The 55,060-nt window shown below is 66.5% G+C and carries 60 protein-coding genes and 1 pseudogene (1 of these 61 cut by a window edge); 18 read left to right on the plus strand and 43 right to left on the minus strand.

Features of this window, described 5'->3' with window-relative positions:
• Positions 1–123 precede the first annotated feature (123 nt).
• Positions 124–702: a peroxidase-related enzyme gene (locus tag C4B30_RS31675; protein WP_027781584.1), complete on the plus strand. Its 579-nt coding sequence runs from the start codon at positions 124–126 to the stop codon at positions 700–702.
• Between the two features lie 131 nt (positions 703–833).
• Here the strand turns inward: C4B30_RS31675 and C4B30_RS31680 are convergent, their stop codons facing one another.
• Both C4B30_RS31680 and C4B30_RS31685 read right to left on the minus strand, forming a co-directional pair.
• The gene (locus tag C4B30_RS31680) at positions 834–1,709 is read right to left on the minus strand and encodes an SDR family NAD(P)-dependent oxidoreductase (RefSeq protein WP_027781585.1); all 876 of its coding nucleotides are present in this window, start codon (positions 1,707–1,709) and stop codon (positions 834–836) included.
• A 189-nt stretch (positions 1,710–1,898) separates the two neighbouring features.
• Positions 1,899–2,477: a TetR/AcrR family transcriptional regulator gene (locus C4B30_RS31685; protein ID WP_027781586.1), complete on the minus strand. Its 579-nt coding sequence runs from the start codon at positions 2,475–2,477 to the stop codon at positions 1,899–1,901.
• A gap of 198 nt (positions 2,478–2,675) precedes the next feature.
• Here C4B30_RS31685 and zwf point away from each other — a divergent pair, with 198 nt between their 5' ends.
• Positions 2,676–4,151 carry a glucose-6-phosphate dehydrogenase gene (gene zwf / locus C4B30_RS31690; protein ID WP_027781587.1) on the plus strand — a complete coding sequence of 492 codons (1,476 nt, stop codon included), beginning with the start codon at positions 2,676–2,678 and terminating at the stop codon, positions 4,149–4,151.
• A 70-nt stretch (positions 4,152–4,221) separates the two neighbouring features.
• Here zwf and C4B30_RS31695 read toward each other — a convergent pair whose 3' ends face one another.
• Positions 4,222–5,163: a LysR family transcriptional regulator gene (locus tag C4B30_RS31695; RefSeq protein WP_105133455.1), complete on the minus strand. Its 942-nt coding sequence runs from the start codon at positions 5,161–5,163 to the stop codon at positions 4,222–4,224.
• 102 nt (positions 5,164–5,265) lie between these two features.
• On the opposite strand from C4B30_RS31695, the gene C4B30_RS31700 reads away from it, so the two are divergent.
• The 7 genes and pseudogenes from C4B30_RS31700 (at position 5,266) to C4B30_RS31730 (ending at position 11,634) form a co-directional block, all read left to right on the plus strand.
• Positions 5,266–6,468, plus strand: coding sequence for an MFS transporter (locus tag C4B30_RS31700; RefSeq protein WP_027781589.1), 1,203 nt, complete (start codon positions 5,266–5,268; stop codon positions 6,466–6,468).
• A gap of 26 nt (positions 6,469–6,494) precedes the next feature.
• Complete coding sequence (locus C4B30_RS31705; RefSeq protein WP_027781590.1) at positions 6,495–6,818, plus strand: MoaF-related domain-containing protein; 324 nt, start codon at positions 6,495–6,497, stop codon at positions 6,816–6,818.
• 13 nt (positions 6,819–6,831) lie between these two features.
• Positions 6,832–7,781 (plus strand): annotated as a pseudogene (locus C4B30_RS31710) (LLM class oxidoreductase).
• Positions 7,782–7,930: 149 nt separating this feature from the next.
• Positions 7,931–8,737: a 2,5-didehydrogluconate reductase DkgB gene (dkgB, locus tag C4B30_RS31715; RefSeq protein WP_027781592.1), complete on the plus strand. Its 807-nt coding sequence runs from the start codon at positions 7,931–7,933 to the stop codon at positions 8,735–8,737.
• Between the two features lie 69 nt (positions 8,738–8,806).
• Entirely contained in the window at positions 8,807–9,922 is a 1,116-nt protein-coding gene (locus C4B30_RS31720; protein WP_027781593.1) for an alkene reductase, read from the plus strand.
• A gap of 20 nt (positions 9,923–9,942) precedes the next feature.
• The gene (locus C4B30_RS31725; RefSeq protein ID WP_027781594.1) at positions 9,943–10,947 is read left to right on the plus strand and encodes an aldo/keto reductase; all 1,005 of its coding nucleotides are present in this window, start codon (positions 9,943–9,945) and stop codon (positions 10,945–10,947) included.
• A 168-nt stretch (positions 10,948–11,115) separates the two neighbouring features.
• On the plus strand, positions 11,116–11,634 hold the full coding sequence (locus C4B30_RS31730) for a DUF3455 domain-containing protein (RefSeq protein ID WP_034185246.1): 519 nt from the start codon (positions 11,116–11,118) through the stop codon (positions 11,632–11,634).
• Positions 11,635–11,737: 103 nt separating this feature from the next.
• Here C4B30_RS31730 and C4B30_RS31735 read toward each other — a convergent pair whose 3' ends face one another.
• Positions 11,738–12,412 (minus strand): O-methyltransferase, encoded by a 675-nt coding sequence (locus C4B30_RS31735; protein WP_027781596.1) that lies wholly within the window; start codon positions 12,410–12,412, stop codon positions 11,738–11,740.
• Between the two features lie 49 nt (positions 12,413–12,461).
• On the opposite strand from C4B30_RS31735, the gene C4B30_RS31740 reads away from it, so the two are divergent.
• Together C4B30_RS31740 and C4B30_RS31745 are read left to right on the plus strand one after the other, a co-directional pair.
• Positions 12,462–13,139 carry a TetR family transcriptional regulator gene (locus C4B30_RS31740; protein ID WP_027781597.1) on the plus strand — a complete coding sequence of 226 codons (678 nt, stop codon included), beginning with the start codon at positions 12,462–12,464 and terminating at the stop codon, positions 13,137–13,139.
• 533 nt (positions 13,140–13,672) lie between these two features.
• Positions 13,673–15,061, plus strand: a complete 1,389-nt coding sequence (locus tag C4B30_RS31745) for an NCS2 family permease (RefSeq protein WP_027781598.1) — start codon at positions 13,673–13,675, stop codon at positions 15,059–15,061.
• Between the two features lie 202 nt (positions 15,062–15,263).
• Here the strand turns inward: C4B30_RS31745 and C4B30_RS31750 are convergent, their stop codons facing one another.
• Together C4B30_RS31750 and C4B30_RS31755 are read right to left on the minus strand one after the other, a co-directional pair.
• Positions 15,264–15,665 carry a CopD family protein gene (locus tag C4B30_RS31750; protein ID WP_027781599.1) on the minus strand — a complete coding sequence of 134 codons (402 nt, stop codon included), beginning with the start codon at positions 15,663–15,665 and terminating at the stop codon, positions 15,264–15,266.
• A complete protein-coding gene (locus C4B30_RS31755) occupies positions 15,662–15,970 on the minus strand; it encodes a DUF3817 domain-containing protein (protein ID WP_027781600.1) in 309 nt (102 codons plus the stop codon). Before C4B30_RS31755 ends, C4B30_RS31750 begins: the two co-directional genes overlap by 4 nt.
• 107 nt (positions 15,971–16,077) lie before the next feature.
• Between C4B30_RS31755 and C4B30_RS31760 the strand changes: the two genes are divergently transcribed.
• The 4 genes from C4B30_RS31760 (at position 16,078) to C4B30_RS31775 (ending at position 20,362) form a co-directional block, all read left to right on the plus strand.
• Positions 16,078–17,025: a GlxA family transcriptional regulator gene (locus tag C4B30_RS31760; RefSeq protein ID WP_105133456.1), complete on the plus strand. Its 948-nt coding sequence runs from the start codon at positions 16,078–16,080 to the stop codon at positions 17,023–17,025.
• Between the two features lie 68 nt (positions 17,026–17,093).
• The gene (locus tag C4B30_RS31765) at positions 17,094–18,014 is read left to right on the plus strand and encodes a LysR substrate-binding domain-containing protein (RefSeq protein ID WP_027781602.1); all 921 of its coding nucleotides are present in this window, start codon (positions 17,094–17,096) and stop codon (positions 18,012–18,014) included.
• A 226-nt stretch (positions 18,015–18,240) separates the two neighbouring features.
• Positions 18,241–19,023, plus strand: coding sequence for an ABC transporter substrate-binding protein (locus C4B30_RS31770; RefSeq protein WP_027781603.1), 783 nt, complete (start codon positions 18,241–18,243; stop codon positions 19,021–19,023).
• 223 nt (positions 19,024–19,246) lie between these two features.
• Positions 19,247–20,362 carry a succinylglutamate desuccinylase/aspartoacylase family protein gene (locus C4B30_RS31775; protein ID WP_027781604.1) on the plus strand — a complete coding sequence of 372 codons (1,116 nt, stop codon included), beginning with the start codon at positions 19,247–19,249 and terminating at the stop codon, positions 20,360–20,362.
• A 149-nt stretch (positions 20,363–20,511) separates the two neighbouring features.
• Here the strand turns inward: C4B30_RS31775 and C4B30_RS31780 are convergent, their stop codons facing one another.
• Entirely contained in the window at positions 20,512–21,318 is an 807-nt protein-coding gene (locus C4B30_RS31780; RefSeq protein ID WP_027781605.1) for a MetQ/NlpA family ABC transporter substrate-binding protein, read from the minus strand.
• Between the two features lie 309 nt (positions 21,319–21,627).
• Here C4B30_RS31780 and C4B30_RS31785 point away from each other — a divergent pair, with 309 nt between their 5' ends.
• Together C4B30_RS31785 and C4B30_RS31790 are read left to right on the plus strand one after the other, a co-directional pair.
• Positions 21,628–22,788: a porin gene (locus C4B30_RS31785; RefSeq protein WP_027781606.1), complete on the plus strand. Its 1,161-nt coding sequence runs from the start codon at positions 21,628–21,630 to the stop codon at positions 22,786–22,788.
• Positions 22,789–23,006: 218 nt separating this feature from the next.
• The gene (locus C4B30_RS31790; RefSeq protein ID WP_011548992.1) at positions 23,007–23,267 is read left to right on the plus strand and encodes a DUF2866 domain-containing protein; all 261 of its coding nucleotides are present in this window, start codon (positions 23,007–23,009) and stop codon (positions 23,265–23,267) included.
• 177 nt (positions 23,268–23,444) lie between these two features.
• Here C4B30_RS31790 and C4B30_RS31795 read toward each other — a convergent pair whose 3' ends face one another.
• The 13 genes from C4B30_RS31795 to C4B30_RS35460 form a co-directional block, all read right to left on the minus strand.
• A complete protein-coding gene (locus tag C4B30_RS31795; RefSeq protein WP_105133457.1) occupies positions 23,445–24,014 on the minus strand; it encodes a lysis system i-spanin subunit Rz in 570 nt (189 codons plus the stop codon).
• Position 24,015: 1 nt separating this feature from the next.
• Positions 24,016–24,330, minus strand: coding sequence for a hypothetical protein (locus tag C4B30_RS31800; RefSeq protein ID WP_234015477.1), 315 nt, complete (start codon positions 24,328–24,330; stop codon positions 24,016–24,018).
• A 2-nt stretch (positions 24,331–24,332) separates the two neighbouring features.
• Positions 24,333–24,941, minus strand: coding sequence for a lytic transglycosylase domain-containing protein (locus tag C4B30_RS31805; protein WP_105133458.1), 609 nt, complete (start codon positions 24,939–24,941; stop codon positions 24,333–24,335).
• On the minus strand, positions 24,941–25,213 hold the full coding sequence (locus C4B30_RS31810) for a putative holin (RefSeq protein ID WP_105133459.1): 273 nt from the start codon (positions 25,211–25,213) through the stop codon (positions 24,941–24,943). The genes C4B30_RS31805 and C4B30_RS31810 overlap by 1 nt, the downstream gene beginning before the upstream one ends.
• Position 25,214: 1 nt before the next feature.
• Positions 25,215–25,415: a hypothetical protein gene (locus tag C4B30_RS31815; RefSeq protein WP_105133460.1), complete on the minus strand. Its 201-nt coding sequence runs from the start codon at positions 25,413–25,415 to the stop codon at positions 25,215–25,217.
• Positions 25,416–25,422: 7 nt separating this feature from the next.
• Positions 25,423–26,679: a hypothetical protein gene (locus tag C4B30_RS31820; RefSeq protein WP_105133461.1), complete on the minus strand. Its 1,257-nt coding sequence runs from the start codon at positions 26,677–26,679 to the stop codon at positions 25,423–25,425.
• A gap of 3 nt (positions 26,680–26,682) precedes the next feature.
• Positions 26,683–27,510: a hypothetical protein gene (locus C4B30_RS31825; RefSeq protein ID WP_158683556.1), complete on the minus strand. Its 828-nt coding sequence runs from the start codon at positions 27,508–27,510 to the stop codon at positions 26,683–26,685.
• Positions 27,511–27,600: 90 nt separating this feature from the next.
• Positions 27,601–28,056 (minus strand): hypothetical protein, encoded by a 456-nt coding sequence (locus tag C4B30_RS31830; protein WP_158683558.1) that lies wholly within the window; start codon positions 28,054–28,056, stop codon positions 27,601–27,603.
• 31 nt (positions 28,057–28,087) lie between these two features.
• The gene (locus C4B30_RS31835; RefSeq protein ID WP_105133464.1) at positions 28,088–28,300 is read right to left on the minus strand and encodes a hypothetical protein; all 213 of its coding nucleotides are present in this window, start codon (positions 28,298–28,300) and stop codon (positions 28,088–28,090) included.
• Positions 28,301–28,313: 13 nt separating this feature from the next.
• A complete protein-coding gene (locus tag C4B30_RS35735) occupies positions 28,314–28,484 on the minus strand; it encodes a hypothetical protein (protein WP_199779101.1) in 171 nt (56 codons plus the stop codon).
• Positions 28,485–28,494: 10 nt separating this feature from the next.
• Positions 28,495–29,088, minus strand: a complete 594-nt coding sequence (locus tag C4B30_RS31840) for a hypothetical protein (protein ID WP_105133465.1) — start codon at positions 29,086–29,088, stop codon at positions 28,495–28,497.
• A gap of 40 nt (positions 29,089–29,128) precedes the next feature.
• Positions 29,129–35,641, minus strand: coding sequence for a PLxRFG domain-containing protein (locus tag C4B30_RS31845; protein ID WP_158683560.1), 6,513 nt, complete (start codon positions 35,639–35,641; stop codon positions 29,129–29,131).
• 2 nt (positions 35,642–35,643) lie between these two features.
• Positions 35,644–36,669 carry a hypothetical protein gene (locus C4B30_RS35460; RefSeq protein WP_158683562.1) on the minus strand — a complete coding sequence of 342 codons (1,026 nt, stop codon included), beginning with the start codon at positions 36,667–36,669 and terminating at the stop codon, positions 35,644–35,646.
• 129 nt (positions 36,670–36,798) lie between these two features.
• Here C4B30_RS35460 and C4B30_RS31850 point away from each other — a divergent pair, with 129 nt between their 5' ends.
• Complete coding sequence (locus C4B30_RS31850) at positions 36,799–37,134, plus strand: hypothetical protein (RefSeq protein WP_105133467.1); 336 nt, start codon at positions 36,799–36,801, stop codon at positions 37,132–37,134.
• An 8-nt stretch (positions 37,135–37,142) separates the two neighbouring features.
• Here C4B30_RS31850 and C4B30_RS31855 read toward each other — a convergent pair whose 3' ends face one another.
• From C4B30_RS31855 to C4B30_RS31960, 23 genes are all read right to left on the minus strand, one after another.
• Positions 37,143–39,188: a hypothetical protein gene (locus C4B30_RS31855; protein ID WP_158683564.1), complete on the minus strand. Its 2,046-nt coding sequence runs from the start codon at positions 39,186–39,188 to the stop codon at positions 37,143–37,145.
• Positions 39,189–39,241: 53 nt separating this feature from the next.
• On the minus strand, positions 39,242–40,543 hold the full coding sequence (locus C4B30_RS31860; protein WP_105133469.1) for a hypothetical protein: 1,302 nt from the start codon (positions 40,541–40,543) through the stop codon (positions 39,242–39,244).
• Complete coding sequence (locus C4B30_RS31865; RefSeq protein WP_158683566.1) at positions 40,536–41,753, minus strand: hypothetical protein; 1,218 nt, start codon at positions 41,751–41,753, stop codon at positions 40,536–40,538. Before C4B30_RS31865 ends, C4B30_RS31860 begins: the two co-directional genes overlap by 8 nt.
• A 10-nt stretch (positions 41,754–41,763) precedes the next feature.
• Positions 41,764–42,534 carry a hypothetical protein gene (locus C4B30_RS31870; protein WP_105133471.1) on the minus strand — a complete coding sequence of 257 codons (771 nt, stop codon included), beginning with the start codon at positions 42,532–42,534 and terminating at the stop codon, positions 41,764–41,766.
• A 10-nt stretch (positions 42,535–42,544) separates the two neighbouring features.
• Positions 42,545–43,795, minus strand: coding sequence for a hypothetical protein (locus C4B30_RS31875; RefSeq protein WP_105133472.1), 1,251 nt, complete (start codon positions 43,793–43,795; stop codon positions 42,545–42,547).
• Between the two features lie 6 nt (positions 43,796–43,801).
• Positions 43,802–44,578, minus strand: a complete 777-nt coding sequence (locus C4B30_RS31880) for a hypothetical protein (RefSeq protein WP_158683568.1) — start codon at positions 44,576–44,578, stop codon at positions 43,802–43,804.
• Positions 44,575–45,039, minus strand: a complete 465-nt coding sequence (locus tag C4B30_RS31885; protein ID WP_105133474.1) for an HNH endonuclease signature motif containing protein — start codon at positions 45,037–45,039, stop codon at positions 44,575–44,577. Before C4B30_RS31885 ends, C4B30_RS31880 begins: the two co-directional genes overlap by 4 nt.
• A gap of 15 nt (positions 45,040–45,054) precedes the next feature.
• Entirely contained in the window at positions 45,055–45,393 is a 339-nt protein-coding gene (locus tag C4B30_RS31890) for a hypothetical protein (RefSeq protein ID WP_105133475.1), read from the minus strand.
• 1 nt (position 45,394) lies between these two features.
• A complete protein-coding gene (locus tag C4B30_RS31895) occupies positions 45,395–45,646 on the minus strand; it encodes a hypothetical protein (RefSeq protein WP_105133476.1) in 252 nt (83 codons plus the stop codon).
• Between the two features lie 72 nt (positions 45,647–45,718).
• Positions 45,719–46,057 carry a hypothetical protein gene (locus C4B30_RS31900; RefSeq protein ID WP_105133477.1) on the minus strand — a complete coding sequence of 113 codons (339 nt, stop codon included), beginning with the start codon at positions 46,055–46,057 and terminating at the stop codon, positions 45,719–45,721.
• Positions 46,058–46,133: 76 nt separating this feature from the next.
• Positions 46,134–47,171 carry a N4-gp56 family major capsid protein gene (locus C4B30_RS31905; RefSeq protein ID WP_105133478.1) on the minus strand — a complete coding sequence of 346 codons (1,038 nt, stop codon included), beginning with the start codon at positions 47,169–47,171 and terminating at the stop codon, positions 46,134–46,136.
• A gap of 122 nt (positions 47,172–47,293) precedes the next feature.
• Complete coding sequence (locus C4B30_RS31910; RefSeq protein WP_105133479.1) at positions 47,294–47,533, minus strand: hypothetical protein; 240 nt, start codon at positions 47,531–47,533, stop codon at positions 47,294–47,296.
• A 34-nt stretch (positions 47,534–47,567) separates the two neighbouring features.
• Positions 47,568–48,575 carry a hypothetical protein gene (locus C4B30_RS35465; protein ID WP_158683570.1) on the minus strand — a complete coding sequence of 336 codons (1,008 nt, stop codon included), beginning with the start codon at positions 48,573–48,575 and terminating at the stop codon, positions 47,568–47,570.
• 80 nt (positions 48,576–48,655) lie between these two features.
• Positions 48,656–50,956, minus strand: a complete 2,301-nt coding sequence (locus C4B30_RS31920; RefSeq protein WP_105133480.1) for a hypothetical protein — start codon at positions 50,954–50,956, stop codon at positions 48,656–48,658.
• 54 nt (positions 50,957–51,010) lie between these two features.
• On the minus strand, positions 51,011–52,450 hold the full coding sequence (locus C4B30_RS31925; RefSeq protein ID WP_105133481.1) for a hypothetical protein: 1,440 nt from the start codon (positions 52,448–52,450) through the stop codon (positions 51,011–51,013).
• Positions 52,450–52,707, minus strand: a complete 258-nt coding sequence (locus C4B30_RS31930; protein WP_158683572.1) for a hypothetical protein — start codon at positions 52,705–52,707, stop codon at positions 52,450–52,452. The genes C4B30_RS31925 and C4B30_RS31930 overlap by 1 nt, the downstream gene beginning before the upstream one ends.
• Before the next feature lie 133 nt (positions 52,708–52,840).
• Positions 52,841–53,236 carry a hypothetical protein gene (locus C4B30_RS31935; protein WP_105133483.1) on the minus strand — a complete coding sequence of 132 codons (396 nt, stop codon included), beginning with the start codon at positions 53,234–53,236 and terminating at the stop codon, positions 52,841–52,843.
• On the minus strand, positions 53,236–53,385 hold the full coding sequence (locus C4B30_RS35470) for a hypothetical protein (protein ID WP_158683574.1): 150 nt from the start codon (positions 53,383–53,385) through the stop codon (positions 53,236–53,238). Before C4B30_RS35470 ends, C4B30_RS31935 begins: the two co-directional genes overlap by 1 nt.
• Complete coding sequence (locus C4B30_RS31940; protein ID WP_105133484.1) at positions 53,382–53,984, minus strand: S1 family peptidase; 603 nt, start codon at positions 53,982–53,984, stop codon at positions 53,382–53,384. The genes C4B30_RS35470 and C4B30_RS31940 overlap by 4 nt, the downstream gene beginning before the upstream one ends.
• A gap of 20 nt (positions 53,985–54,004) precedes the next feature.
• On the minus strand, positions 54,005–54,241 hold the full coding sequence (locus tag C4B30_RS31945; RefSeq protein WP_105133485.1) for a hypothetical protein: 237 nt from the start codon (positions 54,239–54,241) through the stop codon (positions 54,005–54,007).
• Positions 54,242–54,273: 32 nt separating this feature from the next.
• Entirely contained in the window at positions 54,274–54,585 is a 312-nt protein-coding gene (locus C4B30_RS31950; protein WP_158683576.1) for a hypothetical protein, read from the minus strand.
• Between the two features lie 37 nt (positions 54,586–54,622).
• Positions 54,623–54,862: a hypothetical protein gene (locus C4B30_RS31955; RefSeq protein WP_105133487.1), complete on the minus strand. Its 240-nt coding sequence runs from the start codon at positions 54,860–54,862 to the stop codon at positions 54,623–54,625.
• A gap of 27 nt (positions 54,863–54,889) precedes the next feature.
• Positions 54,890–55,060, minus strand: partial view of a hypothetical protein gene (locus tag C4B30_RS31960; RefSeq protein WP_105133488.1) — the end only. Its footprint extends 303 nt past the window's final position; only the last 171 of its 474 coding nucleotides appear in the window; its start codon lies beyond the right edge, outside the window; the stop codon is at positions 54,890–54,892.

A 55,060-nucleotide genomic window follows, 5' to 3' on the forward strand; every position in this document is an offset into this window, starting at 1 on the left:
AATTTCATAGGGGCCCGCAGCGGCTGCACCAGCTGCATCAAGGCCGGATATAGAGCTGCAGCCCATCCTGTCCGTCGAAACACGAGAAAACTGTTGCAAACGGGACGCGTTCATATAGACCTCATGATCGCTTCAGACAACGCGCCCGTCAGCCGCTTCCCGGTGCCGGCGCTCGAAGACCTGCCCGACGACATTCGCGAACGCATCTCGGCCGTCCAGGAAAAGTCGGGCTTCATCCCGAACGTGTTCCTCACCCTCGCGCATCGCCCGGACGAGTTTCGCGCATTCATGGCGTACCACGACGCGCTGATGGACAAGCCGGGCAACCTCACCAAGGCCGAACGGGAAATGATCGTCGTGGCTACCAGCGCCGTGAACCAGTGTCAGTACTGCGTGATCGCGCACGGTGCGATCCTGCGCATTCGCGCGAAGGACCCGCTGATCGCCGACCAGGTCGCGACCAACTACCGCAAGGCCGACATCACCGCGCGACAGAAGGCGATGCTGGACTTCGCGATGAAGGTGTCGCAGGCCGCGCATCAAGTGGGCGAAGCTGATTTCGACACGCTGAAAACGCACGGCTTCACCGAGGAGGACGTGTGGGACATCGCGGCGATTTCGGCGTTCTTCGGGATGTCGAACCGCATCGCGAACGTGACGAACATGCGCCCCAACGCGGAGTTTTACGCGCTGGGACGCTGAGCGCGCGACGGCAACGGCAGCGGCGACGGCTCGGCGATCCGGGCGTACACGCGCCCCTCTTCGACCGACCGCCGCGCGCCCCGGCGCAACATCAACGCGGCACACCGCCGCCGCGCGCCGCGGCCTCGCGCCTACTCGACCTGCTTCAACGCGTGCAGCCCTTCCGGCAGCGTCGCATCCGGAAACTGCGTGGACAGCGTCGCATCGCGCCACCGCGCCGCCTCTTCCGCGCGCTGCCGCTCCGCCTGCTCGCAGACGAACAGCGCATCGCCGCCGAGCAGCAAGCGCAGCGGCACGTCGTCGCGGCGCGACAACTCGACGATCAGCGCCGCGATCCGGGCGGGATCGCCGACCTCGTGGCCACCGTACGCGCCGAGCAGGTCGAGAATCTTCCCGACCGACGGCCGATAGTCGGGCAGCAGATCGTCGAGGCCGCGCTTCGCCTGCGCGGCCCATTCGGTACGCATCCCGCCCGGTTCGAGCGTGCACACGCGCACGCCGAACGGCGCGACTTCCTTCGCGAGCACGTCGCTGAATCCGCCGACCGCCCACTTCGCGGCTTGGTACGCCGACAATCCGGGCGTCGCCGAGCGCCCGCCGACCGACGACACCTGGAAGATGTGCCCGGCGCGCTGCGTGCGCATCGTCGGCAGCACCGCGCGCGTCAGGTTGATCACGCCGAACAGGTTCGTTTCGATCTGGTCGCGGAAGACGTCGGCGCCCGTCTGCTCGAACGGTGCCGTATGGCCGTAGCCCGCGTTGTTCACCAGCACGTCGATGCGGCCGAACGCGGCGCGTGCCGCCGCGACGGCCTGCGCGGCCGCCGCTTCGTCGGTGACGTCCAGCTCGACCGGCAGCACCCGGTCGCCATGACGCTCGGCCAGATCGGCCAGCCGCGCCGGATCGCGCGCGCCGGCCACCAGCCGGTCGCCCGCTGCCAGCACCGCTTCCGAAATCGCTCGCCCCAGGCCGCGTGCGGCCCCCGTTACCAACCAGACTTTCGACATTTTCCGCTCCTTGATCACGATAAAACGATGAAAATGAATGATTACTCACTCATTAATATGGGCGACGTATCGATCCTAGCCGACCTGTATCGCCCTGCCTGAAACCGTCCTGCCTTCCGTCGTGCGGCACACGCACCGCCTATGCCGCCACGACGGCCAAACCCTTCCGTCACATCGTTCGCGTCACGCTCACACCGCGTGCAACACGGCCCACAGCGCGCGAAACCCCGCTTCCCGGTAGGCATCGGCCCGCGCCGGATCGCGTGCGATCGACTCCATCGCGGTTTCCGCGATCGACGTAAACAACGCCGAGCAGAACGCATGCGCTTCGTCGCGGTTCAGCGCGCCCGACGCGGCGACCTGCTCGCGCAGCAACGCGCCGATCCCGCCGAAGCCTTCCGAGCCGGCCGCGCGATGCGCGTCGTCGATGCGCCCGCTCACGCCCAACTGCCGCAACGCGCGCCGGCCGTCCGGATTCGCGACGCCCCACGACACATAGCCATTCCACGCATGCCGCAGGGCCCGCTCGGCCGGCGCATGTTCCGGAAACCCGGTCATCATCGCGTCGCGCATGTCGGCCTTCAGGCTCAGGTACAGCGCGTTCAGCAACGCGTCCTTGGTCTCGAAGTACGTGAACACCGTCCCTTCCGCCACGCCGGCGAGCCTCGCGATGCGCGCGGTCGTCGCGCTCGGGCCGTCCTCGGCGAGCGCACGCGCGGCCGCGGCGAGGATGGCTTCGTGCTTGTCGGGACTGCGCGGTCGGGCCACGTTGATTCCTTTAATGAGTGAGCGCTCAATCATAATGGAGCGAAAAGGAGGAATGCAAGCCCTGTTACATCCGGGGGAACGCATACGCAATCCATCAAAACGGTGCACTATTGCGTTTTGCCGTACCGGCGCCGGCCATCCGGTGCCCGATGCCTCGACGTTCGTTTCACGTTCATCGTTTCAAACCGCGAACCTCCCATGACGAATCAGCCTTCCCAGACCGCGGCCGACCGGCCTGTCGACATGATCATCTTCGGCGGCGGCGGCGACCTGGCCGCCCGCAAGCTGTTGCCCGCGCTGTACATGGCGCACCTGCACTGCAATCTTCCGCCCGAGACGCGCATCATCGCCGTCGGCCGCCGCGACTGGGGCATCGACGGCTATCGCAAGTTCATGGACGAGCAGTCGCGCCCGTTCATCGACGAGAAGGCGTTCGATGCCGACGCGTGGAGCCGCTTCCTCGACCTGTTCAAGTACGTGCTGATCGACGTGAACGCGCCGGACGACTACCTGCGGCTCGCCGAAGCGGCGCGCGGCGACGCGATCCGCGTGTTCTACCTGTCGACGTCGCCGGAGCTGTTCACGACGATCTGCGACAATCTGTCGGCCGCGCACCTCGTCGACGCGCACTCGCGCGTCGTCCTCGAAAAGCCGCTGGGCCACGATCTCGCGTCCGCGAAGGCGATCAACGATGCGGTCGGCAAGCACTTCGAGGAATCGCAGATCTACCGGATCGACCACTATCTCGGCAAGGAAACCGTGCAGAACCTGATGGTGCTGCGCTTCGGCAACCCGATCTTCGGGCCGCTGTGGCAGGCGCCGAGCATCCGCAGCGTGCAGATCACGGTCGCGGAAACGGTCGGCGTCGGCAGCCGCGCGGGCTTCTACGACCACACCGGCGCGCTGCGCGACATGGTGCAGAACCACCTGCTGCAACTGCTGTGCATCGTCGCGATGGAGCCGCCCGTGTCGCTCGACCCGGACGCGGTGCGCGACGAGAAGCTGAAGGTGCTGCGCTCGCTGCGGCCGATGGCGCTGTCGGACGTCGCGCGCGACACGGTGCGCGGCCAGTACACGGCCGGCGCGGTCGACGGCCAGCCGGTCAAGGGCTATCTCGAGGAAGACAACGTACCGGCGGACAGCCGCGCGGAAACCTTCGTCGCGCTGCGCGCGCACATCAACAACTGGCGCTGGGCGAACGTGCCGTTCTTCCTGCGCACCGGCAAGCGGCTGCAGCGCCGCCAGTCGGAAATCGTGATCGAGTTCGCGGACATGCCGTTCTCGATCATCCCGACCGGCCCGCGCCATTACAGCAACCGCCTCGTGATCCAGCTTCAGCCGGAAGAGTCGATCCAGCTGCAGATGCTCGCGAAGGAGCCGGGCAGCGGGATGAACATGGTGCCCGTGAGCCTGAACCTCGACCTGCAGCAGGCGATTCCGGAGCGGCGCGCGGAAGCGTACGAACGGCTGCTGATCGACGTGATCCGCGGCCGCCTCACGCACTTCATGCGCCGCGACGAGCTCGAAGCCGCATGGTCGTGGGTCGAGCCGATCCTCGACGGCTGGAAGCAGCTCGGCGACCGGCCGCGGCTGTACACGGCCGGTACGTTCGGGCCGGCGGCTTCGTCGGCGCTGCTCGCGCGCGACGGGATGTCGTGGGCCGAAGAGGCGTAATCGCAACCCGACGGCGTGCCGCCGCGCGGCACGCCCGTTCCCGAAGGGCAGCGCCGCCTGCGCTACGCCGCTACTGCGACAGCAGCCACGTCGGCTTGCGCCGCGCCGGCGCATCGCCGGCGCTTCCGGCGCCGAGCACCTTGATCAGGTAATCGACGAACGATGCGATCCGCGACGAGATCGCGGTGTTCCGGTAATACACCGCGTTGATCGGCTGCTCGACCTCGAGCGTCTGCCGCGCGAGCACCTGCACGAGCCGCCCGGCCTCGCGATCCTGCGCGGTCACGAAATCCGACAGGCACACGACGCCGGTGCCCTCCAGCGCGAGCTGCCGCAGCGTCTCGCCGCTCGACGACCAGACGCCGGGCTCGATGCGGTAGGGCTCGCCGTCCGTGCCGAGGATCGGCCATACGTTCAGCGATTCGGGCTGCGTGAAGCCGAGCAGCGTGTGCTTCGCGAGATCCTCGACCTTGCGCGGCTGGCCGTGCGCTTCGATGTAGGCGGGGCTCGCAAGGATCCGCACCCGGCTGCTGCCGATGCGCCGGCTGTGCAGCGTCGAATCCTTCAGCCGGCCGATCCGGATCGCGACGTCGGTGCGCCGCTCCAGCAGGTCGATGATGCCCTCGTTGCTGTTCAGTTCCAGGTCGACCTTCGGAAAGCGTTCGCGGTAGCCGCGCACGAGCGGCACGATCACGTGCAGCATGAACGGCGTCGCGGCGTCGACGCGCAGGCGCCCGGACGGCATCTCGCGCCGCGCGAGCATCTGCTCTTCCGCGTTCTCGACCGATTCGATGATCGCGCGCGCGTTCTGCAGGAATGCGCGCCCTTCCTCGGTCAACTCGAGCCGGCGCGTGGTCCGGCGCAGCAGCGTGGTCTTCAGCTTCTCCTCGAGCCGTGCGAGCGTGCGGCTCGTCGCCGACACGGTGAGGTCGAGTTGCTGGGCGGCGGCCGTGATCGAACCGGTGTCCACCACGGCGGCAAAGGCCTGGAGTTCGTCGAGGGTGATCTTCATTATTGATTTGAAATCAAAACAATTTGGTTTATAGACCAGTTTTTCAGCAAAAGTAAAGCCGGCACACTGCGATCCGTTCCCACTGAAAACCCGGATCCCGTCATGCCACTCGCGTTGCTTGCGCTGACCATCAGCGCCTTTGCCATCGGCACCACCGAATTCGTGATCGTCGGGCTGATTCCGACGATCGGTGCCGACCTCGGCGTCAGCCTGCCGTCCGCCGGCCTGCTCGTCAGCCTGTATGCACTGAGCGTCGCCATCGGCGCGCCGCTCCTCACCGCGCTCACCGGCCGCGTGCCACGCAAGGCGCTGCTCGCCGGGCTGATGGCGCTCTTCACCGTCGGCAACCTCGTCGCGTGGCAGGCGCCGGGCTACGAATCGCTGATCGTCGCGCGCGTCCTCACCGGCCTCGCGCACGGCGTGTTCTTCTCGGTCGGCTCGATCATCGCGACCACGCTCGTGCCGAAGGACAAGGCCGCGAGCGCGATCGCGACGATGTTCAGCGGCATGACCGTCGCGTTCGTCGCCGGCATTCCGCTCGGCACCTTCATCGGCCAGCACTTCGGCTGGCGCGCGACGTTCCTGATCGTCGCGCTGTTCGGCCTCGTCGCGTTCCTCGGCGCGGTCGCATTCGTGCCGCGCGGGCTGCCGCAAACGCCGCCGGCGCCGCTCGCCCGCCAGTTGCGCGTGCTGGCCCAGCCGCGCCTGCTGCTCGTCTATGCGATGACCGCGGTCGGTTACGGCGGTTCGCTGATCGCATTCACGTACATGGCGCCGCTGCTCGAACAGATCGCCGGCTTCACGCCGTCGCAGGTCAGCCTCGTGCTCGTCGGCTACGGCGTATCGGTCGCGGTCGGCAACGTGTGGGGCGGCAAGCTCGCGGACGCCGTCGGCCCCGTGAAGGCGCTCAAGCGGATCTTCCTGCTGCTCGCGATCGTGCTGCTCGCGCTGACCTTCACGATCCACGTGAAATGGCTCGCGGTGCTGACGATGCTCGCGTGGGGCGCCGTGGCGTTCGGCAACGTGCCGGGGCTGCAGGTGTACGTCGTCAAGCAGGCGCGCCACTTCGCGCCGGACGCCACCGACGTCGCATCGGGCTTCAACATCGCCGCCTTCAACCTCGGCGTGGCCGGCGGGTCGTCGCTCGGCGGCCTGATCGTCGCGAACGTCGGCCTCGGCCACACGCCGTGGATCGCCGCCGCCGTCACGCTCGGCGCATTCGCGCTCACCGCGTTGAGCGGCCGTCTCGACCGCCGCCACGGGCTGCCCGAACGCACGGCCGAACCCGTCGAACTCGCCCATTGAACGTCACCTTTGCAGGAGCCACCAGCATGAACGCATCGACCCCACGTCCGCCGTTCGCCGGCAAGACTTTCGAAGTCCGTTACGACGGCCTCACCGCGCTCAACGCGTACGACGAAGACGGCCGCCACATGCGCTACGAGATCACCGAAGGCCCGTACGCGGGCGCGAAGGGCGAAGTCGAATACACGTGGCAGCCCGTCGCCGGCGAGACGTACGCGATCTCGTGGCAGGAAGCCGATCGCGCCACCGTCGTGCATATCGACGATTTCGCCGCCGGCACGTCGCGCTCGTTCTTCACTGCGTCGTCGCTCGATTTCTACCGGCTCGACGGCAGCCTGCGCGCGGTCTGAACGGAGCCCGACCATGTCCACTTCACTCGACACGCTCGCCGACGGCGGCTTCAGCATCGGCATCGAACTGCCGCTCGACAACGACTGGACCGCGTCCGGCAACGCGAAACGCCGGCATGACGGCCGCCACCCCGGCGTGCCCGATCTGGAAATTCACGCGGAACTCGCGCAACTGGCCGACACGCTCGGTTTCCGCGCGCTCTGGGTGCGCGACGTGCCGGTGTACGACCCGTCGTTCGGCGACGCCGCGCAGGTGTTCGAAACGTTCTCGTATCTCGGCTACCTCGCCGGTGTCACGCGCGACATCCTGCTCGGCACCGCGGCCGTCGTGCTGCCGCTGCGCGAACCGCTGCTCACGCTGAAATCGGCCGCGACGATCCAGGAATTGAGCGGCGGGCGCCTGCTGCTCGGCGTCGCGAGCGGCGACCGGCCGGTCGAATATCCGCTGTTCGGCCGCGACTTCGCCACGCGCGGCGCGAACTTCCGCGACCAGATCGCGCTGCTGCGCGACGGCGCGCGCGGACATCTGCCGCCCGGCCTGGAAGTGCTGCCCGCCGCCCGTTCGCCGGTGCCGCTGCTCGTCGCGGGCCTCGCGCAGCAGACGCCGCGTGGATCGGCGAACACATGGACGGCTGCCTCGCGTATCCGGGCACGCCGGCCGATCACCTGCAGCGCGCCGCGAACTGGCGTGCGGTGGCCGGCGACAAGCCGTACGTGAGCTTCATCCACCTCGACCTCGCGGAAGATCCGCACGAACCGCTGCAGCGGCACCGCTTCGGCGCCCGGGCGGGACGCGTCGCGCTGACGGAGGAACTCGCGGCGATGCGCGACGCGGGCGTGCGGCACATCGGCCTGCATTTCCGCCGCAACCGGCGGCCGCTCGACGAGACGATGGCCGAGATCGCGGCGGACGTGCTGCCCGCGTTCCATCCGAAAAAGAATCCGCAGGCGCACGCCGCATAAGACCGGCCACGGCCCGCACGCGCCCGCGATACGTTCAATATTTGACTTCAAATCAAATATCTTTGGCATCTAAAGGCGTTTATTTCATCAGTATCACGCGCCAGAATGACTCGCATACCGCAACCGTTCCCCTCTCCCAGGAGCACATGATGAGCAAGATTCCCGCATTCGGCCTCGGTACGTTCCGCCTGCAAGGCCAGGTCGTCATCGACTCGGTCCGCAACGGCCTCGAAGTCGGCTACCGCGCGATCGACACCGCGCAGATCTACGGCAACGAAGCCGAAGTCGGCGAAGCGATCGCCGCATCGGGCGTACGCCGCGAAGAGCTGTTCCTCACGACGAAGATCTGGGTCGACAACTACGCACCGGACAAGCTGGCGGCCAGCCTCGAGGAAAGCCTGCGCAAGCTGCGCACCGACCATGTCGACCTGACGCTGATCCACTGGCCGGCCCCGGGCAACGGCGTGTCGATCGACGCGTTCATGACCGCGCTGGCCGATGCGAAGGCGAAGGGACTCACGCGCCAGATCGGCATCTCGAACTTCAACATCGAACTGACGAAGGAAGCGATCGCGGCCGTCGGCAAGGACGCGATCGCGACGAACCAGATCGAGCTGAGCCCGTACCTGCAGAACCGCAAGCTGGTCGAGTTCCTGAATGCCGAAGGCATCCACGTGACGTCGTACATGACGCTCGCGTACGGCAAGGTGCTCGGCGACCCGGTGATCGGCGCGATCGCGCGGCGTCGCGACGCGACGCCGGCGCAAGTCGCACTCGTATGGGCGCTGCAACTCGGTTACTCGGTGATTCCGTCGTCGACCAAGCGCGAGAACCTAGCGAGCAACCTGCTCGCGCAGACGCTGCGCCTGACCGACGAAGACATGGCGCAGATCGCCGCGCTCGAACGCAATGGCCGCGAAGTCGACCCGGCCGGCCTCGCGCCGAAGTGGGACTGAGCGCGCCGCGCCCTTATTCGATATGACCCGCCCGCGGCCCGCCGGCCGCGGCACCGACAGGACACCAGCATGACCCGTGACCCGCTTTTCCAACCGCTGCGACTCGGCGCGCTGACGCTGCCGAACCGCATCGTGATGCCGCCGATGACGCGCTCGCGCGCGACCCAGCCCGGCGACGAAGCCAACGAACTGATGGCCGCGTACTACGCGCAGCGCGCGAGTGCGGGCCTGATCGTCAGCGAAGGCACCTACATCGCGCCGCTCGGCAAGGGCTACGCCTGGACGCCCGGCATTCATACGCCGTCGCAAATCGCCGGCTGGCGCAAGGTGACGGACGCCGTGCATGCCGCGCACGGCCGCATCTTCGCGCAGCTGTGGCACGTCGGCCGGCTGAGCCACACGAGCCTGCTCGGCGGCGCGCAACCGGTGTCGTCGTCGCCGCTCCAGGCGAAGGGCGTGAACGTGTTCATCGCCGGCGAAGACGGCAGCACGCCGGGCTTCGTGCAGGCATCCGAGCCGCGCGCGCTGTCGATCGACGAAATCCGCGAGATCGTCGATCAGTACCGCGCCGCCGCGCGCCATGCGATCGAAGCCGGCTTCGACGGCGTCGAGCTGCACGGCGCGAACGGCTATCTCGTGAACCAGTTCATCGACTCGAACGCGAACACGCGCACCGACGCGTACGGCGGCTCGCTGGAAAACCGGCTGCGCTTCCTGCGCGAAGTCACGCAGGCGCTGATCGACGGCACCGGCGACGCATCGCGCGTCGGCATCCGTCTCGCACCGCTGACCACGCTGAACGGCTGCGTCGACGACGATCCGGAAACGACCTACCTCGCCGCCGCGAAGCTGCTCGGCGAACTCGGCGTCGGCTACCTGCACATCGCGGAAGCCGACTGGGACGACGCGCCGCTGATGCCGGTCGCCTTCAAGCAGCAATTGCGCGCCGCGTACCCGGGCGTGCTGATCTATGCCGGCGCGTACACCGCCGAGCGCGCACGCGAAGCGATCGCCGCCGGCTGGGCCGACCTCGTCGCATTCGGCCGCCCGTTCGTCGCGAACCCCGACCTGCCCGAGCGCCTGCGCATCGGCGCCGCGCTCGCGACGCACGATCGCGACACGCTGTTCGGCGGCGGCGCCCACGGCCTGACCGACTACCCGATGCTCGCGCAAGCTGCCGCGTGAACGATCCCCAGGAATCCGACATGAGAATCACGCTTCCTTCCCGCCTGGGTTTCGGCACGGCGCCGCTGGGCAACATGTATCGCGACATTCCCCACGAAGAAGCACTGGCCACGGTCGACGCGGCCTGGGAAAGCGGTATCCGCTACTTCGACGCCGCGCCGCTATATGGCGCTGGCCTCGCCGAGCTGCGCCTCGGCGAAGCGCTCGCGGGCCGTCCGCGCGACGACTATGCGCTCGGCACGAAGGTCGGCCGGCTGGTCCTCGACGAACACGAGGACGCGTCGCAACGCGATCTCGGCGAAAAGGGCGGCCTGTTCCGCCATGGTCTGCCGAACAAGATCGTCTACGACTACACCGAGGACGGCACGCTGCGCTCGATCGAAGCGAGCCTCGAGCGGCTGCGCACCGACCGGCTCGACACCGTGTGGATCCACGATCCGGCCATCGACTTCCACGGCGAGCGCTGGCTCGACGTGTTCGACGTCGCGATGTCGGGCGCGGCCAGGGCACTCACGCGGCTGCGCGACGAGAAGGTCATCAAGGGCTGGGGCCTCGGCGTGAACCGCGTCGAGGCGTGCGAGCTCGCACTCGAGCGCTCCGATCCCGACGGCTTCCTGCTCGCAGGCCGCTACACGCTGCTCGATCATGCGGGCGCGCTCCAACGGCTGATGCCGGAAAGCGTCGCGCGCGGGCTCGGCATCATCGTCGGCGGTCCGTACAATTCCGGCGTGCTCGCCGGCGGCACCCACTTCGAGTATCAGCCGGCGACGCAGGAAATGCTCGATCGCGTCGCGCGCATCCGGCAGATCGGCGAACGCTTCGGCGTGGACGTCCGCGCGGTGGCGCTGCAGTTCTCGCTCGCGCATCCGGCCGTCGCGGCCGTGATCCCCGGCGCGAGCCGGCCCGATCGCATCGACGAGAACCTGCGGCTGGCCGCGGTGCCGATTCCGTCCGAACTGTGGCAAGTACTGAAGGCCGAGCGCCTGATCGCGGAACACGCGCCGACGCCGGCCGGCGCGGCCTGACGCGCTTCCAGGCGAGCGCCGCGACGAGCGGCGCGCATAACCATTCGGTCGCAATCGCGGCGACTATCGCCGCGATTGCCATTTCCGAATTGCAGCCTGCGCAATCGGCGTCTAGGGTTTACCGGATCGACTCCGCCCGACCCACCCGACCTGAAAGGACGCCCCGCCATGCCAAGCCGCTCTCCGAAACGCGACATGCTGCCGGCTCTCGCGGCAGGCCTTTCCTTCGCGGCCTTCACGTTGCCGGCTCATGCCGACGATGCGGCCGGTCTCGTGCCGCCCGAGCCTGCGACGCCCGTGCTGTCGACGACCGCGACTGGCGTGCAGATCTACGCATGCGAGTACGACCACGAACACCGGCTCGCGTGGACATTCCAGCGCCCGGAGGCAATGCTGTTCGACGCCGGCGGCACACTCGTCGTCCGGCACGGCGCGGGACCGTCGTGGGAAGCACTCGACGGCAGCCGTATCACCGGCAAGAAGCTTGCGGAAGCGCCTGGCACACGGCCGGGCAGCATTGCGCAACTGCTGCTCGCCGCGACGCCGGCCGCAACCGGTACGCTGGCTGGCGTGCGCTTCGTGCAGCGGCTCGATACAGCGGGCGGCATGCCGCCGGCGGCGACGTGCGCGACCGAGCATGCGGTCGGCCGCTTTCCGTACTTCGCGCGATATGTGTTCCTGAAGTGACACGCGCGGCGCCGTAAGCATCGAGCGTCATCATGGCAACTCGTCTGTTATTCAGCTTTCCTATATTTCAGGCACGGGAGCGTAAAACCGCCGACACGCTCGTTCAAGCCGTTCGGCCCGTCCGCATCGACAATTCGACGTCGCCGCCGAACGGCACCGACAGATAGCCGTTTTCCGGCGCACGCACGTAAGCAAGATAGTCGGGGCTGTATTCCGCGTTGTCTGCCACGACGAACGCCCCCGCCCTGAGCCGCGGCTCGACCAGCGCGAGAATCTCCGGGTACAGCGCCTTCGCCCCGTCGAGCAGCAGCAGGTCGACCGAATCCGGAAGGCCGGCGGCCAGCGTGCGCAGCGCATCGCCTTCGCGAATCTCCACGAGATCGGCCAATCCGGCCGCCGCCAGGTTCGCGTGCGCGCGCACGACCTTCGACGGCTCGAACTCGCTCGTGATCAGCCGCCCGCCTCCGTTGTCGCGCAGCGCGGCCGCGAGATGCAGCGTCGAAATGCCGAACGACGTGCCGAATTCGACGATTGCGTTGGCGCCGCTGCTGCGCGCGAGCATGTACAGCAGCGTGCCCGTCTCGCGCGACACGGCGAGCGGATAGTCCTTCAGGCGCGCATACAGATCGGCGTAGTCCGTCTTGCTGCGCATCAGCCGCGCTTGCTCGTCGCGCGACACGTTGGCGAAGTCGGGGCTCGTCGCGGGCGACGACGCGTCGGCTTCGTCGAACAGGCGCGCCAGCAGCGAAGCCAGCGGGTCGAGCATCAGGGTGGTCATGCGAATCTCCAGTATCGGGTTTGAGTGCGTCGTTGCACACAACTAGAATATGACGAACTATTCAGGTTTTACTATTCGCATTGGCAAACCGCTCATGACCGACCGCCGAAACACCCCGATTGCCACGCGCAAGCAGCCTCGGCAGGCGCGCTCGAACCGTCTCGTCGAGGACGTCCTCCAGGCGGCTATTCAGGTTTTGGCGAGCGAAGGCGCGCAGCGCTTCACGATGGCGCGCGTCGCCGAGCGGGCCGGCGTGAGCGTGGGCTCGCTGTACCAGTACTTCCCGAACAAGGCGTCCGTGCTGTTCCGGCTCCAGCACGACGAGTGGCGGCAGACGCACGCCATGCTGTGCGGGATGCTGCAGGACACGCGGAAGACGCCGCCCGAGCGGCTGCGCACCGCCGTCCACGCGTTCATCCGTTCGGAATGCGACGAGGCGCCGATGCGCATCGCCCTCGACGATGCCGCGCCGCTCTATCGGGACGCCCCGGAGGCGCACGAAGTGAAGGCCGAGGGCAACCGGGTGTTCAACGCGTTCATTCGCGAAGCGCTGCCCGACGTATCGGACGCCACGCATGCGCTCGCGTGTGAGCTGATCTTGACGACGCTCACGACGGGCGGCAAGGCGTTCTCCGAGACAGCGCGCACGCCGGCGGAAATCGACGCCTACTCGGCCGCGATGGCCGACATGTTCTGCGCGTATCTCGCGCATCTCGCACACGATTGAGGCCCGCGCCCGTACGGAAACCGCGCACGCGCGCCAGCCGTATCGTCCGGATGCAGATGGCAGAGGCGCGCGGCCGCGAATCCCGTCACCCGCCGCCGTTCGCACCGGCCGTCCCGGTCGCCTCGAAAGCCGTTCGTAATATTCCATGCGTCGCCCGCTTCCCCGCCCGCCGACCCTGCCTTCAAATAGTCGCCTTAACGGATTCGAACTAGGCGTATACACGCGTGTCGGCGCGACGGAGCCCCGTTGCACGCCGATATAAGCGCTGCGACATGCGCTGCATGCTCTTCCCCCGATGGGACGTGATGGGCGGCTCGCCTAACCTTCGCTACGGCAAAGCACACGTGACGGGGTCGACCACACCACGCGTCGTCCGACGCGACACCCTCGCGCTCGTTTCGATTCGCACGTAACGACACGCATCGCGCGTCATTCGTCTCCACGACGTTGCCGAACAATCCCAACCAGATACGAGACACCCTGACGACGGTTCGCTACGGACCGTTTCAGCATGCTGATAAAGGAGCAAGCTCATGAGTGATACCCCGGTGCAGCCGACGGTCGGCGTCGGCGCGCAAGAAACTGACTTTGGCACCCAGGGAGTCATCGACCGGTACTTCGGCATTTCGTCGCGCGGCAGCACGCAGCGTCGCGAAATCATTGCCGGCGTGACCACCTTCCTCGCGATGGTCTATTCCGTGTTCGTCGTGCCCGGCATGTTCGGCAAGGCCGGTTTCGACACGAGCGCCGTGTTCGTCGCGGTGTGTCTCACCACCGCGTTCGGCTCGCTGCTGATGGGCCTGTGGGCGAAGCTGCCGATCGCGATCGGCTGCGCGATCTCGCTGACCGCGTTCACCGCGTTCGGCCTCGTGCTCGGCAAGGGGCTGTCTCCGACGGTCGCGCTCGGCGCCGTGTTCCTGATGGGCCTCGTGTTTACCGGCATCTCGGTCACCGGCGTGCGTTCGTGGATCCTGCGCAACCTGCCCGCGGGCGTCGCGCACGGCACGGGGATCGGCATCGGCCTGTTCCTGCTGCTGATCGCATCGAACGACGTCGGCCTCGTGATCAAGAACCCGGGCGCCGGCCTGCCGGTCTCGCTCGGCCAGGTCACCGCGTTCCCGGTCATCATGTCGGTCGTCGGTCTCGCCGCGATCTTCGGCCTCGAAAAACGTCGCGTACCGGGCGGCATCCTGCTCGTCGTGATCGCGATCTCGCTGTTCGGCCTCGTGTTCGATCCGGCCGTGAAGTACCACGGCATCTTCGCGCTGCCGTCGCTGAGCGCACCGGGCCATGCGTCGCTGATCGGCGCGATGGACATCAAGGGCGCGCTGTCGATGGCCGTGCTGCCGAGCGTGCTGGCGCTGGTGATGACCGCCGTGTTCGACGCGACCGGCACGATCCGCGCGGTCGCCGGGCAGGCGGGCCAACTCGACGAGAACGGCCGCATCATCAACGGCGGCCGCGCGCTGACCGCCGATTCGATCAGCTCGATCTTCTCCGGCTTCCTCGGCGGCGCGCCGGCGGCGGCCTACATCGAGTCGAGCGTCGGCGTGGCCGCGGGCGCGAAGACGGGCCTCGCGGCAGCCGTGGTCGGCCTGCTGTTCCTCGTCGTGATGTTCTTCTCGCCGCTCGCGGGCCTCGTGCCGTCGTACGCCACCGCACCGGCGCTGATGTACGTCGGCCTGCTGATGCTCGGCAGCGTGAGCAAGCTGCACATGGACGACATGGTCGACGCGATGTCGGGCCTCGTGTGCGCGGTGTTCATCGTGCTGACCGCGAACATCGTGACGGGCATCATGCTCGGCTTCTCGACGCTCGTGATCGGCCGCATCGCCAGCGGCGAATTCCGCAAGCTCAACGTCGGCACCGTGCTCATCGCGGCCGTGCTCGTCACGTTCTACCTCGGCGGCTGGGCCATCTGATCGCGAGACATGCGCGACGTCGCCGGCACAAGGGCGACGCGCATCGAGACGAGATCGTCTCCTCCACCATCGTCGTTGATGGTCTCCAGGCCTGGGAACGCAAGTTTCCAGGCTTTTTTTGTCCGAGCGGCGCCCCGTGACATGCTTCGCGAAAACGGCGCGATGCCACTCGCGCCCGGTGCCGCGATCGCGGAGTTGACCGTCAGAACGGCTTGATCACGGCCAGCCCGACGACGAGCGCGGTCGCGACGATCACCGCGCTCGCCGCCTGCCCGAGCCATGGCGCCGGCATGACGACGAGATCGTCGCGCTCCATGCGCCGCAGCGTACCGGCCAGGATTCCGTGCAGCACCGACAGCGCGGCGACGAGCGCGAGCTTCACCGACAGCCACGCGGCGCCGAACCAGTGACCGCTCAGCGCGAGCGCGATGCCGGCGATCCAGACGATCGCGAGCGCGGGCGACGTCACCGTACGATCCCAGCGCCGCACCGCGCGATGCACGGCGAGGTTCGCAATACGGACCGCGACGGACGACAACAGCAACCCGCCGACGAACGTGACGACGGCGACCAGGTGCACGGCCTTCAGCACCAGGTAGATCATCGCGCGTGCCGCCTGCGCGCGATCCAGCCGGCGCTCGCCAGCCCCGCGAACGGCACGACGGCCGACAGCACGAGCCGTGCGACCTCGCCCCTGCTCCACAGCCCGCTCGATGCGGTGCCGACCACGGCCCATACGTACATGACGAACGCGATGCCGTGCACCGGGCCCATGATCGATACCGCGACCGGATACCCGGCCAGATGCTTGAGCGGCACGGCCACGCACACCAGCACGACGAGCGTGGTGGCCTCCATCAACGACAGGTATTGCAGGTTCCGCAACGCGTTGCGATCGTCTTGTTTCATCGGCAGGGCTCCAGGTGGGTCCGCCGCGATTGTCGCGTGTGGTGCAGGTTCCAGCCATTGGCTAGAATGACATCTTTCAACGGATTCCGGCCACGGCCGCACCCGCCATGCATACGGTCGCCGTTCTTGTGTTGCCCGATGTCGTCCCGTTCGATCTGGGCGTCGCATGCGACACGTTCGCGCGCGTGCGGGCGCCCGACGTCGCGCCCGCGTACCGCGTGCGCGTGTGCAGCGAGCAGCCGCGCGTCGGCGGCGACCTGTTCGAGCTGCGCCCGCCTTTTCGTCTCGATGCGCTGGCCGACGCCGATACGATCATGGTGCCCGGCACGTCGGTGCCGCTCGCGCCCACGTCGCGCCGCGTGCTCGACGCGCTGCGCGCGGCGGCCGCGCGCGGGTGCCGGATCGCGTCGATCTGCAGTGGCGCGTTCGTGCTCGCGGAAGCCGGGCTGCTCGACGGCCTGCGCGCGACGACGCACTGGCTCGCGGCCGCCGAACTCGCGCGCCGCTACCCGAACGTCGACGTCGACCCGAACGTGCTGTTCGTCGACAACGGCCGGATCCTGACGTCGGCCGGCGCGGCGGCCGGCCTCGATCTATGCCTGCACATGATCCAGGCCGACTATGGCGCGGCGGTCGCCGTCGACGCCGCCCGCAGCGCGGTGGCGCCGCGCGTGCGCGAAGGCGGGCAGGCGCAGTTCATCGCACCCGAATGGCCGGCCGGCGGCGACGGACTGCACGACCTCATGGACTGGCTGCAGGCCAACCTGCGCAAGCCGCTGACGCTCGACGCGATCGCGCGCAAGGCGTCGACCAGCGTGCGCACGCTGACGCGGCGCTTCCGGGAGCAGACGGGCACGTCGCCGGGGCAATGGCTGCAGACCGTACGCGTCAGGCATGCGCAGCAGTTGCTGGAGGTGACCGAGCTGTCGATCGAACATGTGGCGACGGAAGCCGGCTTCGGTTCGGTCACCGCGTTTCGCGAACGCTTCGCACGCATCGTCGGCACATCGCCGCAGCGTTATCGGCAGGCGTTCCGCGCGCGCGCCGATGCGTGACGTTCGTCGGGATCACCCCTGAAGCATCAATCCGCCGCCCCCCTTTTCGCGCCACCCGGACCCTATCGATGACCCGCATCCGCAACCCGTTGAACATGGCGCAGCTCCAGGCGTTCGTCTCCGCCGCGCACCTCAAGAGCCTGCGCGCCGCCGCCCGCGAGCTCGGCGTCACGCAGCCGGCGATCACGCACACGATCCGCGAGCTCGAAACCGCGCTCAACGCGGAGCTGCTCGCACGCAGCGTGCGCGGCGTCGAGCTGACCGCCTGCGGCGAGGCGCTGCTGCCGCGCGCCGAGCAGTTGCTCGGCGACATCCGCCGCACGGTCGAGGCGGTCGAGCAGGTGAAAGGCGAGATGTCGGGGCGCGTCGCGGTCGGCACGATGCCGTCGATCGCGCTGACCGCGTTGCCGCGCGCGGTGACGGCGTTCCGCGGGTCGATGCCGAACGTCAGCCTGCATCTCGTGGAAGTGACGGTGCCCGACGCGCTCGCGCAGTTGCGCAACGGCACGCTCGACATCGCTGCGATGCACCATGTGCCGGCGCTCGACCGCGATTTCACGCAATTGCCGCTGCTGTCGACCGAATTCACGATCGTGATGCGCGACGGCCACCCGCTCGCCCATGCGCGCCGGTTAGAGGAACTGCTCGACGCCGAGTGGATCGTCACCGTCGGCGCCGAGCAATTTCCGCACAGCGTGATGGTCGGGATGTTCGAGGCGCACGGGCTGCCGCTGCCGAAGCGTTTGCTGCGCTCGCCGATGTCGTTCGCGGTGACGCTGGGGCTCGTCGCGCGCTCGGACGTGATCGGCTGCTTCACGCGCCCGCTCGCCGCGATGGTCGCGCCGCTCGGCATCCGCACGGCCGAACTCGACGAAAGCATGCCGCGCTTCGACCTGTCGATCATCGCGCGGCGCGACCTGCTGCCCACGCCGGCCGTCTCGCACTTCGTCACGTGCCTGCAGCGCGCGGTCAACGAAACGCTCGGCTGAACCGTTCCTGTGTGTGAAACGGCGGCGCACCCGACGCGCCGCCGCCGGGCCCGGTATCGGGGCTTGTCCTAGGCGCCCTGCCGGTATTTTGTCTTGATAATCTTGCGCACGTCGCGCGCCCCCATCGGGCGGGCGAAACGGACTGTCCGACGCGAAGCCGCGGCGGGCCGAAGGCTTACGGCGCGGCACAACCGCGCACCCATCGAACAAAACGAGGAGTCACCGAGTGAAAAAGATTCTTGCGGCTGTGACCGTGGCCCTGCTCGCCGTATCGGCCGGCAGCGCGTACGCGAAAGACTGGACGACCGTGCGGTTCGGCGTCGACGCAAGCTACCCGCCTTTCGAATCGAAAGGCGCTGACGGCAAGGTGGTCGGCTTCGACGTCGATCTGGGCAACGAAATCTGCCGCCGCATGAACGCCAAGTGCGTGTGGATCGAAAACGACTTCGACGGGATGATCCCGGCGCTGAAGGCCCGCAAGTTCGACGGCGTGCTGTCGTCGATGTCGATGACGCCGGCGCGTCAGGAACAGATCGCGTTCTCGGCGAAGCTGTTCAACACGCCGACGCGCCTCGTCACGAAGAAGGGTGCCGGCCTGATGCCGACGGCCGAATCGCTGAAGGGCAAGACCGTCGGCGTCGAGCAGGGCACGATCCAGGAAACCTACGCGAAGACGTATTGGGCATCGAAGGGCGTGAACGTCGTGCCTTACCAGAACCAGGACCAGGTCTACGCCGACCTGATCTCCGGCCGTCTGGACGGCGCGCTGCAGGACGCGGTGCAAGCCGAGATCGGCTTCCTGAAGACGCCGCGCGGCGCGAACTTCGACTTCGCCGGCAAGGACATCGACGATCCGAAGACGCTCGGCAACGGCGCCGGTATCGGCCTGCGCAAGGAAGACACCGACCTGAAGGCGAAGATCGACGGCGCGATTGCCGGCATGCGCAAGGACGGCACGTACGACAAGCTCGCGAAGAAGTACTTCGATTTCGACGTCTACGGCAAGTAATCCGGCCGACAGACGCGCGATTCGGCGCGATGGGAACGGGCTCCGCGAGGAGCCCGTTTTTTTTGCGCGCGGCGCGGGCGACGTTTTTTTTCCGCGCCAACCTGATGATTCTCAACGGAAAACCGCGCGTTCTGGCGCCGGTTTGATGGCGGCGAGAAAGGCAACGTACAATCGATCTTCCTCGCACACGGATCATTCGCGGCTGCGCCGCACTTCCCTCATCATGCAAACGCAGACCCATCCGCTGATTTCCCCCGCCGTCGGCACCGAACGCCGGATCACCAGCTTCCATTACGGCCCGCGCGGCGGCAAGAAAGTCTACATCCAGTCGTCGCTGCACGCGGACGAGCTGCCCGGCATGCTGGTCGCCACGCTGCTGCGCCGCAAGATCGCCGCGCTCGAGGCCGCCGGCAAGCTGCTGGGCGAAGTCGTCGTCGTGCCCGTGCCCAATCCGATCGGCCTGTCGCAACACGTGTTCGGCGATCATCTCGGCCGCTTCGAGCTCGGCTCGATGCAGAACTTCAACCGCAATTTCTACGATCTCGCGGCGCTCGTGCTGCCGCGCGTCGAAGACCGCCTCACGAGCGACGCGCAGCGCAATCTCGCCGTCGTGCGCACCGCGATGCGCGAAGCGCTCGACGAACAGAAGCCGCGCACCGAACTCGACTCGCAGCGCCTCGCGCTGCAGAAGCTGTCGTTCGACGCCGATATCGTGCTCGACCTGCACTGCGACAGCGATGCGGTGATGCATCTCTACACGAATCCCGATCTGTGGCCGGACGTCGAGCCGCTGGCGCGCTATCTCGATGCCCAAGCGTCGCTGCTCGCGCTGAATTCGGTCGGCAACCCGTTCGACGAAATCCACAGTTTCTGCTGGTCGGATCTGCGCAACCGCTTCGGCGACCGCTTCCCGATCCCGAACGGCGCGATTTCCGTCACGGTGGAACTGCGCAGCGAACGCGACGTGTCGTACGAGTTCGCCGAAAAGGATGCGCAGGCGATCGTCGAATACCTGACCGAGCGCGGCGTCGTCGAAGGCACGCCGGCGCCGCTGCCGCCGCTCGCGCACCCTGCCACGCCGCTCGCGGGCACCGATCCGCTCGTCGCGCCCGTATCGGGCGTGATCGTGTTCCGTACGCCGGTCGGCGTGATGATCGAGGCAGGCCAGGCCGTGGCCGACATCGTCGATCCGTTGACCGATCGCGTCGTCACGCTGAAGAGCAGCGTGTCGGGCGTGCTGTACGCGCGCCAGATCGTGCGCTTCGCGACGGCCGGCATGGAAGTCGCGCGCATCGCCGGCGCGACCGCGATCCGCACCGGTTCGCTGCTGTCCGCCTGAGCCCGCGCGCGGCCCGCGCGCCGGACCTACCGCGGTTCGCATGCGGTCGCATGCACCAACGAAATCGCCCGCTTGCGCGGGCGATTTGCTTTCCGGAACGCGCGCCGGCGGCCGGCGATCGGCGGCCGGCCGACGCGCGCGAAAACCGTTCAGAACGCGGGCACGATCGCACCACCGAACTTCTGGTCGATGAACTTGCGCACGTCGTCCGATTCATAGGCCGCGACGAGCTTCTTCACCCACGGCTTGTCCTTGTCCTGCGCGCGCACCGCGATCAGGTTCGCGTACGGCCCGCGCAGATCCTCGATCGCGATCGCATCCTTCACCGGCGTGAGCCCGGCCTTGACCGCGTAGTCGGTGTTGATCGACGCGGCATCGACGTCGGGCAGCGCGCGCGGCAGTTGCGCGGCGTCGAGTTCGACGATCCTGATCTTCTTCGGATTCTCGGCGACGTCGAGCGGCGTCGCGTTCACGCCGTTCGTGCCGGCGCCGGCCTTCAGCTTGATCACCCCGTACTTCTGCAGCAGCAACAGCGCGCGGTTGCCGTTCGACGGATCGTTCTGGATCCCGACCTTCGCGCCGACCGGCAAATCCTTCAGCGACTTGAGCTTCTTCGAATAGAAGCCCATCGGGGCGGTATAGGTGAGCCCGACGTTGACGATCCTGTAGCCGCGCTGCTTGATCTGGCTGTCGAGGAACGGCTGGTGCTGGAAGCCGTTCGCATCGAGATCGCCGGCATCGAGCGCCGCGTTCGGCTGCACGTAGTCGTTGAATTCGATGACCTTGATCGCGAGGCCTTCGCGCGCGGCGACCTTCGTCACTTCGGTCCAGATCTGCGCGTCGGGGCCGCTCATCGTGCCGATCTTCAGCGTTTGCGGGTCGGCGTGCGCGCCGGGCGCGGCGAATGCCAGCGCGGCGGCAAGTGCGCCGAGGCCGGTCAGGATCGAATGTCGCATGGGGTGTCCTCTTGTCCCGTGTCGTTTGTTGGAGCACGGATCGTGGCACGGAGCCCGAACGCCATCAACCAAGCTTATTTCATGTGCATATTACGGCGCTGGATCAAACAACTGCCGAAATCGGTATAACTCCGGGCTAGGCAACCGGGCAGAATCCAGTGTCGCATCGGCACCACACATTCTTCATATGACAGACGCTGTCATATTCATTACGTGGCCCGCCGATAAAGTTGCGCCGGTCCGTGAACGCGCCCACAGAGTGCGCCGGAACCGCAACTGGACACGCCATTTATTCGCTCGGAGAATCCTTTGAACAAGAAACTGTTGACCATCGCCATCCTCGCAGCAACGGCCGGCGCGGCGCACGCGCAAAGCAGCGTGACCCTGTACGGCGTGATCGACGCCGGTATCAGCTATGTGAACCACAGCAAGAACGCTGCGGGCGGCAGCAGCAAGCTGTTCAAGTATGACGACGGCGTTGCCCAGGGCAGCCGTTGGGGCCTGCGCGGCACCGAAGACCTCGGTGGCGGCCTGAAGGCGATCTTCGTGCTCGAAAACGGCTTCAACAGCGGCAACGGCACGATCGGCCAGGGCGGCGCGATCTTCGGCCGTCAGGCTTACGTCGGCCTGAGCCAGTCGCAATACGGCACGGTCACGTTCGGCCGCCAGTACTCGTTCTCGACCGACATCCTCGGCTCGAACTACTCGACGGGCGGCAACACGATCGGCGGTAACTACGCGTACCACGTGAACGACGTCGACCAGCTCACGTCGAGCCGCATCAACAACTCGGTGAAGTTCCAGAGCGCGAACTACGCCGGCTTCACGTTCGGCGCGTTGTACGGCTTCTCGAACTCGACCGACTTCGCCGGCGCACCGGCCACGACGTCGGGCACGACGACGACGGCAGGCTCGTCGCGCGCATACAGCTTCGGCCTGAACTACGCGAACGGCCCGTTCGCCATCGGCGCCGCGTACACGGACATCCGCTTCCCGAGCCAGTCGACGCCGGCGTTCTCGACGACGATCGCGAACATCAGCACGGGCAACATCCGCGACCTGCGCACGTATGGCGTCGGCGGCCGCTACATCTTCGGCCCGGCGACCGCATGGCTGCTGTGGACGCGCACGCAGTTCACCCCGCTCGCGAGCGGCGCATCGGGCACGTTCTACAACGCATACGAAGCAGGCCTGAAGTACGCGATCACGCCGGCCCTGTCGGCAGCAGCCGGCTACACGTACACGAACGCCACGCAAAGCGGCAGCTCGGCGCACTGGAACCAGGGCGACCTGGGCCTCGACTACGCGCTCAGCAAGCGTACGGACGTGTACGGCCTCGTCGTCTACCAGAAGGCATCGGGCAACAACGTGCAGGCGCAGATCGGTTCGAGCACGAGCTACTTCAACACGTCGGGCAACGGTTCGTCGAACCAGCTGGCCGCTCGCGTCGGTATCCGTCACAAGTTCTAAAGCATCCGCTTGACGGTCCGCTCAACGCGCGGATCACGACGGCGAGAAGCGCCCCGCTCCACGCGGGGCGCTTTTTTATGGGCTTTTAAGTTTCGCTTAATTCTGGGCTGAGAGGATGCTCTCACCCCCCCTGTTGGCCGCCTGAGCATCGGCGGCTTTTTTTTTAAACGCCGACGGCGCCGCCATCGATTGCCCACAAGACAGGATCGGAGGCCATGATGATCGAAGATACCGTTTTCAGCCATCTGCACGCGATTCTGACGTGCCAACACTCGCTGCCGGTCCAGAGCTGCCGCGTCTCGGTTGAAATGCAGCGCCCCTGGGGCCGCCCGTATCGCCTCGTCGAATGGACGATGCATCTCGACGCCCCCGCGCGGCGCCAGATCGTGCCGGCCGAATCGACCGACGAAGAGATCGCCGAAGTCGTCGCGTCGCACGTGCCGGGCCGGCTGTACGGCGACGGCCGGCTGCAGTTCTGAACGCGGTTCCGCTCCCCCCGCTTCCCGTCTTTCGGCCGCGCCGCACGCATCGTGCGGCAGTCGGTCTCGTTTGACGCGGCAACGAAACCTGCTACGCTGCGCGTTTTCGTCCACGAAACGCGAAGTCATGCCACGTAAGGCTTTAGCCCAAAAAGCGACGCCTATAGTGACGCCGCACTATCGCTGTGCAAGGCAGACGTTTCGGACGTAGTCCTGCAGCGCCTCGATCTGTCCCTGAGCCTTCGTCAGGGCGTCGCGGAGGGTGAAATAAGCGCGTCGAGCGCTTGGCGCAAGTTCGGCGGGGGTTCCATCGTCCACGCCGGCGGCGCCGGCACCACCGGGCACTGCGTTGCCACCGGCTGCACGGGCGGCTTGGACGGCGATGCGCAGCCGCACACGGCCATCGTCAACAGCGCGGCGCAGCCGATCGTTTTCAGATTGCGCATTTTTCATCTCCTGGGAGTGGGTCGCGTCGAGCGCGGCGAGCCGGTGTTGCATGTTCTGCTGGGCGATCAGCGCGTCGTTGGCGGCCTTCGCCGCGGCGTCCGATACCGCTTTCAGGTCGGCGGCGTGCGCGGCCTGCTCGTTAGCCAGGCGGATCTTGCCCTCCTGGATCTGGGCGCCGTAGTGCGCCGCGTCGACCTTGTGGGTGGCCACGCCGCCCGTGGCCGCGCCGAGCGCGAACACCGCGGCATACAGCCAGAAGCCCCCGGCAAAGGGGGCAAGCAATTTGGTGATCAGGCCCATGTCAGTCTCCGTCGGGGATAATGGCGCGCTGCCCTTCGTTCACTTCGATCGACTTCAGGCAGTGGTCTTTCTGGAAGATGTTGAGGAAGCGGCAGAGCACGCAGCCCCACACGCGGCCGTTGTTCATCGCCTTGCCGGCCCGGCTGCTGATCGTCTCGCGCGGGTCGCCGCCGGCGATCGCGTTGCCCAGGCAGTCCAACGAGTAGAAGCAGCTGTGGACGTAGCCATCTCCGTTCGGCCGGTACAGCCCGAGCACCGCGAGTTGTAAGTCCCAGGCTGCGAGCGCGAGGTTGGCGGCATAGATGACGATCAGCATGGTCAGCTCCCGCAGACGCGCTGGCCCCAGGCGAGATACAGCGGCTGGTGTTTGAAGAGAATCCACCGGGGGTACAGGCGGCTGTACTCGAAGTTCTTGGCGCTCTGCCCCGCGTTGACGTACTCGGTAGTGCCGAACCAGCGCCCAGGCGTCGACGACCGCTTCTGCGCGCGCTGCACGTAACCGACTCCCGCGTTGTAACCTTTCAGGGCGGCCGCCCACCTGTCGCATGGCGTGTCCCCCTTGACGCGGGCAAAGAGCCACTGGTCGTAGCGCACCAGCGCACGGATGGCCCACACGGGGTTGTACGGATCGGGAGCGCCCAGCTCGGGGAACACGCGCGAGATCATCGCGGCGGTGGCGTCCATGAACTGGGCCAGGCCGCGGCCGTTGTCCCACGCGGTCACGTCGGCGCGCCAGTTGGACTCCTGGCGGATCTGGCCGGCGAACATCGGCACGGGCGCGCCGATGCCGTACACGAACTGCGCCTCGCGGATCAGCGTCGAGCGGTACTGCAGCGCCGGGTCAGCGGCATGGGCGTGGCGCGCCGCGACGAGCGAGCACCCGCCGATCACGGCCGTCCACACGAGCGCCTTGGCCCACAGCTTCATCACAGCCCCATGCCCACCGTCAGCATCGCAGCCGACATGACGATCGCGCGGCGGATCTGCTCATGCGGGGAGGACGTGACGAGGATGCGCGTAAATGCGCGGCGGTCCATCCAGTATCCGACGTGCGCGGCGACCGTCAGGTTGGCCAGCTTCCACAGCACCACCTGCACTTGTGGCTCGATGCCGAGTGTGCGCAGCGCGATGCAGCCGGCGTACAGAGCGGCCGCGATCAGCAGCCACTCGATCATTCGGAACTTGTCGGACTTGCGCATTTCAGCCTCCCATGAACTTCTTGATCCACCCCGAGCCGGCGCCGTACGCGGCGAGCAGCACGAGCGCCCGGACTGCCCAGGTCGTCAGGATGGAGATGACGCCCTTGCCCACGTTCGTCTGCAACCGCTCGACAACGCGCTGTTCCAGGCCGTCGATAATTGCCACGATGTCGGCATCGGTGAGTTTTCGTTCTTCGTCCATGTCGGCCTCACGCTTCGACGAAAACGTCGCCTGCAGGCTCTACGACTTGCCGCCCGTCCGTGGACCCCGTGGCAAGTACGGCGCTGCTGCGTGCTAGGCAATTCGCGTCGATGGTCTGTTGAAAAATGCTTCGTTCTGCTAACCGAATTCTAGCTGCGTATTCGCTGGTATACGAGATGACGAAAACCTGCCCGTGGCCCGTGTCAAGATGCTCGGCGAACACTGCGCCGACGAACCCAACCGACACCGCACCGCTTAGAGCCAAGCTGGAAGCGGCTGTCAGGCCGCCGGCCTGTCCGGTCGCACTGCTGCCCGTCAGCCCGCGCGCCGGCGTGACGCCGCCGATTTGACCCAGGCTCGTGCATCCACCTAGCAAGTTGGCAAGGAATTTCGCGAAGCTGCCAGTCGCCACTCTCGCTTGCGCGCCGGTGATGCCGATGGACTTGTCGTTCGCGTTGCCCGACACGGTGCCGGTCGCGCTCAACGCGGCGTCGCCACTTAGGGCGACAGTGATGGCTGTACCGAGAATCCCGGTCGCCGCCGTCGACTGGGCGCCAGTAAGCGCGTCGTCGATCTCGGCGGCGACCGTGCCCGTCGCGGCCGCGGTGGATGCTCCGGTCAACGCGATGCTGATCGCTGCGGCGGCTGTGCCGGCCTGCCCCGCAGCAGCATCCCCACCGAGCCCCTGGGCTGGAGCCACGTTGCCGGTCGAGCCGGAACCCGCCGCGCCGGCCAGCCCCAGCGAGGGTGCCGACGCCATGTCGCCTGCCGCGCCCGTCGAGTCCGTGCCCGTCAACCCCTGCGCCGGCGCGATCGCCCCGGCTGCACCAGTGGCCTGCGCACCGCTCAGCGCCAGGTCGAACTCTGCCGCTGGCGTGCCGGCCGCGCCCGCGCTGCTGACACCCGAAATGCCTTGCCCGAGATTCCCTGTCGCGCCAGTCGCGGTCGCGCCCGTCAGCCCTTGCGAGGGCGTCGCGGTGCCCGCCGACCCAGTCGATGCAACGCCTGTCAGGGCAACCGATGTGGTCAGCGCGATCGTCCCGGCCGATCCGGTGGCCGGGACGCCAGTGATGCCCTGCGTGGGGGTAATCGTGCCTACGGAGCCCGTGGCGGCATTGCCGGTCAATCCCCGCGTGGGCACGACCGAGCCGACGGCAGCCGTCGAGCTGACACCCGTGATCGCGATGGTGACGCCGGACGCCGCCCCGGCAGGAACCTGCGCAGCGTATGGGGCCGACCCGAACGAGTTGAACCCGAACGTCATGGCTTACCCCGCCGAGAACTGATACAGGTTTAGCGCGAGATCGCTGTTGTACGGGTTCAATGCCACACCGACGTGAGTGAACGCCCCCGACGTGAAGAAGTTCGACACCGAGATCGTGTAGATCAGCGCCCACGTGACGCCGTCATTACTGAGATACCACTTGAAGTTGGTGCTGTCGTAGGTGATCTTTTGCCACCGGGCGATTGCACCTACCAACGACGTTACTTGCGTACGTGACCCGAACAGCGTCGTGTTGGTGTACGGCTCGTAATCGTAGCTCTGCTCCCACAGCCCGACCCAGAACGGCACGATCTTGCCACTTGCGTTGTCGCGGAACGATAGGCCGGCGCGCGCGTAGTTCGCCTTCTGTCCGACCACCTCGTACTGCGCGATCAAAGCCCAGCTGCTGCCAGCCGGTTTAGCCTGGTCATATACACGAACCCCTTCCCCACCTTGCGAGGGTGCGTAGATTGCGATCCCGTTGGCCTGCTGCGTCGCCGTGCACGACCCCTGGTTCGTCCATGCGAAGTTGCTCGTCTTCGGGATGTTGGCCGGCGTGCCGGACAGCGCGAGAAACGACCCAAGCCGCAGCAGCTCGGCCGGCATGCCGATCCACACCTGCTTGGTGCCGCTCGCCAGGCTCACGGCCGAGTTGCTGTTCGACGACGAGTAGATCGTCGTGCGGCTCAGCGTGTTGCCCGTCGAGTTGTAGGTGCCGAGTCCGACCTCCCAGTCACCCGTCGGGTTGCCTGAGCCGTCGACCGCCTGGAGCGCGTAATGGCACGTATCCTGGTCCGAACACGCCGAGCTGAACGCATTGAACCCGGTCATCGCCCCACCGAGCGACAAGGCACCAGTCCCTGTCGTGGTGGTCGTCTCCTTGATGCGGTCTACGATCTGGAAGGTCATGGCCTACCCCGCTTACGCCAGGCGCAGCAGTGCGTTGTTCTGGTCGTTCGTCGGCATCGTGAGCGTCAGCGTGCCGGCCGTGATGGTCTGCGCGCCGAACGTGTGTGCCGAGATCGCGCGGTTGCTCTGCGTGCTGTTGTACAGCAGCACCGTGTCGAACGCGGTCGACAGCGTCACGCTCGAAAACACGATCGAGGCGGACGGCGTCCAGTAACCCGTCGTACCGCCAGTTGTGGGCGCGTTGGCGTTCGTCACCGTGACGCCGCCGGCCGTGTAGTTCGTGCCGGACACTTCACCGGTCGCCGAGTACGCGGTCGTCGCCGCGCCGATCGACGCCGTGGTGAGGTACAACGCAGCCTTGATCGTGTCGGCGCCCGTGCCGCCGCGCGCCACGGTCGTGCCGAGCGCGTGGATGCCCGACAGTAGCTCGGCCTTGAACGACGTGCACATTGCCTGAGAGTTAGCCATTTCGCACTCCTAAATATCTTGCCTTAAAAAATCAGCCGATCGCCGCGGCGGCCAGCTCGCTGAAAGGGTTCTTCTTCATGTGCACGTGCGCACTACGATGCACGCGATCCCCATTCTTCGGCAGGTGATACTGCACCCACCACACGATCTCGTTTTCGTCTTCGAAATGCCCTTCCAGCTTCAGCAGATCAGCCTCATCCATCTCTGTGATCTGGCCGTCGATTTCCACCGGGATCATCGCCATTTCCGTCTCCGTATCACTTCGTTTTCTTGGGCGGCTTCACCATGCCCATGCCAGCACGCTTGCCGCCCTTTCGCGCTTCGCTGAAGGCGATCGCCTCGGCCTGCTTTTGCGGCCGGCCTGCCTTCACCTCGGTGGCGATGTTTTTGCTGATCGCCCCGCGGGAACTGCCTCGAACGAGTGGCATGGTGTGCTCCTTACTGGATCGTGATCGTGCCGCGCATCAGCTCGGTCACGGTGCCCAACGCGTCCGTCACGTCGAACGTGTAGTACCCCTGCGTCCACGTGAGCCCCGCGGTCTGGAGCTTCGGCGTGATTGTCATCGCCGTCGTGTCGATCGCGATCGCGCCGCCCGTGCTCGTGAGCGTCGCCAACGGCGTGCCGGTATGGTTCGGGTTATCCCAGATCGTCATCGTCGCGGTCACGCCCGTGAGCACCGCCGGCGTGTTGTAGACGAGGAACCCGCCTGACGTGTACGGCGAGTAAGTCGCTGCGTTCTCGTTGTTCAGCGCCACCGTGTTCGCCGACAGCACGGTGGATTTCTCCCAGTCCGGCCCCTGCGGCGGATAGCGCGACGCGTTGATCTGCGTCATGCCGCCCGCGGCAACCACAGCCACCGGCCAGCCGTTCGGCACGCCGTGCGCCGCAGCGGTGATCACCGGAGGCGTCGCCTGCGTGATGCCCGTGATCGGCACGCTGGTCAGCACGTCCGTCGCCCAGCGCACGGTCGGGTGGAACGTCGCGCCGGCGCTCACGCAGAAGTCTTGCTGGTTCTGGCAATCGCAGCTCATGGACACTCCACCTGTTCGGAATCCTGACGAATTATAGCGATCACGGCTTCTCCGGCATAGCCGCGTACCGCAGCTGTTGCTGCAGCACCGGGATCTTGCGCGGGCCGGCCTGCACGCCCGTGCCCGTCACCGCGCCGACCGCGTATCCCTGCAGGTGCGATCGGACAGCTTCGCCCACGCCGCGGATCGGCTGGAACGGGTTCTTCTGGTTGAACGCCTGCATCGCCTCGATCGCGTCCTGGCGATCTCCGGCATCGCCCGCCGTCACGGCCTTGTAGAGCTGGTCCGTGATGATCTGGCGGCGGTACTGCAGGCGGTTCTGCGTGGAGCTGAAGTCCTCCGACGCCTCGCTTTGCTCTGCCTTCTTCGCCGAGCGGAACCCCAGACCCTGCAGCGCGACATCCCAGCCATTCGCCTGGAGCGGGATCGGGTTGCCTTTCGAGTCCGTATATCCCCTAGTCCCCAGCTCGATCGCCTTGTACGGCGCCTTCATGCCGGACGGCAGCATCTGCTCGACGCCCTTCGCCACATACCCATCGCTGATCTTCTGCAGCCCGAGCGCCACGTCGATGCCGGCGTTCAGCGCCGGCCCGAGCAGTTGCTGCGACAGCGACTCGAACCGGTCCTTCAGCAGCTGGCGGCTCGCGATGAACTCGCTGAACGGCAGCAGATCCTGCAAACCGAAGGTCGACGTATCGGCGCCGAGCAGCTGGCCAAGGCCGTGCGCTGCGACCGCGCCGCCTTCCTGACCGAACGTGTCGGCAAGGAAGTTGCGCGCGCTGGACCGGATATCGGTCGGGTGATCCTGATCTTCCGTCAACATGTTGTACACGCCGGCGAACGCGTTGGCGAACGGCAGCCCCATCGCGCCGGAGATCATCACGGTGGTGGCCATCAGCCCGGCGAACTCGCGCCGCGCCTCCCGCGCGCGCTGCTGCCCCGCCTCGCTCATGTCGCGGTTGAACATGCCGTCGTTGACCGTGCGCACCAGCTGCTGCATGGTCTGGAAGTTGTAGTTCATGAACGACAGCATCAGCGGCGTCACCTTGCCGAGCGGCCCCTGCTTGCTGAGCCACCGCGCGGTGTTGTCCGGATCGAAGTTGTCCATCACGCGGCTGATCGCCTTGATCGCGTACTCGGTGTTGGCTTCCACACCGGCCTGCTTCACGCCCGCCGCGCCCTTCTCGGCGAGCCGGTATGCCGCGAGCCCCGTGACGATCCGGTTGACCGTCTCCGCATACTGCGCGTTCATCGCAGCGAACCGCACCACGTCCTGTTTGAGCTGGCTGCCGCCGCCCACGGCCAGGCGCTGCAGCTGCTGGCTTTCGCCCAGCTTCAGCACGCCACGATCGTGGGCTTCCTGGAGAAACGCGCGCTCGGCCGGCGTCAGCTTGACCCCGTCGAGGTTCATCTCCGCGGCCAGCACGCCGCGCATGCCGTTGTCGGCCCAGCCGGTGCGGATCGTGTTCGCCACGACCTGGATGGCCGTGGCCGTCGCGCCGCCGATCTCCTTGGCCGTCGACACCATGCCGTAGCGGCTTCCGAGGTACGGCAGGCCGCGATGGTACGGCTGCGCCATCGTGCGGATCAGGAACGCCGGGTTCAGCGTCAGGTAGAAGCTGCGGCCCAGCGAGTTGATCAGGTTCACCGCGCCGCCGCGCACCGGGTTCATGCCGTTTTGGTAACGCGTGTTGATCTCGTCGGCGATCGACTGCGCGCGCAGCTTGCCGTCCTCGGTGCCGGTACGGTTCAGGCCGGTGATCGAGTCCGACATCTGCTTGAGCGCGGCGCCGAACGCCGGCGCGGTGTAGACGTTCGAAATGTCCTGCACGGCGCCGGACGCGCGGCGCGCGAAGTTGCCCACGAAATCGCCGTCATAGCCCGGCACGCCGCGGCGCTGCATCTGCGCGGAGCGGGACGACGTCTCCGGCAGCATGGACAGCAGCTGCCGCGTGACCGCGGCCTTCATCGCATCGCCCTGCTCGGACGTCAGCGCCGGGTTCGTGTCCACTTCGTCATGCAGGCTCGCGAGCATCTGGCGCAGCGCCGGCGTGACGCCCGCCGCGTGAACCATGCTGCGATCGGCCACCATGCCGGACGCCGTGCGCTCCGTGTCGAGGAAGTTGCCGGCAGCCGCTTCCAGTTTGCGGCGCAGGCCGGCGGCCTGGTCGGCGGTATCCACGCGGAAGAACGCGTGGTTTTGGCCGCCCTGCAGGTTGCCGAGCACCTTGTTGGTTCCGGTCAGCGCGGTCTGCAGCTTGCTCATCGTCGCGGCATCCACCCCCGGCTTGAAACCGATGCTGACGAAGTAGTCGCCGTCGCGGCCCAGACTGAAATACGGGTTGCGATACTGCGGCCGGTACATCTGCTCCAGCTCGGCCATGTGCGCGCGCAGCGGCGTGCCTTCCGGCAGAGCCTGCGCGGCCTTGAACGCGGCGTCGATGCGCGCGGCCAGCGCGGAGGACGCGCCGTCGTAGTGCGTCGCGGTGTCACCGTTGCGCGCCGACTGCAGATCCTTGCTCATGAAGTCCAGGCCGCGCGAGTGGATCGCCGCGAGCTGGCCCTCCTGCCGCGCGTTTGCCACACGGGCTTCGAGCGCCGCGCGCGCGGCGTCGTCCGGCGACATGCGAGCCAGCTCCGCTTCAAGCCGGCGGGTCACGCCGGCGCGCGCGTCCATCAGGTTCGCGATGATCGTGGCCGTCTTCGTCACCAGCATCTTGCGGTTCAGCTTCTCGCCGTCGACAAGCGCGCGGGCGGCGTCCGGGTTGGTCCGCTGCAGCTGCGTGAATTCGCGGTGGATGCCGTCGATGAACGCCTTGTTCTGCGGGTCGAGATCCGGATGCTGCTTCAGGTTGTCGGCGTAGTTCAGCTTGTAGTCGAACTGGCCGATGCTGCTCTCGCCACCCAGCTTCATCATCTGCATGCTCAGCTCGCGCGCCTTGTCGGCGTCGCCCAGCTTGTTGAGCAGATGCTGCACGCCGGTTGCGAACTTCCCGTTCTGACCTTCGATGTGCTCGGCCGCGAGGCGCCGGCTCGTCATCGCGGCCTCGTACGCGTCCACGCCCTTCGAGAACCCCGACTTCACCAGCTCGGGGATCGCGCGCACGCCGTCCGCGATGTTCTCCACGGTGCGGCCGCCGAGCGTGGCGCGCAGCAGGCCGATGCCGACCCGCCCCATGTCGAGCTTGTCCTTCACCTGGTCGTACGCGGCAATCTTGGCGTGGAACGTGTCGTCCGTCACCTTGGCCGCCTCCGCGGGCGACTGATCGAACGCCTGCACCTTGGCGGGGGAGCCGAAGAACGGGTCGCTTGCCTGCATCGCCTTTTCGAGCGCGGTACGATCGTCCACCGACATGCCGAGCAGCCGGCGCACACCGTCCACCGCGCGTTGCCACAGCGACTTCTGCGTGCCCTGGTCGCGCAGGAATTGCTGGAACTCGGGGTTCGAGTGCAGCTCGGCGACGAACTCGTTCGCGTCGGTCAGTCCATACTGGCGCTCGGCGCCCGGCGCGCGCAGCGCCGCCTGCCGCACGTATTCAAGCTCGCGAAGCGCCTGCTTCATCTGAGCCTCGGACTGGGTGCGCGGCGTGTCGAACGATGCGGCGCGCTGCAGGTTCGTCAGCGTCGCCGCGTGCACGGCTTCGTGCAGGATCGTCGACTCCGACTCGTGGCCACCGTTGATCTCGATCCGATCGAGCACCGGGCTGTAGCGCCCGGCCATGCGCGCTTCCAGGAAGTTCGACGCGATCTGCGTGTTCAGGCCGAGCGCGCCGAGCCGGTCAGCCAGCGTCTTGACCCACGGCTCCGAGCCGTTCTGGGCCAGATGCGCGAGCACGTCCGACAGCTTGCCCGACTGCGCCGCCGGCGCGAGCAGTGCCGGGTCGACAGCAGTAGGGGTAGCCGCGCGCGCGACGCGCTGCGACTTCGTGTACGGCGCTTCCGTCTCGCGCGCGAAGCCCACCACGTCGCGGATGTAATCCTCGGTGTGCTTGCCGCCCGTCGGCGCGTTGATGGCCGCCAGCGTCCGCCGCAGCCCCTGCACGTCCTCGTAGCGCTCCTGTTCGAGCGGCGACAGCTGCTCGCCGCCGCGGATGCGGGCGTTTAAACCGGCGAGCGTGGCGTCCAGCTTGTCAGCCGCGGACTGCGCCTGCTCGCGCACCGACGGGGCGATGTTCTCGCCCAGTGCCTCGACGTGCGCCGGCGGCGGTGCGTTGTCCGGTGCCGGTGTGGGGATGTTGTCCCCCAGGGCTTCCACATGCGCAGGCGGCTCGGCGTTATCGGGCGCCGGCACCGGAATGTTTTCGCCGAGCGCTTCTGCCTGCGCGGGCGGCGCGGCTGACATGCGCCCCGCTGTCGGCTCTGCCGCCGCGGCTTCACGCGTGGCTTCGATCGGCGCGTTCTCGGCGGCGTCGGCCTTCCACTTGTCCAGCAGCATGGTCATGCGGTCGCGCACGCCATCGGACATCTTCGCCTTCGGGTCGTCGAGCGCGGTCTGAAGCGCGTCGATCTGCTCTTGATGGCTGGCCATCTTGTCGATCCCGAGCGAGTCCATGCGCTTCTCGAACGGCACACGCGACTGCGCGTTCGCGTCGAGCCCGCCGGCCTGTACCGCCTGCGTCCAGTCGTCCACGATATCGGTGCGCGCCTTCGGCGCGTTCGCGTCCGGCTGGATCTCGCCGCGCTCGGCGGCCGTCGCCAGTTCTTCGCCCTTCGTCCGGTTGGCGATCGCCGCCGTCTCGCTCTCGCGCTGCGCGGCCAGATCCGAATAGGCCCGGTCGACCTGCTGCTGGCGTAGCGCCGACTGCAGCGCGTCCCCCAGCTGGGTGTTGGTGCGCTCCGGCGCGCCGCTCTCGGTGCTCGGCTCGCCAGCCGGCCGCTCGGCGCCGGCCGCGGCTCCCGTGGCCGCTTCCGGCGCGGCCGCGCGCTGCTCCTGCATCTGCTCGTACCGCGCGATGTTCTCGCGCATCACGGCTTCCTGGGTCGCCGGGTCCGCCAGATACGCGCGGTATTCCTGCACCGCGCGCTGGCCGCCGATCCCGTTCGCTTCGGCAAACTCCTGCCGCGTCATCGGCTGCGCCCGCGCGACGCCGGCCGATTCCAGTTCTCCAACAAGCTGTTGGTGGATGGTGTCGACGCTGTCGGCCACCTGCTGCGCGGCTTCCGGCGTCTCGCTCGGGCGCGCGGTGGTGTTCGGCTCGAACCCGAAAATCTGGGCGCGCGCGGCGTCCTGCTGTTCGGCCGGCAGGCCATTCAGGTACGACTCGACGTCGGCCATCGTGCCGCGCGAACCGTCCGGAAAATCGAATAACGTCTGGGTGGGCGCCGCGTGATACTGGCCGTTCTCGTCCGTGAACCCTCCGCCCGGCAACCGCATAGTCGGCGCGGGCAGCGCGAGCGTGGGCGCTTCTGGTTCCGGCGGCTGTACGACGCCCGGCTCGAACAAGCGCGAATCGACCGGCAGCCCCTGCTTATTGGCGATCGCCACTTCGGCATTCGCGCGGAACGCGGCCGCCGCCTGGGGGTCGGCTTTCGCCAGCGCGGCAGTGTACTGGTCGGCGAGCTGCGTGCGGATCTCGGGCGCCGTGTCTGCGCTGCTCAGTGTATCGGTACGAAGCTTGGCAGAACGCACGCCAAGCGCACGCGACGCGAGCCCAAGCGGTGACATCACGGCCGTCAGCCCGAGCATCGGCACGATCGAGTCGACCGCAGCCTTCCACGGCCCGGTGTCGTCAATCCCCGCCTGCTGCTCAATCGCACCCTGCAGGCCGGCCTGGGTGGCGCCTACACCGGCGGCTTCCAGCGCGGTTTTTGGCAGTTGCTTGAGGAACGGCATCAGCGTGCCGCCGGTGCCGGTGAGATTGCCCAGAATCCCTTCCGCCAGCGAGCCGCCTTCGCTGCCGAGCACCTTCCCAGCTGCGGTGCCCACCGCGCCGAGCATCTTGCCGCCAACCATGCCGAGCGCGGTCTGGGTGGCGAACGTCTGTGCGGCATTCAGGTTCGCCGCCGAGCGCGCGACATCGGGCGCGACGCCTTTTGCTTGCGCCTTCTCCAGGGTGCCCTGCCCGGATGCCGCGCCGAACATGGCGCCCCCCGCCGCCGCGCCGCCGAGCGCGATAGCGGCGGCAGGAATTTCTACCGGGGCCGCTGCGGCCGCCCCGGCAAGAGCAAGGGGGACAGCCGCCATCGGAGCCACCTGCTCTGCGCCTTCAGCCAGCGCGTTGACGACCTTGCCGTGCTCTTCCGGGTGCAACTGCAACCAGCTCTTCTGCGCCATCCCACTGGCCCATTGCGTCGCAGCGCCACCAGCCGCCTGCATCGTCGGGCTCTGCACCATGCCGCCCACGAATTTGACCGCTTGGCCGCCAAGCGTCGGCAGGTCGACCAGCGCGCCGCGCGCGAGGCCCGCGCCGATTTCACCGATCGCGCCGCGCGGCGGCGTCGGCGGGGCAGCCGGCGCCGCGGGAGCAAGGTCAAATGGGTCAACAATGGGTGACGAATTGCCAGCTGGTGCGGCCGGCGCAGCAGAATCAAACGGATCGACAATAACCGCCATCGTTACCCACCGTATTTCTGGTTGTAATACTTGGTCAGATCGGCATCCGACGCGCCGGGATTCGCCGAACGCGCCCGCTGCAAAAATTGCTGGCGCGTGGGGACAGGCGTGGCCGGGCTAGGCGATTGCGCTCGGCCGTCAACCATTCCGCCAGGCAATGCAAACGACGTACGGCTGCCGGCAGGCAACCCGAATTGGTTATATGTCACTGCATTTTCTACTTCGCGGGGAGTCTGCGCGAATTCAGCTGCCCGTTCACCCAGTTCCATACCGGTGCGCGCTGTCGCCTGGTCTGCGCCATACATCGCCGCGCCCGCACCGATCCCAGCGCTGGAAACCCCGGCAATCGACTGGTTAAGTGCATCAACGCCCTGACCTTGAATGCCAGCGAAATTGTTTCCGCCGATCGCACCGATGAGATGTGCGAGGCGGAAACTGTAATTGCCGGGATTGCCCTGGCGCGCGGCGGCCATGATGTCCTGAATCGCTTGTTGCCGATATGCAACCTGCTGATCAAACCCGGCCTGAATCGCTGCCGCAGGATCAATGAATTTGCCAGCGACTGTGCTGCCACTGCCGCCGGCTCCCGACGCCGTATTCGTACCGTTAGCCCACGTTCCTTGCCCTGCTGTATCCGAGATCGACGGCGCCACGCTTGCTCCACCCGGCAGGCCAGGCGGTAGCGGCGGTACGTTCCACACGCGCGGGTTCGGCGCCGCGGCGGCCGTGCTCGGCGTCGGGTTGTACGTCGGCAAGCTGTTCACGAAATCTTGGGCGCTCTGCTTCGGTGCCGGAGCAGTAACCACCGGGCGCACGGGCGCGGGCGCAGTCGGCTGCGCGCCGTACCCCGCCATCTGCGGCAGTTGCCCCGCGAGCCGCATCTGGTCGATCAGATTGCCGACCTGAGGCGCGGGCGCAGGTGCAGGTGACGGCTGTCCGACCGCGATGTTGCGCGGCGTTGCGAGCCCCGGTACCGCGAAATTCGGCATCGAGTTGATGAGATCCTGATTCAGCGGTCCACCGGCCATGATTCGCACTCCTAAATATCTGATCCAAATTATAGGGGTGCGGCGTCGGCGTCGGCGGCCCGCACTGTTGCTGGTGGTATCCCTGGCATGTGTATATTATTTATGCGCCATCGGCGCAGGAGACTAGCCATGAAGACGGTTCCAACCGTAATGATTATCGGGGCTGCAGCGATTGTAATCACAGTGTTAGCTTGGCCGAACGATTCAGTAGACTATTACTACAACCACAAAATCGAGGCTCGACAGAAGTTCCACGAATGCGTCCTGAGCATGTCGGCTTCCGCGCCAGAAAAATCCCGGCGGCGCGAGGTCATGGCTGCCATGCTCGAAATGGAAAACTCTAATGTCCCCGTTATCCCAACCGCCTACGGCATCACGGATACCGAGTACACAGAGGGTTTTAATCTCGTGACGCAGTCGTCGAATGCGTGCTGGAATGCACTTACAGCACTCCGCAAGCCGTAACTGTCGAATTACGGGGTGTAGTTGTAGTTCGTGTTCGTGTTGGTACCGGTGCTCGTGATGGTGCTTTCCGACGTCGTAGTCGCGGTGCTGTCCGACGTCGACTTGCTCGTGCTGTTCGACGTGCTGGTGCTCGCGCTCGCGCTGTTGCTGACGTTGTACCCGACGCCGTAGCTGACGTGGTCGCCGATCTGGCCCGACAGGTTGATTGACGAAAGCGCCGACGCGGCGAGCTGCGCCGCCACCTGCGCGCCGCCCTTGATCGCCTCGACCAGCAGCGTCACCTGCTCGGTAATCAACTGAATATTGGCCTTCGCCGCCTCGATGCGCAGGTTGCCCGTCGCCACCGACACGTCGGTCTGTGCCTTGAGCACTTCCACCTGGCTGTTCACCCGCGCCGACTCGCCCTGCACCTCGGCGGTGTACACCTGGCCGGACGTCTCGTAGACCTTCGCCAGCGCGCCGACGCGCTCCGTCTCCGCGCCGACCTGCACGCGGTACGCGTCGGTCAGCGACTTGAACACGTCGAGCGGCAAGCGCTGGCTCACATCGATCTCGATGTTCTTCGCCGCGACCAACGCGTCGACCGTCGACTTGAATGCCTGCACCTGGCTGCTGTACGCGCCGGTCTGCGCGGCGAAGATGTCCACCTTCGTCGCCTCGGCCTTGACCTGCGTGGCGTACGCGTCGTACTCGGACGCCTTGGCGCGCACTGTCTCGGCGTACGCGCCGACCTGCGCGGCATACGCTTCGATCTGGGTCTTGTTCACCATGGCGGCCGTGTTCGCTGCCTCGACCTGAGCACGGAAAATGTCGACGACCATGTGCGCCGCGTCCACGCGCGCCTTGTACACGTCGATCGCCTGCTGGTTGATCTCGCCGATCAGCCGCTGGCCCTCCAGCTCGGCCTTGTAGACGTCGAGCTTCGTCAGCTCGGCCTGCAGGGCGGCCTTGTAGACCTCGACGTTCGCGACGTACGCCTGGATGTCCGCGCTATATCGCGCAACGACTTCGTGGAAAATGTCGATACCGGCCTGCTGCGCGTACTTCGCCGTCTCGAACGCGCGCTGCGCGATCTGGCTGTTGTAGGTGATGAGCCCTTCCTCGACCTTCCACGCGGTGTCGAACGCGAACCGGCGATTGCTCTGCTCCAGATCGGCCTGCTTGATCATCACGTCGCGCGACGCGGTCGACACCGCGCTTTGGGCGTCCTGCAATGCGCGGTCAATCTCGATGCTCAACGCGCCGGGCGGCTTCGTGAAACCCCGCGATGCGTACGACCGCGTCGCATCCATCACCTTCTGCTGAGCGCCCACCACCTCGCGTGCCCGCGCGCGGTCCCAGATCGCCTGTTCGACAGCCGGCGCCAGTCCAGTCGATACGCCATTCACCCAGGCGTCGAGCTGCGTTTTCAGGTCGGTCAGCAACTGATCGACGTACGCCGGCTCCGAAAACGCGAAAATGTACTGCGGCGCGAGCGGCGACCCAGGCTGCACAGCGGTGAACGTTGGCAAGTTCAACAGCGGCTCGGCCGGCACGGTGATGCCGACCAGGCTCGGTACGTCGGGGAGCGCAACCGCGGGCGCGGCCGGGATCGCCACGGCGGGCAGCGCGGGCGCGGCCGGCACGCTGGCCGACAGCGGGCTCGGCGGCGTCGGCATGTTCAGCGGCATCGGCTGCGCGGTGAACTGCGGAGCTGTGCCGGGACTGATTCCTGTCACCGGCGTAAGGGTCGGCGAGCCCGGCGCGGCCGGTAGGTTAAGCGTCAGGTTCGCCGGCGCGGTCGGTACAGGTGGCGGATTGAAGCCCGTGACGAGCGCACTGATCGGCGGCAGCGTGCCGTCGACAGGCGGGAGATTCAGCAGCGCGGACGATGCGTTCGAGATCTGGCTCAGGAACGACTTCGCCTCGGCGAATGCCTCCCCGGCAAACCCCTGCGCGGTATTGAATCCGGTCGTGACGAGCGCTGCCGCCCCGGTCGATTGCGGCGGCGGCGGCAGCTCCGACCCGGCATCTGGCCCGAACACACCATCGACAAGAAAGGTAGTGACGCTCATCGCACCGCCCTGTGAAAGATTACGCGAAGTCTATAACTACTTCGCATTCCTGTCTAACGGGGGTACGTGATGGACGTGTCACCCTGGCCAAGCAGCGCCAGCGGCGCGCGCTGCGCGAGCCCAAAGACACCGCCGTAAGTGGGGGCGTAGATATACGATCCGGCAGGTAAGGCAAGCGCGGTCATGTTGCCGTGAATGTCCCACACCACGGGTGAGGTCGCATTTGCCCCGCCGATCGCGGTGCCACACGGTGAAACGCAGTGCGCCGCGCTGAACCCAGGAATCGGCAAGACACCTTTCGATTTAGTCCAGATAAACCCAGTGGTGGCGTACCAAGCACTTCCGAACGTGCCGCATGCAACGGAGCCATCGGCGCTCACACCCTCGCATATCCCGACGCCAAGCGAAATCGTCTGCGTCGGCGTCCAGATCATCGCTTGAACGTTTGGTTGCCCGTCATTCAGACAGCCCACTGCGACCGAACCGTCGTAATTCAACGCCACGACTTTTCCGTTCGCAATCGTCTTGAGCACGGCCCCCGAGGCGATGTCCACCACAATCGCATACGAGCCGCCCGCGATGGGGCCGCGCCCTGCGAGCACCTTACCATTACCGGAAATAATGGCGGTCTCAGTCGGAAACTGCGTTGCGACAAGCATTTGCGGAACCTGACTGAAAACGCCAGTCTTCGGGTGCCAGGCGTAGTCGATGGCGAACAAGCTGGTGCGGCCCACGACCGCGACACCAACAGTGCCCCCGTCGTACGAAATGGACGCGGCCGTGGAGTTACCGTTCCCGTTCGGGTCGTTGTCGACATCGGGCGCCGGGACATCATGCAAGCCGCCGCTGCGGGTATAAGTGACGCCGACGTTTCCCCACCAGCCGACAGCGGTATGCCCATCTGCTGTCACCGACGTCAGGTACTGCCCGATGTCGGAGTTCCCGAACGATGCGCCCACGTCGATCGGGGCATCTTTTTCGGTCGGCCAGTAGATCCCCGTGAGCCCGATCGTGTTGTTGTACGCGCCGCCAACCGCAACATGCGACGGCACCCACGGAATCGTTGTGCTGAACGGCTCCGGTGCACCGCTCGGCTGCTCGATGCTGCTGGGCTGGCTCGCGGGTACGAACCCGCCGCTGGTCGGCGCGGCGATGACCCGAATCGTGTCCTGCCCGAACCGCGACGTCGCAACGAGCGTCGTGCCATCGGGCAGCGCGATGCTGCGCGTGAGCTGCGACAGGCCCCCCAGGCGCATCTGGTTCTTGACCTGCCCGAGCAGCGTGCGCGCCACGCCGATGTACGGTGCAGCCTCGTCGCCGGTCAGATCCTTGCGGACTTCGCGGAACTCACGCATCGCCGCCCCCTACGCGCCGGCGCAGCTGCGTCGGCTTTAGCTCGATCGCGTTCAGCTCGAAATCCGCTCCGTTCTGGTTGCGCACCTCGAACTGCCAGTAGCGCGCCACGAGCCCCTTGCCGAGCCTCACGTGGTTGCCGTGCAGCCCCGACTTGCCCGTAGCGGTCAGCAGATAGTCACGCTGCGTCACCTCGTCCGTGAACACGCGCAGCACGAGGTTGCCGTCCGTCCGGTAGCCGACATACACGCGGTCGACGCGCTTCAGGTGCGACGTGCTGAAGTCGGTAATGCCCACACGCGCGGCGGCCTGGATCAGCGCTCCGTTGTCCGTATTCCCGCCGAGCGTGAAGATGCCGGCCGAGCTGGCCGCCAGGTACACCCCGCCGAACTGCGCGAACGAGTTGAACGGGAAGTTGCTGTACGTCGTCACGCCCATCTGCTCGGTGTGCATCACGATCGTGTTCGATGCGGTCGGCGCCGGCGCGGCCCCAGCCTCGACGCCGGTAGCGACCAGCTGCAGGTGCGGCAGCACCAGCCGCACCGACCCGACGACGTTCTCATAGCCGGATGCCGTCAGCTTCACCAGCGGCAGCGTCAGCGTCGCCTGCCCGACCGTGCCAGTCACACCTTGCGCGGCGAGCGCCAGCGCGCGCAGCGTATTATCGGCGCGCCCGGCCGCGCCAGCCACGCCCGAAATACTGACCTGCGGCACGGGCAGTACGGCCGCAACTTGAGCCGTGACCGGGGCTTGCCCGGCGATGATGAGCGTGGGAACCGGCAGCGAAAGCGCGACGCTCGCGGCTGCCCCGACCGTACCAGACGCCGCGAGCGTCAGCGACGGAGTCGTCAGCGCGACAGCACTCGGGCTGGCAACAGCCAGGGTCGGAGTCGGCAGCGCCAGTGCGACTGTGCCGACCACTCCCACGCTCGCGCTGATCACCAGCTTTGGCGCCGGCAGCGTCAGCGCCGTCCCCGCGCCAGCCTGGATCGCAAGCATGGGCAACGAGAACACCACCGCGCCCGCGGCGCCGGCTGCGCCCGTAATGGCGAGGACCGGCGTCGGCAGCGTGGCTTGCACGTCCGGTACCGCCCCAACGCCTGAGATAGACAGGGTCGGGCGCGGGAGCGTCAGCGCAACAACCGGCGCATCAACGAACCCACTCTGCCCGGTGGCACTGACGCCTGCCAGCGATAGCGTCAGGTTGGCCATGCGTTACCCCTTATTGGGCCGGCACCCCAAGCGACCACGATGCCAGCGTCGTCGTCGCGCCGCTTGCGAATGCGGTCAGGTTCAGGTTCATTTCCGCGCCCGACGTCGCGATCGCGCCGTCCATGCGGATCATGGTGCCTGCCGAGTCGAGCGCCTTGGAGTCGGCCACGCTGCCGTACTGCCGGAACCAGCCAGCCGTGCCAGTCGCGACGTTCACACCGCTCCAGGTGTCCGCCGCGCGCTTCGGCAGCGTGCCGCTCGCCACCGCGTCGAACTGCAGCCCGTTGGCGGCGGTCACGCCTCCGGCCAGGTTCCCGTATGTGGCCGTCATCGTGGTGAGCGTGCCCGACACCGCCAGCCCGTTCACGCTCGCGCCGGTGCCCGGCAGCGCGCTGATCGTCACGACCGCACCCGATGCCGTCGCGGTGTAGTCCGGCGACGTCTTGTTGCGGTTGATCTGCGCGGCCACATCGAGCGCCGTCTGCGCGAGCGTCGAATCGAAGTTGACCGCGCCGCCGAGAATGTCGTTGCCGTTGACCGTGATCGTGTTCACCGATCCGGCCGACCCGGCGAGCGTCACAGTGCCGGTCGCGAGCACTTCGCTCGTCACCGCCGCGGACCCCTTGGTGATCGTGCACAGCAACGTGCCGGTCGGCGCTGCATCGGCCGATGCCGGCTGTGCGCCGGTGTAAATCTCGATAATGCCGTTTCGGAGCGCGTCGTCGATCCCGCCTTCCTTCGCGAGGAAATTGCGCAGCCCGGTGGAAAGTCGCATCGTCATTTCGTACTCCTTATAGATTCGCAGTAGCAATATAGCGGTTCGGTCCAGCCATGAACAGGGCCGCGCCCTGGCCGCCCGCGGCAAACGGATAATGACTACGGGTGAGGTTCCGGATCGTCAGCTCGGGCATCCCCACGCACAGCCCCTGCGTCGTCAACCACATCGGCAGCTCGCGCACGCCGGCCGAGTCGTCACCGAACAGCGATCCATCCACAAAATCGAGTGCCCCAGGGATTGCCCCGTAATTGGCCTTCGGCACGTACTGGAAGTCCTTCGGGTCGCTGCCGACCAGCACCCCGCACGATCGGTCGGTGCCCACGAAGAAGCCGCTCCCGCGGGCGCTGTCGCCCAGTTCCTTGTCGGTCATCGGCGCGAGCATCGTGATGCGCCCGTCGAGCGCGACATACTCGCGCAGATCGAACAGTTCGTAGCCGAATCCGGACGAGTAGAACAGGACGTCCCCGACCGCCACGAACATGCGCCCGCGGTAGAACGCGACCAGTTGCCCCGCCGGCGCCGGCCCGAGAAACTGCGTCGCAATCGGGTAGCTCAGCTCGGTCGTGTCATTCGCATAGGTAAAAGTCTGAACAGCGTTGTCCACCAGCCCCGCGAGGTACAGCACCTCGCCGTTCGGGGTCGACAGATACAGCGCTTTGCTCGCGACATCGGGATCGAGGCTCGACGGCATCGCGAACGATAGCCCAGCGCCATCCCCCACGGTGATCGTGCCGGCGCGCGGGGCGCCCGATTCCTGGCCGTCCGTCCGCCAGTACGTGACCGCAAACTGGTACGTGCCGGCCGGCATCTGCCCGACCGTGGCGCTCGGCACCGGCAGCGGCGGCACTGGTAGCCCCCAGCTGCGCGCGGCGCCCGTCGCGCGCTCGATGATGCCTGTGTCGGTGCCATTGGAGAAATAGACCCGATCGCTCACCCGTTCTGCGCTTAGCCGGCTTTGACCATCCACCAGCGACTTGACCAGACGGGCAGAGAAATCCGGCATCAGGCGCATCAGCTGGCTGCTCGACACGAAAAGGCAGAATTCCTGCATCGTATCGGCCCACAACGAATGCGCCGAGCTGGCGAGCGTCAGTACGTAGCCCTCGCGGCGCGACAGGCGGCCGCTCTTGTCCAGGTCTACGTTATCGCCGACTGCCAGGTCGCCCGTGCCGAAGCGCTCCGGCGTGACGTCGCCGCGCAGGCCCGTGAACGTCTCATAGGTGACGACGTCCTGGTCGCGTTCCTGGACTTGGTTCTCGGCCATGGCTCGTCACCGTGTCCAGGACGAACCGTTCGCGCCGTAGCGAATCTGCGTCGGCGCGAACATTTTGCGTTTGGCTTCGTCCTTCGCATGCTGGACAGCTTCGTCGAACGCAGCCTTGTGTTGATCGGCCGACGTCGGCGCTCCGGCGTCGCCATCGAAGGTACGCTGAGCCCGATACGCTGCCCATTCCAGCACGTCGAGCTGATAGTCCTCGGGAATTTCGGACTGCCGTTCGAGACAGTCCTTCGTGTAATCGCCCATCGCCAGCCGCACGACGCGCAAATAGACGGTCTGCCCGTCCTCATTCGCGCCCGGCGTCGGGTACAGCGACAGCGTCACGCGGCTCTGCCGCGCATACACCAACGTCTCGTCGGTGTAATACGCCAGCGGCGCGCCTGGCGGCAGCGTCGCCGTGTACGGCTCGGCCGGGTTCCACACCATCGCCTCAGCCGGCGTCGCCTGGAAAATCAGCGAGTGCCCGCTGCGCTGGAGATCGTAAGGGCCAGGGCCGTTCGGCGCCGTATATGTCGCCGTCAGCGCCGACAACACGGTGGCGTGCAGCGGGTAAGTCGTCACGCCCAGCTTCATCCGGACCTGCACCACCTCGGGGGTCGTGCTGTCGCGGATGATCAGCGTCTGACGCGCGAACCGCCGCTCGGCGTCCTTGATATACAGCAGAAGCGTCTCGTCCGACCACAACGAATCGGTGTCGCCCGCGATCAAGTCGCTGCGGTCCCGCAGCACGTTGAAGCGCAGTTCTGAAAGGAGTTCGCCCAAGGTCACGACACATCCTCCACGTGCGCCCAACGCTTCCGCGCGCGGATCAGGCTCACAAGCGACTGGTGAATCCCGAATGCTTCGGCAACAGCGGTTTGCGCGCGCAGATCGCTGCGAATCGCCCGGACCTGATCGTCAGTCAGCTTTGCCGCGCCATTCCGCGCGCCTGCCGTGGAGGCTCGACGCCCCTTTTCGATCATGTCACGTACGTTGTCGATCTCTTTGCCCAGGAACAGATGACCAGGTGCCACGCAACACCGAACATCGCAGCGGTGGAGCACCTGCATGCCAGGCGGGATAGGACCATGTGCGATCTGATAGGCGATGCGGTGAGCGCGCTGCGCCCGGCCACCTAGCGTAATCTCGCCGTAGCCGCGCGGCGTAATTGCCCCCATCCAGATCAGACATCCGGATTCAGGAATCGCTTCGGTCCAGCGAGCGAAGCGATCTGCGATGGGGGTCGTCATGGTCTGGCCTGAGCCTTAGCCGCGCATGACGCGGTACGGGAAGCGCAGGCGGTCCTTGTAGCCGATCACCGACTTCATCTCGTCGAGAACCGGCACCGACATCACTGCGTGGTCGAGCACGTCGAGGACGCACTCCGGCACCTCCACCTCGACGCCCGCCTTGATCAGGAACGTGCGCCCGTTGACACTGACGAACTGGCCGCCGGGCGGGATCTCGTCGATGTCTTCCAGCATGATCTTTACCTTCTTCTCCACGGCCGGCGCAGTCTTCACGCCTTTGCGCGGCGCAAGCGGCGTGGACACGTCCCCGGCGGCCAAGGCATCGGCAGCGGTATTCAGGTCGGATTGGCTCATGTCAGTCTCCGGATGTGGCTTGTTTGAAGGCGTCCGAGTATTCCTCGTCCACACTGGGCGGCGGCTTTAGCGAATCGAGATGCTCGGCAACGAAAGCCTTGACTTCTTCGGCTGTCGTGAACGCGTAGCCTTTCCACGGATCTTCCCAGTCGGTCTTCGGCTTGCGGTTGTTCTCCATGACCTTGGGGTCGCAGATTTCAACCTCGTAGCCGTTCTCCAGCTTCTCGATCCGCAGGACGGTGTCTCCGCTCATCGCTATAGCTCCGCGTGATATAAAAAGTGGCCGGATCGCGCTCGCGCATCACCGGCCCCAAGGAGACACGGTTTAGCCGACGGCTTCCCAGACGAACGACGAGCTGGCCGGCACGGTGCCGGCCGGCAGCGTGAACCCGCTATCGGAAATGGTCGGGCCGGCCGTCGTGCTGAGCGTGACCACGCCGGTCGAGCCGACGGTGTGGACCGAGTTGGCTGCGGCCATGCCTTCGTACCACTCGTCCTTGGTCAGCGCAGCCGAGCTGGTCACGTTGATCCAGCGAACGACCCGCGGCTTGAAGCCGCACGTGATCGCGATCGCGGCGGCCGTGCCCGAATCGGTGGCGACTTGGCCGACGGCGTGGTTGCAGACGCTTTCGGCATTCGATTGCGTGTTCGTGGTGATTGCCATGATTGGCTCCTGAATCGGTTCGGTGTGCAAACGCCCCGCTAGCGAGCGGGGCGTCCGTCAGTTCGTCGCTGTGGCGTTATGCCGTGGCCGACACTTCGAGGCGGGCCATCCAGCAGTCGTTGAGAATGACTGCGGCGGTCATCGCCTTCCAGCCGACCGTGCCGCGCTGCGCGAGCGGGTCGCCGGCTGCCGGCTTCGGGTTCACGACCATCGGCACGAGCGAGTCCTTGCCCTTCAGCGGGACGATGCCGAACGCGTCGCGGCCCAGATACAGCACCGGGTACACGTCCGCGTTGGTGCCGGTCGTCGAGCGCATCGCGCCTGCCGTACCGCCGGCGTCTGCCCACGGCGCGAAAATCGTCGACTGCAGGTAACGCACCGTCTCGACCGAGCCGATTTCGTTTTCGAACGGCGTCACGGTGCCGTACTGCTTGGTCGGGATGAAACCGGTCATGTTGCGGATGTCCGATTCCAGGTCCGGGTGCACCAAGCCGATGAACGCCGCTTCCACCGGTTCCGTGCGGAAGTCCGGGGTCGACTTGACGACCTGCGTGATGCGCTTGGCGTTCTGGCGGGTGAGCGCCGTCGTCACCTTGCGCTGCAGCGTCGTCGTGATGACCGAGTTGACCGCGGTGCGCGCGCTGCCGTTGGCGTAGAACACGTTCACGCCAGCCTTCAGCACGTTGAAGCGGATCGTCTCGATCGTCTGCGCGGCCGACTCGCCGAGCACTTCCGTGGCTTGCTGGAGAACCTGGTCCTCGGCCGTGTCCATCACGACGTCGGTGATCGTCATGTAGTCGCCGTACTGCTGCAGCGTGACGGTGTAATCCTGATTCGCGAGCTTCTTGCCGGTCGGCGTCACACCTTCGACCAGCGGCGTGATCGCGAGCGGCGTGTTGAAGGCGTTTGCCGGGTTGCCGTCACCCGCACCGCCGGTCGCACCGGTGATGAAGTAACGACGGAACTTGGCAACCTTCGTTGCGTTGTTCGGGATCGGGTACGTCTGGCCGAACTTTTCGAGGACCAGGTACGGCAGGCCGCGCTTCAGCAGTTGGCTGACGGCGTACGCTGCGACTCGGGGCGAAATATCGCCATATTGGGTTACGGCAGTCATGACTGACTCCTGTACAAAAGACAAGGAATGTTCGTATTCCTAACTTTCGCAGTGTCAGCATCTCCCCGCTTGTATGGGGCGCCGCAGTGCTACTGAATTACGTGCGAATCTACACCCGCCGGTCAGACCCCGGCAATAGCCAGCAGCACACTTTTGACCGGCAAACTGAGCGACATGCTGTTAATACCTACACGAGTGGCCGTACTGTTGAGCACGGCCAGCATCGCCTTCTTTTCTTCGAGGCTCGCCGGCGTCTGCGCGATGGCAGCAGCACTAGACGAGCCCGAATTCAGCAGTTTCAACGCCGCGACCAGATGCTGGGGCGCGGCGATCCCGTGGATCTGCGTATTCGTGATGGACATGATCTACTCCCTGAATATTATTCAGGAATGCAGATTACTTCATCTGCGAGTACTCGGCAAATGCCCCATCGAAGTCGTTCGGATCGGGCGCGCTCGTCGGCTCGCTGCGGCTCGAACGCACCGGCTTGAGCGCCGCTGCAGCGGCGGCAGCAGCGGCCGGGAGTGCGGCCGGCGCGGCGGGTGCGGGAGCAGCGGCAGCAGGCTGAGCGGCGGGGGCAGCGGCGGCAGCAGCCGGAGCAGCAGGTGCAGGAGCCACATAGTTCGTCTCCTTCTTGAAGCGCGCGATCAGGTCCGCCACGTCCTCCGGCGTGCCCGTCTCGGTGACGGTCTGGTACGCGGACTTCAGGTAGGCCGGCTGCGCGTCGACCCATGCGAGCACCGGATCGCGCACCTGGTCATAGTCCGGGACCAGCGACTTGATGTCCATGTACTGCGTGCTCGATGCCGCCTTCGTCGACAGCGTTTCGACCGCGTCGAGCCGCGAGTTGATCTGTTCAAGGAGCCAGCCGGCAAGGTGCTGGTACTCGCCGCGGCGCAGCAGCGCTTCGTTCTTGGCGACGTCCGGCCATTCCTTCAGGTAGGCGTCGATCGTAGCCTGCTCGTCAGCCGTGTACATTGGCTTCGGTGGCTCTGCTGCCGGCGCGGCGGGTGCCGGCGCGGGTGCCGGCGCTTTTTTCAGCTCGGCCAGCTCGGCCTGCATCGCGGCGATCTGCGCCTGCCAGTCAGCCGGCGGCGCGGCGGCCGGCGCCGGTGCGGGTTCAGCCGGCGCGGGCGCAGGTGCACTCGTCGGTTCCGTCCCACCGGTGGCAGCCGGGGGCGTAGCAGCGGTGGGGGCCGCCGGCGCTGCTGCCGGCGTCGTCTCCCCCGTGGCGGCCGCCGCGGCGGGATCTACTGCCGGTGCGGGGTCCGCGGCCGGAGCAGGTGCAGGCTCGGCAGCCGGTGCGGCGCCGCCGCTCGGCTGCTGCAATTCCGCGAAGGCTGCGGAAAATTCATCTTCCGGGGTCGGCGTGGCTGCCGCGGCCGGCGTCGTGGTCGTCGTCATGGTCGTCTCCGTTGAAAACTCAGAACAGTTCTTTCAGCAGCGCGTCGTACAGCTGCGCCTTTGCCTGTAACGCTGGAAAATCAGCCGGCTGGCATCGCCGCAGCTGTGAGTCCAGATCCTTGAGCCGCATGCGCAAGAGCTGCTGGAGCGATGACAGGCCCGACAGCCCCACCTGCGCCTCCAGGCGCACCCGCCCCACCAGCTCCGCTTCCACCCGGCGCCGCTCCAGCGGCGGCAGATCCTGATCCATTGCCAGTCTCCGTAAGGTTCGTGGCGCTCACCTGGTCCGGGTTGAGCCCCTTCTCCATCGCGCCAAGGATCGTATTCGCGGTCGTCGCTTCGGCGTTCGCCGCGTTCTTGCCCGCTTGCGACAGGTTTTTCAGCGAGTCCGACAGCAGCTTGCGGATTTCGGCCGCGGCCATCTGCTGCGCCTGCTCCTGCTGCGCCTGCGCTTGCTGTTGGCGCTGCTCGTCAACCTGCTGGCACTCGCTGTCGTTCATCACGACTTCCTCGGTGTCCAGGTCGCGCACGCGCGCGCGGGCGCGCGCCAGCTCCGGCCACTTGATGTACGGCCGTTCCTCCGGCTGCAGCGTCTGCGCGTACTGGTCGAGCTGCGAGCCCAGCACTTCCTTGGCGATCAGGGATGTCGCGCCGCGCGCGACCGGCTTGAAATCGCCCCGGATGGCCTCGTCGGTATTGAAGTTACGGTTGAACACCAGCAGTGCGCCGATCACCGACTCCGTGAAGGTGTCGAAGCTGCGCACGACATCCTTGAACGGCAACGCGGCGTCGCCGCGCAGCATCGACGCGCCGGCGGCCGTGCGGAACGGCTCGCTCGGGCCTTTCTGCAGGTCGCCGCCGGTAGCCGGGTTGACGAACGTTTCCTGGTCGGCGAAATCCTGGAACATCTTGGCAAGACCCTGCAGCTCAGTCAGGTGCGAATCCAGGTTGATCTGGCGGATCGCCGGATACTGCATCGTCGCGACCTGATCGTCGTCGCGATAGAAGATGTGGTCAGGGTTGATTGCCTCGATGTCTTGATTCAGCGAGATGATCGTCCGATTGATCTCGAAAACCCGCTGCACCGCGCCGTTGTCGAGCGCCATGCGCACCGCGGCGCACAGCCCCATCTGGCTGTCACGCATGATCTGCGGCAGGCCGTTGCCGAGCAGGAAGCTCTCGTCTTCCTCGAAGATGAAGTGGTGGTACATCGGCATCTCGCCGTCGGTCTTCAACTTGCTCCACGGGTCCAGCTGCGCGCGGATCACGCGGTTGCCCATGATCCAGACGTTCGCGCGCACGTCCTCGTACAGCTTGTCCTCCGGCACGTCGACGCCCATGTTGGCCATGTCCTGCCCGGACATGTAGCCTTCCCAGACGACCGCCTCGAACTTGTTGCGCGCGGCCTGCGACACGTTGAGCGACGAGCCCATCGCGCGCAGCTCCGTTTCGAACGCGCGGCGCACGTAGTTGCCGGTCGGCGACTCGCGCAGGAATGCGTCGATCTGGTTCGCCATGAAGTCCGGTCGCTGCTTCAGCATCGTGACCTGGTGCTTGCTCATCACCACGCGCTCGAACTGCCCGTCCATCTGGTTGAGCGCCTTGGCCGACATATCGGGGTAATAGTCCCAGATCGGGACGAACTCGAACCGCGGGCGGAACGCGGTGTACGGCTTCGCGACGAGCCGGCCGGACGCATCCTGGCCCCAGCGCCGCAGCGTTTCTTCCTCGACGAACGGCCCCTTCAGGATGCCGCAGCCGTACCGGATGCCGCTCGCGAGCACTTTCCGGCAGAGCATCACGTAGTCGATCTTGCGCGACCCGCCCAGCTCGTCGAGCTGGTCCTCGATCTCGACCTCCATGCGCTTCGCGCGCCCCTTGGCGAAGTCCCGAATCGCCTGCTCGATCACCTGGTCGCTCGGCGTGGCGGGTGCCGGCGGCGCGGGCATGCCCGGTGCCTGCATCGGCGACGCCGCGGGCGGCATCAGGCTGTCGAGCACCGACTGCAAATCCGCTTCGACCAGGTCCGGCACGGGCGACGCCGCGACCGACCAGTTCTTGTCGTCGGTCGGGAACAGCAGGTTCATCAGCCGCGACAGCATCGACACGCACTTCACGCGCGTGAGCTTCGGGTACGCGCGTGAGCGGTTCTTGTCGAGCTTGCTCTCGATGTCCGGATCGTAGATGCCCAGGTACTGCCGCGCGTTCATCTCCCAGCGCAGCTCGGCGATGCGTCGGTCGTTCTCGTACTGCATGAACCGCGACGCGAGATCCGCCCCGACCCGGCGCAGCACCGCGTCGTCGATCTTGCCGCGCACGCCTTCCAGCGTGGTCGTCGCGTTGGGCTGGGTCGCGGAAGGGATAGTCGTGTCGGTCGCCATAGGGTTCTCGGGAGCAAGCATTATTACTTCGGCATCCTAATCATTTTGGACGCGCTAACGGACTGCATAGGGATTGCCCCTATTCCGCTGCGCCCACCCTCGCGTCGCCACCTTCTTGCCCGCGCGTTCCTCGCCGCGGCGGAAATATCGCACCAGGTACTCGAACGCGTTCGCCACGTGCGAGTGCATGCTCTTGTCCGGCACCTCGCGCTGCACGTCGGTCTTGCTCACCGTGTACTTGTAGCCGCCCGTCAGCGCGCGCGTCAGCTTGATGCACGCCGGATCGATCGTGAGCGCCGGACCGTCGCCGGTCAGCCGCATCATGTAGTACTGCACCGGCGCGATGCGGCTCTCGATCGAGTTGTCAGTGTCGTAGTGCACGGCGAAGTGCTTCTTCAGCTCGGTGATCACCGAGCTGCCCTGCTTCGCCTGGCTCTCGTTCACGCTCGCCGGGTCCGGCACGATCAGGAACTCGAATCCGACGTACTTGCGCATCAGCAGCGGCTTCAGCTTCTCCGCGATCATGCGGTCGGTGGCGAAGTCTTCGAGGACGATTTCGTCAAAGACCAGAACGCGGCCCACGCTGTCGTCGTATTGTCCGAGCACGAGAGCAGAGCGCATACCAGGGTCGTAGCCTGCCACCAGTTGGCGGGAGCGGTTGGGGACGAGGATGCGTTTGCTGACATGGAAATCCCGGTTGAACATCGGGTAGACGGGCTTGCCGACGAGCGAATACCCCCACTCCACCTCGATGAACTGCTTGATCCAGTGCTTCGTCTTGCCCTTGGCCAGGTTGGTGTAGTAGTCGCGCTTGCCCGGCAGGTTCGCGGTGTTCTCGGCTTCCTCCGAGAACCCGGACGGCTGCTTGAAATAGGTCCAGTTCTCCGGCACTTCCTGGTCCGGTGGCAGCTGGTCGCGCGCTTCTTCCTCCAGCATCGGGTACCACCACACCGACTCCATGCCTGGGTTGCTCGCGCCCCACATGCCCCAGTTCGTCGCGCCGCCCTCGATCTCCGGTGGGTAGCGGCCGCAGCGCGCGGACAGTGCCTCCACGATCGCCTGCGGCAGCTCGACGAACTCGTCGATGATCGCGAACGTCACTTCGAGCGACAGCACGCGGTTGATGTCGTCCGGGGTGTCGAGCGGGCGGAACATCACCTCGCACTCGACGTCGCCGTAGCGCAGCACGAAGTCCTTGTCAGTGGCCTTCCACTTGCCGGCCTGCCCGTCCTTGAACCAGTACATGAAGCTCTTGATCGTCGTGTCGCGCAGCTGCGGTGCGGTGTTACGCACCACCACGCAGCGCGAGCGGCGGATGCCGTCGATCGGGCTCGGCGCCTGCATCTGCGCCATGAAGATCAGCTTCATGAAGATGCCGGTCGTCTTGCCCGAGCCGACCGGCCCGACGATCCAGTCGAGGAACAGTTCCCCCGCGCGGAAGTGCTTGATGAACTCCTTGACGGTCGGCGGCGGGGTGTATTCGATCGATGCCATCAGTGCCTCGTGCCGTCCCCGCCGCCAAGGAATGCGATCAGGTCTTCTTGCCTGCTGATCACTTCTCGCTGGGCGTCGATCAAATCCTGCATCTTCTGCTGTCGCCCGCTCACCGCCGTCAACGACGTATCGAGCATACCGATGAACGCGATCAGCTCCGCCGGCGTCATGTCAGCCGCCTGCTTGCCACACCACGAGCACAGCATGCCGTTGTCGTAAGCTTCCGGGTCTTTCTGGTCGAGCGTATCGTCACTCATGCCCGCACCCACTTCGGCCGCGGCCGAGCATAGTCGCCAGTCGGGCCGCCCCATGCCCAGACGACATACCGAGCGATCTTGCGCCAATGCGTAGCCGGGTATTCAATGCCCGGTGTGCACCGCTCGACACTGATCAGTTCGAATCGGAATGGCATCCTCGCTCCTTCTTCGTGCGCAGCCCGGCCACCATGAACAGCGGCAGCGCCGTCGCCAGCAGGTGATCGAACAGGTACGTCAGCGCCTCGTCCGTGTCCGGGTTGATCGGCACGCCAACGCGGCCGAGCGTCGCGACGGCGACGTGCAGCAGCTCGTGCGCGAGCGTCGCGATGGCCCCGTCGAACACACCGACCATGTAGAAGCGGCTTCCTTCCGTGCCCAGCAGCTCGTGCATGACGCCGAGCATGGGCTCGCCGTCATCTGACACGCCGAACTGCGCCGCGACCGCGTCCCACTCCTTGCGCGTGCGGCAGAGCACGACCTCGCCGCCGTACAGGGGGATGGGGATAAAAACCGCCTTGGCCTTTGCCATCACCGCACCCCAGGGAACTTCCAGACCTTGATGAACGGCCGGCCGTGCGCCAGCATCCACGTGTCGTCCATGCGCCGGACGCAGACGCGCCACCCGTCGCCCTGCACGAAGTAGCGCCCGATGCGCACGTTGAGCCAGGCGCTGCTCATGCCTGCGCCTCCGGCGTGCCGGCGACGAACGGCCGGATCTTCTCGACCGTCACGATCGTGGCCAGGTGCGCGAACGTCATCACGCCCATCGGCGACATCATCACCGCGAGCGCGTCGGCGAACCCGATCACGTCGCCGTTCTCGTCGAACACCGGGCCGCCGGAGTTGCCCGGCGCCACGTCGGCGGTGATGGTCGAGCCGCCCTGGTAGCGCCCTTCGGTCATGATCTGGTTGTAGATCAGCGGGTTGCCGATCGTGTACACGGGCGCGAACCGGTCGGGCATGCGAGGCGCGAGCCGCACCGGCTTCATGCTGGCCTTGTCTGCGCACACCACCGCGATGTCCAACTGGGCGTCCTGGCGCACGACCTGCGCCTGGTGCTCGACCTTGTCGACGCCGGCGATGCGCACGGTTTTCTCCGCGCCGTCAACCACATGCTCGGCCGTCACCACGCAGTGCTTGCTCACCGGGAACCCGGTGCCGTGCCCCGAGTCGGTCATCACCGACACGACGGAGCCGACCGACGCGCGTTGGGTGGACACCAGCGACGAGCAAGCCACGAGCGTCGCGAGAAGGATGAGAGCGAGAATGGAGCGCATGAGCGTTCTCCTGCGGCGCGTCACTGGATGGCGTCGGTATCAGCGGGGATGTCCGCGGCTTCCAGCAGCCGCAGGGTCACGGAGCCTGCCGTCTGGTCTGCACCGACGACCCACCGGAAGGCTCCGTTGTCCAGCACGCTGCGCATCACCAGCTCGTCCTCGGCCGTGATCGTCACTTCGGTCAGCCCGAGTTTCGCCAACACGCACCCCAGCAGAATCGCATCGGTGTCGCATTCGGTGTCGAGGATGCGCAACATAGTTCGAATTCCTGACTATTCGGGGCGAAAAATCAAAGCTGCAGGCGGTTCATCAGTTCGACGTTCCGGTCGATCACCGACAAGATGCGAGTGCCGATCTCGGCGAGTGCCACGCCGTGCGCCGACGAGCATTCAGGCGCCTGCTCGCCGACAGCCGACGGATACTGTGGGGAGAGCAACGCGCGCAACCGCGACTCGATCTCCTGCTGCTGGCTGTCGAGCGTTTCGACGACCCTGAGCAACCTCAGCAGCATCGAATCGATTTCGCTCGCCGGCGGCGGGGCCAATGAAATGCCTTTGGCTTGCGCGGCGCTGGGGATCGCCTGGTCATAGACTGCGGGCATGGTTCTCTCCTTGGGTAAAGTCGGCTTCAGCCGAGATTTAGTTCGCCGGCGTGATGTCGAAGTAGTACGACTTGCCGAGTTCGAATTGCGCGAGCGCCGCCGGGTTCGTGCACAGCATCTCGAACGTGCCCGTCGGCGTCGCTTCCTGGAACCGCTGGTCCTCGGGAATCGACTGGTCGTAGTCGGCCTGGAATTTCAACGTCTTCGCCGGCGACTGGCTCCAGGGCCAGTGATGCTCGGTGACGTCGCTGAGGCGGAATTTTGCGCGGACGGACATGACTGCTCTCCTTGGGAAAAATCGGCTTCAGCCGAGATTCAGCACGATGTTGAAATTGGGCTTTGCGTCGGCGTCCGCGGCCTTGATGTCGAGCCCGGCCCACTTCACCGTCGACTTGATCAGGTCCGCGCGCACGTTGTCGCTCGTCGCCGGGTTCTGCACCATCGAGAACGACGTGGCCAGGAACGCTTCGGCCTG

Origin of the sequence: Burkholderia sp. BE12, assembly GCF_002959955.1 — a bacterium.
Taxonomy (GTDB): domain Bacteria; phylum Pseudomonadota; class Gammaproteobacteria; order Burkholderiales; family Burkholderiaceae; genus Burkholderia.

Bases quoted from the DNA above. Each gene is read 5' to 3' on its own strand.
- C4B30_RS31675 (WP_027781584.1), top strand. From the start codon at position 124: ATGATCGCTTCAGACAACGCGCCCGTCAGCCGCTTCCCGGTGCCGGCG.
- C4B30_RS31680 (WP_027781585.1), bottom strand. From the start codon at position 1,709: ATGTCGAAAGTCTGGTTGGTAACGGGGGCCGCACGCGGCCTGGGGCGA.
- zwf (WP_027781587.1), top strand. From the start codon at position 2,676: ATGACGAATCAGCCTTCCCAGACCGCGGCCGACCGGCCTGTCGACATG.
- C4B30_RS31695 (WP_105133455.1), bottom strand. From the start codon at position 5,163: ATGAAGATCACCCTCGACGAACTCCAGGCCTTTGCCGCCGTGGTGGAC.
- C4B30_RS31700 (WP_027781589.1), top strand. From the start codon at position 5,266: ATGCCACTCGCGTTGCTTGCGCTGACCATCAGCGCCTTTGCCATCGGC.
- C4B30_RS31705 (WP_027781590.1), top strand. From the start codon at position 6,495: ATGAACGCATCGACCCCACGTCCGCCGTTCGCCGGCAAGACTTTCGAA.
- dkgB (WP_027781592.1), top strand. From the start codon at position 7,931: ATGAGCAAGATTCCCGCATTCGGCCTCGGTACGTTCCGCCTGCAAGGC.
- C4B30_RS31720 (WP_027781593.1), top strand. From the start codon at position 8,807: ATGACCCGTGACCCGCTTTTCCAACCGCTGCGACTCGGCGCGCTGACG.
- C4B30_RS31725 (WP_027781594.1), top strand. From the start codon at position 9,943: ATGAGAATCACGCTTCCTTCCCGCCTGGGTTTCGGCACGGCGCCGCTG.
- C4B30_RS31730 (WP_034185246.1), top strand. From the start codon at position 11,116: ATGCCAAGCCGCTCTCCGAAACGCGACATGCTGCCGGCTCTCGCGGCA.
- C4B30_RS31735 (WP_027781596.1), bottom strand. From the start codon at position 12,412: ATGACCACCCTGATGCTCGACCCGCTGGCTTCGCTGCTGGCGCGCCTG.
- C4B30_RS31740 (WP_027781597.1), top strand. From the start codon at position 12,462: ATGACGAACTATTCAGGTTTTACTATTCGCATTGGCAAACCGCTCATG.
- C4B30_RS31745 (WP_027781598.1), top strand. From the start codon at position 13,673: ATGAGTGATACCCCGGTGCAGCCGACGGTCGGCGTCGGCGCGCAAGAA.
- C4B30_RS31750 (WP_027781599.1), bottom strand. From the start codon at position 15,665: ATGATCTACCTGGTGCTGAAGGCCGTGCACCTGGTCGCCGTCGTCACG.
- C4B30_RS31755 (WP_027781600.1), bottom strand. From the start codon at position 15,970: ATGAAACAAGACGATCGCAACGCGTTGCGGAACCTGCAATACCTGTCG.
- C4B30_RS31760 (WP_105133456.1), top strand. From the start codon at position 16,078: ATGCATACGGTCGCCGTTCTTGTGTTGCCCGATGTCGTCCCGTTCGAT.
- C4B30_RS31765 (WP_027781602.1), top strand. From the start codon at position 17,094: ATGACCCGCATCCGCAACCCGTTGAACATGGCGCAGCTCCAGGCGTTC.
- C4B30_RS31775 (WP_027781604.1), top strand. From the start codon at position 19,247: ATGCAAACGCAGACCCATCCGCTGATTTCCCCCGCCGTCGGCACCGAA.
- C4B30_RS31780 (WP_027781605.1), bottom strand. From the start codon at position 21,318: ATGCGACATTCGATCCTGACCGGCCTCGGCGCACTTGCCGCCGCGCTG.
- C4B30_RS31790 (WP_011548992.1), top strand. From the start codon at position 23,007: ATGATCGAAGATACCGTTTTCAGCCATCTGCACGCGATTCTGACGTGC.
- C4B30_RS31795 (WP_105133457.1), bottom strand. From the start codon at position 24,014: ATGGGCCTGATCACCAAATTGCTTGCCCCCTTTGCCGGGGGCTTCTGG.
- C4B30_RS31800 (WP_234015477.1), bottom strand. From the start codon at position 24,330: ATGCTGATCGTCATCTATGCCGCCAACCTCGCGCTCGCAGCCTGGGAC.
- C4B30_RS31805 (WP_105133458.1), bottom strand. From the start codon at position 24,941: ATGAAGCTGTGGGCCAAGGCGCTCGTGTGGACGGCCGTGATCGGCGGG.
- C4B30_RS31810 (WP_105133459.1), bottom strand. From the start codon at position 25,213: ATGCGCAAGTCCGACAAGTTCCGAATGATCGAGTGGCTGCTGATCGCG.
- C4B30_RS31815 (WP_105133460.1), bottom strand. From the start codon at position 25,415: ATGGACGAAGAACGAAAACTCACCGATGCCGACATCGTGGCAATTATC.
- C4B30_RS31820 (WP_105133461.1), bottom strand. From the start codon at position 26,679: ATGACGTTCGGGTTCAACTCGTTCGGGTCGGCCCCATACGCTGCGCAG.
- C4B30_RS31825 (WP_158683556.1), bottom strand. From the start codon at position 27,510: ATGACCGGGTTCAATGCGTTCAGCTCGGCGTGTTCGGACCAGGATACG.
- C4B30_RS31830 (WP_158683558.1), bottom strand. From the start codon at position 28,056: ATGGCTAACTCTCAGGCAATGTGCACGTCGTTCAAGGCCGAGCTACTG.
- C4B30_RS31835 (WP_105133464.1), bottom strand. From the start codon at position 28,300: ATGGCGATGATCCCGGTGGAAATCGACGGCCAGATCACAGAGATGGAT.
- C4B30_RS35735 (WP_199779101.1), bottom strand. From the start codon at position 28,484: ATGCCACTCGTTCGAGGCAGTTCCCGCGGGGCGATCAGCAAAAACATC.
- C4B30_RS31840 (WP_105133465.1), bottom strand. From the start codon at position 29,088: ATGAGCTGCGATTGCCAGAACCAGCAAGACTTCTGCGTGAGCGCCGGC.
- C4B30_RS31845 (WP_158683560.1), bottom strand. From the start codon at position 35,641: ATGGCGGTTATTGTCGATCCGTTTGATTCTGCTGCGCCGGCCGCACCA.
- C4B30_RS35460 (WP_158683562.1), bottom strand. From the start codon at position 36,669: ATGGCCGGTGGACCGCTGAATCAGGATCTCATCAACTCGATGCCGAAT.
- C4B30_RS31850 (WP_105133467.1), top strand. From the start codon at position 36,799: ATGAAGACGGTTCCAACCGTAATGATTATCGGGGCTGCAGCGATTGTA.
- C4B30_RS31855 (WP_158683564.1), bottom strand. From the start codon at position 39,188: ATGAGCGTCACTACCTTTCTTGTCGATGGTGTGTTCGGGCCAGATGCC.
- C4B30_RS31860 (WP_105133469.1), bottom strand. From the start codon at position 40,543: ATGCGTGAGTTCCGCGAAGTCCGCAAGGATCTGACCGGCGACGAGGCT.
- C4B30_RS31865 (WP_158683566.1), bottom strand. From the start codon at position 41,753: ATGGCCAACCTGACGCTATCGCTGGCAGGCGTCAGTGCCACCGGGCAG.
- C4B30_RS31870 (WP_105133471.1), bottom strand. From the start codon at position 42,534: ATGACGATGCGACTTTCCACCGGGCTGCGCAATTTCCTCGCGAAGGAA.
- C4B30_RS31875 (WP_105133472.1), bottom strand. From the start codon at position 43,795: ATGGCCGAGAACCAAGTCCAGGAACGCGACCAGGACGTCGTCACCTAT.
- C4B30_RS31885 (WP_105133474.1), bottom strand. From the start codon at position 45,039: ATGACGACCCCCATCGCAGATCGCTTCGCTCGCTGGACCGAAGCGATT.
- C4B30_RS31890 (WP_105133475.1), bottom strand. From the start codon at position 45,393: ATGAGCCAATCCGACCTGAATACCGCTGCCGATGCCTTGGCCGCCGGG.
- C4B30_RS31895 (WP_105133476.1), bottom strand. From the start codon at position 45,646: ATGAGCGGAGACACCGTCCTGCGGATCGAGAAGCTGGAGAACGGCTAC.
- C4B30_RS31900 (WP_105133477.1), bottom strand. From the start codon at position 46,057: ATGGCAATCACCACGAACACGCAATCGAATGCCGAAAGCGTCTGCAAC.
- C4B30_RS31905 (WP_105133478.1), bottom strand. From the start codon at position 47,171: ATGACTGCCGTAACCCAATATGGCGATATTTCGCCCCGAGTCGCAGCG.
- C4B30_RS31910 (WP_105133479.1), bottom strand. From the start codon at position 47,533: ATGTCCATCACGAATACGCAGATCCACGGGATCGCCGCGCCCCAGCAT.
- C4B30_RS35465 (WP_158683570.1), bottom strand. From the start codon at position 48,575: ATGACGACGACCACGACGCCGGCCGCGGCAGCCACGCCGACCCCGGAA.
- C4B30_RS31920 (WP_105133480.1), bottom strand. From the start codon at position 50,956: ATGGCGACCGACACGACTATCCCTTCCGCGACCCAGCCCAACGCGACG.
- C4B30_RS31925 (WP_105133481.1), bottom strand. From the start codon at position 52,450: ATGGCATCGATCGAATACACCCCGCCGCCGACCGTCAAGGAGTTCATC.
- C4B30_RS31930 (WP_158683572.1), bottom strand. From the start codon at position 52,707: ATGAGTGACGATACGCTCGACCAGAAAGACCCGGAAGCTTACGACAAC.
- C4B30_RS31935 (WP_105133483.1), bottom strand. From the start codon at position 53,236: ATGGCAAAGGCCAAGGCGGTTTTTATCCCCATCCCCCTGTACGGCGGC.
- C4B30_RS35470 (WP_158683574.1), bottom strand. From the start codon at position 53,385: ATGAGCAGCGCCTGGCTCAACGTGCGCATCGGGCGCTACTTCGTGCAG.
- C4B30_RS31940 (WP_105133484.1), bottom strand. From the start codon at position 53,984: ATGCGCTCCATTCTCGCTCTCATCCTTCTCGCGACGCTCGTGGCTTGC.
- C4B30_RS31945 (WP_105133485.1), bottom strand. From the start codon at position 54,241: ATGTTGCGCATCCTCGACACCGAATGCGACACCGATGCGATTCTGCTG.
- C4B30_RS31950 (WP_158683576.1), bottom strand. From the start codon at position 54,585: ATGCCCGCAGTCTATGACCAGGCGATCCCCAGCGCCGCGCAAGCCAAA.
- C4B30_RS31955 (WP_105133487.1), bottom strand. From the start codon at position 54,862: ATGTCCGTCCGCGCAAAATTCCGCCTCAGCGACGTCACCGAGCATCAC.